The 50,536-nt window shown below is 63.6% G+C and carries 48 protein-coding genes and 4 tRNA genes; 18 read left to right on the top strand and 34 right to left on the bottom strand.

The window, feature by feature from the left end; genetic code table 11:
* Nucleotides 1-352: 352 nt before the first annotated feature.
* From AWB80_RS37430 to rph, 16 genes are all read right to left on the bottom strand, one after another.
* Complete coding sequence (locus AWB80_RS37430) at nucleotides 353-1,516, bottom strand: phage major capsid protein (protein ID WP_061179668.1); 1,164 nt, start codon at nucleotides 1,514-1,516, stop codon at nucleotides 353-355.
* A gap of 12 nt (nucleotides 1,517-1,528) precedes the next feature.
* Nucleotides 1,529-1,756 (bottom strand): hypothetical protein, encoded by a 228-nt coding sequence (locus AWB80_RS37435; RefSeq protein WP_061179669.1) that lies wholly within the window; start codon nucleotides 1,754-1,756, stop codon nucleotides 1,529-1,531.
* Nucleotides 1,757-1,964: 208 nt separating this feature from the next.
* Nucleotides 1,965-2,378, bottom strand: a complete 414-nt coding sequence (locus tag AWB80_RS37440) for a hypothetical protein (protein ID WP_061179670.1) — start codon at nucleotides 2,376-2,378, stop codon at nucleotides 1,965-1,967.
* Nucleotides 2,379-2,619: 241 nt separating this feature from the next.
* Complete coding sequence (locus AWB80_RS37445) at nucleotides 2,620-3,768, bottom strand: AAA family ATPase (protein WP_244206954.1); 1,149 nt, start codon at nucleotides 3,766-3,768, stop codon at nucleotides 2,620-2,622.
* Nucleotides 3,765-3,944 carry a hypothetical protein gene (locus AWB80_RS45140; RefSeq protein WP_061179671.1) on the bottom strand — a complete coding sequence of 60 codons (180 nt, stop codon included), beginning with the start codon at nucleotides 3,942-3,944 and terminating at the stop codon, nucleotides 3,765-3,767. The genes AWB80_RS37445 and AWB80_RS45140 overlap by 4 nt, the downstream gene beginning before the upstream one ends.
* On the bottom strand, nucleotides 3,941-4,219 hold the full coding sequence (locus AWB80_RS37450; protein WP_061179672.1) for a hypothetical protein: 279 nt from the start codon (nucleotides 4,217-4,219) through the stop codon (nucleotides 3,941-3,943). The genes AWB80_RS45140 and AWB80_RS37450 overlap by 4 nt, the downstream gene beginning before the upstream one ends.
* Nucleotides 4,212-4,415: a hypothetical protein gene (locus AWB80_RS37455; protein ID WP_087131915.1), complete on the bottom strand. Its 204-nt coding sequence runs from the start codon at nucleotides 4,413-4,415 to the stop codon at nucleotides 4,212-4,214. Before AWB80_RS37455 ends, AWB80_RS37450 begins: the two co-directional genes overlap by 8 nt.
* Before the next feature lie 290 nt (nucleotides 4,416-4,705).
* Nucleotides 4,706-5,017 carry a transcriptional coactivator p15/PC4 family protein gene (locus tag AWB80_RS37460; protein WP_244206955.1) on the bottom strand — a complete coding sequence of 104 codons (312 nt, stop codon included), beginning with the start codon at nucleotides 5,015-5,017 and terminating at the stop codon, nucleotides 4,706-4,708.
* Nucleotides 5,014-5,226: a helix-turn-helix transcriptional regulator gene (locus AWB80_RS37465; protein WP_061179673.1), complete on the bottom strand. Its 213-nt coding sequence runs from the start codon at nucleotides 5,224-5,226 to the stop codon at nucleotides 5,014-5,016. The genes AWB80_RS37460 and AWB80_RS37465 overlap by 4 nt, the downstream gene beginning before the upstream one ends.
* Nucleotides 5,227-5,338: 112 nt before the next feature.
* Nucleotides 5,339-5,980 (bottom strand): hypothetical protein, encoded by a 642-nt coding sequence (locus AWB80_RS37470; protein WP_061179674.1) that lies wholly within the window; start codon nucleotides 5,978-5,980, stop codon nucleotides 5,339-5,341.
* Between the two features lie 118 nt (nucleotides 5,981-6,098).
* The gene (locus tag AWB80_RS37475; protein ID WP_061179675.1) at nucleotides 6,099-7,343 is read right to left on the bottom strand and encodes a tyrosine-type recombinase/integrase; all 1,245 of its coding nucleotides are present in this window, start codon (nucleotides 7,341-7,343) and stop codon (nucleotides 6,099-6,101) included.
* Nucleotides 7,344-7,543: 200 nt separating this feature from the next.
* Nucleotides 7,544-7,633, bottom strand: a tRNA-Ser gene (locus AWB80_RS37480).
* Nucleotides 7,634-7,676: 43 nt separating this feature from the next.
* Nucleotides 7,677-8,885: an MFS transporter gene (locus tag AWB80_RS37485; RefSeq protein ID WP_208635745.1), complete on the bottom strand. Its 1,209-nt coding sequence runs from the start codon at nucleotides 8,883-8,885 to the stop codon at nucleotides 7,677-7,679.
* 11 nt (nucleotides 8,886-8,896) lie between these two features.
* Nucleotides 8,897-10,120, bottom strand: a complete 1,224-nt coding sequence (gene hemW / locus AWB80_RS37490; RefSeq protein ID WP_061179677.1) for a radical SAM family heme chaperone HemW — start codon at nucleotides 10,118-10,120, stop codon at nucleotides 8,897-8,899.
* Nucleotides 10,117-10,734 (bottom strand): RdgB/HAM1 family non-canonical purine NTP pyrophosphatase, encoded by a 618-nt coding sequence (gene rdgB, locus AWB80_RS37495; protein ID WP_061179678.1) that lies wholly within the window; start codon nucleotides 10,732-10,734, stop codon nucleotides 10,117-10,119. Before rdgB ends, hemW begins: the two co-directional genes overlap by 4 nt.
* Nucleotides 10,727-11,485 (bottom strand): ribonuclease PH, encoded by a 759-nt coding sequence (gene rph / locus AWB80_RS37500; protein WP_061179679.1) that lies wholly within the window; start codon nucleotides 11,483-11,485, stop codon nucleotides 10,727-10,729. The genes rdgB and rph overlap by 8 nt, the downstream gene beginning before the upstream one ends.
* Before the next feature lie 251 nt (nucleotides 11,486-11,736).
* Between rph and AWB80_RS37505 the strand changes: the two genes are divergently transcribed.
* The 5 genes from AWB80_RS37505 to AWB80_RS37525 all read left to right on the top strand — a co-directional run bounded on the left by AWB80_RS37505 (nucleotide 11,737) and on the right by AWB80_RS37525 (nucleotide 16,657).
* Nucleotides 11,737-12,681, top strand: a complete 945-nt coding sequence (locus tag AWB80_RS37505) for a YicC/YloC family endoribonuclease (RefSeq protein WP_061179710.1) — start codon at nucleotides 11,737-11,739, stop codon at nucleotides 12,679-12,681.
* Nucleotides 12,682-12,690: 9 nt separating this feature from the next.
* Nucleotides 12,691-13,365, top strand: a complete 675-nt coding sequence (gene gmk / locus AWB80_RS37510) for a guanylate kinase (RefSeq protein ID WP_061179680.1) — start codon at nucleotides 12,691-12,693, stop codon at nucleotides 13,363-13,365.
* A 69-nt stretch (nucleotides 13,366-13,434) separates the two neighbouring features.
* On the top strand, nucleotides 13,435-13,638 hold the full coding sequence (gene rpoZ, locus AWB80_RS37515) for a DNA-directed RNA polymerase subunit omega (RefSeq protein WP_050456014.1): 204 nt from the start codon (nucleotides 13,435-13,437) through the stop codon (nucleotides 13,636-13,638).
* Nucleotides 13,639-13,709: 71 nt separating this feature from the next.
* Entirely contained in the window at nucleotides 13,710-16,106 is a 2,397-nt protein-coding gene (locus tag AWB80_RS37520) for a RelA/SpoT family protein (protein ID WP_061179681.1), read from the top strand.
* Between the two features lie 62 nt (nucleotides 16,107-16,168).
* Complete coding sequence (locus AWB80_RS37525) at nucleotides 16,169-16,657, top strand: phage protein NinX family protein (protein WP_061179682.1); 489 nt, start codon at nucleotides 16,169-16,171, stop codon at nucleotides 16,655-16,657.
* 65 nt (nucleotides 16,658-16,722) lie between these two features.
* On the opposite strand, the gene AWB80_RS37530 is transcribed toward AWB80_RS37525, so the two are convergent.
* Together AWB80_RS37530 and AWB80_RS37535 are read right to left on the bottom strand one after the other, a co-directional pair.
* Nucleotides 16,723-16,799, bottom strand: a tRNA-Arg gene (locus tag AWB80_RS37530).
* An 80-nt stretch (nucleotides 16,800-16,879) separates the two neighbouring features.
* Nucleotides 16,880-16,956 (bottom strand) — tRNA-Arg (locus AWB80_RS37535).
* A 162-nt stretch (nucleotides 16,957-17,118) separates the two neighbouring features.
* On the opposite strand from AWB80_RS37535, the gene greB reads away from it, so the two are divergent.
* A complete protein-coding gene (gene greB / locus AWB80_RS37540) occupies nucleotides 17,119-17,670 on the top strand; it encodes a transcription elongation factor GreB (RefSeq protein WP_061179683.1) in 552 nt (183 codons plus the stop codon).
* Between the two features lie 81 nt (nucleotides 17,671-17,751).
* Here greB and AWB80_RS37545 read toward each other — a convergent pair whose 3' ends face one another.
* Nucleotides 17,752-18,912 carry a porin gene (locus tag AWB80_RS37545; RefSeq protein WP_061179684.1) on the bottom strand — a complete coding sequence of 387 codons (1,161 nt, stop codon included), beginning with the start codon at nucleotides 18,910-18,912 and terminating at the stop codon, nucleotides 17,752-17,754.
* Nucleotides 18,913-20,224: 1,312 nt separating this feature from the next.
* Between AWB80_RS37545 and AWB80_RS37550 the strand changes: the two genes are divergently transcribed.
* Complete coding sequence (locus AWB80_RS37550) at nucleotides 20,225-21,370, top strand: exonuclease domain-containing protein (RefSeq protein WP_061179685.1); 1,146 nt, start codon at nucleotides 20,225-20,227, stop codon at nucleotides 21,368-21,370.
* Nucleotides 21,371-21,377: 7 nt separating this feature from the next.
* On the opposite strand, the gene AWB80_RS37555 is transcribed toward AWB80_RS37550, so the two are convergent.
* The 5 genes from AWB80_RS37555 to pepN form a co-directional block, all read right to left on the bottom strand.
* Nucleotides 21,378-21,980: a chorismate mutase gene (locus AWB80_RS37555; protein WP_061179686.1), complete on the bottom strand. Its 603-nt coding sequence runs from the start codon at nucleotides 21,978-21,980 to the stop codon at nucleotides 21,378-21,380.
* 214 nt (nucleotides 21,981-22,194) lie between these two features.
* A complete protein-coding gene (locus AWB80_RS44530; RefSeq protein ID WP_167390499.1) occupies nucleotides 22,195-22,344 on the bottom strand; it encodes a hypothetical protein in 150 nt (49 codons plus the stop codon).
* A gap of 574 nt (nucleotides 22,345-22,918) precedes the next feature.
* A tRNA-Thr gene (locus AWB80_RS37560) sits at nucleotides 22,919-22,994 on the bottom strand.
* Between the two features lie 82 nt (nucleotides 22,995-23,076).
* On the bottom strand, nucleotides 23,077-24,096 hold the full coding sequence (locus AWB80_RS37565; RefSeq protein ID WP_061179687.1) for a class 1 fructose-bisphosphatase: 1,020 nt from the start codon (nucleotides 24,094-24,096) through the stop codon (nucleotides 23,077-23,079).
* A 165-nt stretch (nucleotides 24,097-24,261) separates the two neighbouring features.
* Nucleotides 24,262-26,979, bottom strand: a complete 2,718-nt coding sequence (gene pepN, locus AWB80_RS37570) for an aminopeptidase N (protein WP_061179688.1) — start codon at nucleotides 26,977-26,979, stop codon at nucleotides 24,262-24,264.
* Nucleotides 26,980-27,180: 201 nt separating this feature from the next.
* Between pepN and AWB80_RS37575 the strand changes: the two genes are divergently transcribed.
* The 8 genes from AWB80_RS37575 to AWB80_RS37610 all read left to right on the top strand — a co-directional run bounded on the left by AWB80_RS37575 (nucleotide 27,181) and on the right by AWB80_RS37610 (nucleotide 35,284).
* A complete protein-coding gene (locus AWB80_RS37575) occupies nucleotides 27,181-27,867 on the top strand; it encodes a DUF4136 domain-containing protein (protein WP_061179689.1) in 687 nt (228 codons plus the stop codon).
* A gap of 175 nt (nucleotides 27,868-28,042) precedes the next feature.
* Nucleotides 28,043-28,741, top strand: coding sequence for a CDP-alcohol phosphatidyltransferase family protein (locus AWB80_RS37580; protein WP_061179690.1), 699 nt, complete (start codon nucleotides 28,043-28,045; stop codon nucleotides 28,739-28,741).
* A complete protein-coding gene (locus AWB80_RS37585; protein ID WP_061179691.1) occupies nucleotides 28,738-29,550 on the top strand; it encodes a HalD/BesD family halogenase in 813 nt (270 codons plus the stop codon). The genes AWB80_RS37580 and AWB80_RS37585 overlap by 4 nt, the downstream gene beginning before the upstream one ends.
* Entirely contained in the window at nucleotides 29,547-30,563 is a 1,017-nt protein-coding gene (locus tag AWB80_RS37590; RefSeq protein ID WP_061179692.1) for a flippase-like domain-containing protein, read from the top strand. The genes AWB80_RS37585 and AWB80_RS37590 overlap by 4 nt, the downstream gene beginning before the upstream one ends.
* 24 nt (nucleotides 30,564-30,587) lie before the next feature.
* Nucleotides 30,588-31,376, top strand: coding sequence for a phosphocholine cytidylyltransferase family protein (locus AWB80_RS37595; protein ID WP_061179693.1), 789 nt, complete (start codon nucleotides 30,588-30,590; stop codon nucleotides 31,374-31,376).
* Nucleotides 31,373-33,070 carry a phosphoenolpyruvate mutase gene (gene aepX, locus AWB80_RS37600; RefSeq protein WP_061179694.1) on the top strand — a complete coding sequence of 566 codons (1,698 nt, stop codon included), beginning with the start codon at nucleotides 31,373-31,375 and terminating at the stop codon, nucleotides 33,068-33,070. The genes AWB80_RS37595 and aepX overlap by 4 nt, the downstream gene beginning before the upstream one ends.
* A complete protein-coding gene (gene aepY, locus AWB80_RS37605; protein WP_061179695.1) occupies nucleotides 33,063-34,220 on the top strand; it encodes a phosphonopyruvate decarboxylase in 1,158 nt (385 codons plus the stop codon). Before aepX ends, aepY begins: the two co-directional genes overlap by 8 nt.
* Nucleotides 34,220-35,284, top strand: coding sequence for a 2-aminoethylphosphonate aminotransferase (locus tag AWB80_RS37610; protein WP_061179696.1), 1,065 nt, complete (start codon nucleotides 34,220-34,222; stop codon nucleotides 35,282-35,284). The genes aepY and AWB80_RS37610 overlap by 1 nt, the downstream gene beginning before the upstream one ends.
* Nucleotide 35,285: 1 nt before the next feature.
* Here AWB80_RS37610 and AWB80_RS37615 read toward each other — a convergent pair whose 3' ends face one another.
* The 10 genes from AWB80_RS37615 to hemN form a co-directional block, all read right to left on the bottom strand.
* Nucleotides 35,286-35,723 (bottom strand): hypothetical protein, encoded by a 438-nt coding sequence (locus tag AWB80_RS37615; RefSeq protein WP_061179697.1) that lies wholly within the window; start codon nucleotides 35,721-35,723, stop codon nucleotides 35,286-35,288.
* Between the two features lie 147 nt (nucleotides 35,724-35,870).
* Nucleotides 35,871-37,199 (bottom strand): guanine deaminase, encoded by a 1,329-nt coding sequence (gene guaD, locus AWB80_RS37620; RefSeq protein ID WP_061179698.1) that lies wholly within the window; start codon nucleotides 37,197-37,199, stop codon nucleotides 35,871-35,873.
* 29 nt (nucleotides 37,200-37,228) lie between these two features.
* Complete coding sequence (locus AWB80_RS37625; protein ID WP_061179699.1) at nucleotides 37,229-38,602, bottom strand: NCS2 family permease; 1,374 nt, start codon at nucleotides 38,600-38,602, stop codon at nucleotides 37,229-37,231.
* Between the two features lie 5 nt (nucleotides 38,603-38,607).
* Nucleotides 38,608-39,630, bottom strand: a complete 1,023-nt coding sequence (locus tag AWB80_RS37630; protein ID WP_061179700.1) for an adenosine deaminase — start codon at nucleotides 39,628-39,630, stop codon at nucleotides 38,608-38,610.
* A gap of 40 nt (nucleotides 39,631-39,670) precedes the next feature.
* Nucleotides 39,671-40,687, bottom strand: a complete 1,017-nt coding sequence (gene xdhC, locus AWB80_RS37635) for a xanthine dehydrogenase accessory protein XdhC (RefSeq protein ID WP_061179701.1) — start codon at nucleotides 40,685-40,687, stop codon at nucleotides 39,671-39,673.
* 44 nt (nucleotides 40,688-40,731) lie between these two features.
* The gene (xdhB, locus tag AWB80_RS37640) at nucleotides 40,732-43,083 is read right to left on the bottom strand and encodes a xanthine dehydrogenase molybdopterin binding subunit (RefSeq protein WP_061179702.1); all 2,352 of its coding nucleotides are present in this window, start codon (nucleotides 43,081-43,083) and stop codon (nucleotides 40,732-40,734) included.
* Nucleotides 43,080-44,594 (bottom strand): xanthine dehydrogenase small subunit, encoded by a 1,515-nt coding sequence (gene xdhA, locus AWB80_RS37645; protein ID WP_061179703.1) that lies wholly within the window; start codon nucleotides 44,592-44,594, stop codon nucleotides 43,080-43,082. The genes xdhB and xdhA overlap by 4 nt, the downstream gene beginning before the upstream one ends.
* Before the next feature lie 264 nt (nucleotides 44,595-44,858).
* Entirely contained in the window at nucleotides 44,859-45,377 is a 519-nt protein-coding gene (locus AWB80_RS37650) for a disulfide bond formation protein B (protein WP_061179704.1), read from the bottom strand.
* A gap of 132 nt (nucleotides 45,378-45,509) precedes the next feature.
* Nucleotides 45,510-46,889, bottom strand: a complete 1,380-nt coding sequence (locus AWB80_RS37655; protein WP_061179705.1) for an amidase — start codon at nucleotides 46,887-46,889, stop codon at nucleotides 45,510-45,512.
* A 148-nt stretch (nucleotides 46,890-47,037) separates the two neighbouring features.
* Complete coding sequence (gene hemN / locus AWB80_RS37660) at nucleotides 47,038-48,420, bottom strand: oxygen-independent coproporphyrinogen III oxidase (RefSeq protein ID WP_061179706.1); 1,383 nt, start codon at nucleotides 48,418-48,420, stop codon at nucleotides 47,038-47,040.
* 148 nt (nucleotides 48,421-48,568) lie between these two features.
* On the opposite strand from hemN, the gene AWB80_RS37665 reads away from it, so the two are divergent.
* The 3 genes from AWB80_RS37665 (at nucleotide 48,569) to AWB80_RS37675 (ending at nucleotide 50,417) form a co-directional block, all read left to right on the top strand.
* Nucleotides 48,569-48,856, top strand: coding sequence for a YkgJ family cysteine cluster protein (locus AWB80_RS37665; RefSeq protein ID WP_061179711.1), 288 nt, complete (start codon nucleotides 48,569-48,571; stop codon nucleotides 48,854-48,856).
* Between the two features lie 70 nt (nucleotides 48,857-48,926).
* The gene (locus AWB80_RS37670) at nucleotides 48,927-49,520 is read left to right on the top strand and encodes a DUF1439 domain-containing protein (protein WP_061179707.1); all 594 of its coding nucleotides are present in this window, start codon (nucleotides 48,927-48,929) and stop codon (nucleotides 49,518-49,520) included.
* A gap of 63 nt (nucleotides 49,521-49,583) precedes the next feature.
* Entirely contained in the window at nucleotides 49,584-50,417 is an 834-nt protein-coding gene (locus AWB80_RS37675) for an undecaprenyl-diphosphate phosphatase (RefSeq protein ID WP_061179708.1), read from the top strand.
* The last annotated feature ends 119 nt before the right edge of the window (nucleotides 50,418-50,536 follow it).

Genomic DNA, 50,536 nt, shown 5'->3' on the forward strand with positions numbered 1-50,536 from the left:
TTGTCGAAGTCAAAGCAGCCAGCGAAGTGAGCGCCGCCTGTGTATTCAGCACATCGACGTTCGAATTCACCTTCGTGAACGCTGTGCGCGTGCTATCGCCATCAACTGCCGTCGGCGGGGTGCCGAGGTTGACTTTCTGAAGTCCGCTCATCGCTCAGATCATTCCTGTAGGAGTTTGAAAAAGCCGCCCCTGATCTCTCAGGAGCGGCCTAGTGCTCACCGCGCCGCTCTTCCCTGCGTCCGTGTGCTCTGTGAGGTTTTGCTAAGGATGGCGGGCACTCTCACAGTAATCCCAGCGCGTTCGGGCCGATTGCTCGGGCGAGTCCCAGGTGCGCCATCCCCTGAGCAACCTTTAACCAGCCGTCGCGAACTCGCCGTAGATGATGCCGGCCGGACGCGTCACCGACATTTGCAGGCGTCGTTCGACGAGCAGCGTGATGGCGTTCTTGATGAACTGATCATTCACGTAGCCGAGCTGCAGGCTGGCGTCTTCGCGATCCCAGATCACCGCGCTGTTCGGGAAGTCGGCGACGATGAAATCGCCTTCCGCGATCGCTTCAGTGACGACCGGCGCCATACCCCAGATCGGGCTGTTCGGAGCCACGAGGAAGCGGCCCTCGTCGTCGCGCAGCAGGTCGATGGTTTCTGCGTCGGTCGGGTTGATGATCAGCGCGGTTGGGATGAAAAACGCTTTCTGCAACTGCGTCTTCGCACGGCGCAGGTAATCGAGCGGCGTCGTCTTGCCCAGACCGGTGCCGACGAACGCCGTGTGATTGCCGGGCAGCAGCAAGCCGCCGATGTCGCCTTCCGCGCCGTCACCGTTCAGCAGTTGGTTTTCCGTGGCGAGGTCGAGGCCGTAGCGCAGACGCTGCTCGATGTAGGCCTGCAGGCCGTTCTGATCGTCGAGCACCTGCTTCGATGCCGTCACGAAGTGGGCAATCGTCGCGATCGTTGCCGACTTGCTTTCGAACTTGATGTCCGATTCGGCCTTCGTGTCGAGCTGCTTTTTCTGCGCGGCCGCGTTGTTCGTGAACGTCGTTTCACGGAGCCACTGGACAGCGCCGGTCGTAACGGGCGTCGACGGAATCAGAGACTCGATCGTCAGACGGCGCACCAAAGGCGCTTGGATACCCGGAACCGTCTGCGCGAATGGCGTGATGTTCGGGGTCGTGCCATCCGATACGACAGACTTCAGTTCGAGCGGCATCTTCCCGGTCGTGGGCGTCGTGCCCTTCAGGAACATCGCCAGTTCGTTCGTGCCTTTGATCTGCGATGCAATCGACTTCGTGTCGACGATGCCCGGCGCGCCGCCCGCGCCGCGTCGTGCTGCCTTCTGCTCCAACTCAGTCAGACGCGATTGGAACTCTTGCTGTTTCGCGCCTACCTCTTCGCCGATGCGCTTCAGTTCCGCCGTGACTTGTGCTGCGACGTCCGGCGTGTTCGTGCCGCCGTCGCCATTGCCGCCACCATTGCCGTTCTTACGGCCCATCTCACGCGATTGCGTAACCGTCTTCATTACTGATTCTCCTTAGCTCGATTCGTGCGTGCGCACGGTGAATTGTTTGATGCCGGCTTCTTCAAGCCATGCGGCGATGCGCTCCAGATCGGCAAACAGGGCGTCGATCTCGTCCGCAGTGACGACGACTTCCCCATTGATGACGACTCGCCAGCGGCGGTATTGCTCGACGCGCTGAACGACTACAACCGTCGTGGCGGCCTGTTCGGGCGTGAAGGTTTGAAGGTCTTTGCGTCGCACGGCGCGCGCTCCTATTTTGGTGATTGGCAAAGTTGCAAACTTCACAACTTGCAACCTTTATAAGCGTGGAGCGCGCCGCCGAAAAGCAGGAAATGAGGACTGCTACTAGATGCGACGAATTTAGACAGGCGGGCGTTGCCTATCCGCGCGCGTGTCGTGTAAGAAAATTGCGAGGCGGCAGGAGCTAAGCCGGAATTCCTGCTTTGGTCTAACTACGGGATTTCTCCGTATTTGATGGCAGCGTGGGCGGGCGTAGTTGCCCCGAGAACACACGCATAATCGCTTCTCCTGCCTCCGCCGCGCGCGCCGCCTTGCCGTCCATCCACCGTTCTGCTGCGGCGATGTCTGCATGCATCGTCCGAACGCTGAAATATGCGGTCACCGTCATCGGTATGTGGTCTCGCGCGATAGCGTTCCACACATGTTCCCGGTCGCGCACGGCAAACACTAGCCCCTCTCTCAGCATGCCGCGCAGCGTGCGCGCGACGCTTTGAGCGCTTCCGCCTATCTCCTGCGCGATGGTCGTCGCCGAGTAGGGAGCAGGACCGTATTCGGAGAACTGCCATTCGTCATGCGACTCCAGCATTGCGAGGATGGCCCGCTTTCGTTTCGTGTCTCTCATGAAAAGTTGGATTGCTGGAATTCCAGTAATCTCCCTCCTTAATGTATCGCTCCGCAGCAGTACGTTATGAGCCTCGATCTCTGCGAATTTGCAGAGTTCCTACCGAAGATTGCACTCTCTCTACCGTGAAATCTTCGGCAAACCGCTTCAAAGGGACGGACCGCAAACCCGCGTAGGTACGGAAGATTTCACGGCATCCCGAAGATTTCACGTAAAAGAGAGTGGAATCTTCGTGAAATCTTCAGGGTAGTGAAATCTTCGGGAGCGCCCAGACCCATCCCTCCTTCATCCCAAGCTTCCGTTTTTCGACGCCTAGTTCTGCCGCCGCGCGGAAGATCGTCGGCCAACTGAAGCCGGCTTGGTCCGCGTCGCGTTTCAACTCCTTCGCGCTGACCGGGCCATCGTCGAGCAGGCCGGAGAGGAAATCGCGCGCTTCTTCACGCGGACCTCGCTCTTCGTCCGACTGCTCGACATCGCCCAGGATCTCGCGCGCCGTGCCCTCGATGAGCTCACCCCACACAACCCGGCTGGCCTGGATGCCTTGCGCGTCTGCCTGCTCGATCGAATAGCTGACGCCGCCTTCGTCAGGAGCGATGTTCGACTTCGCCCGGGCGAGAATGCGCCGCTCTGCCGCTTCATCCTTGCCGGCGACGAGAACCATGCGGGCGAGGGCGACGAACGCGCCAGAGCCGATGACGCGCTCCGCCGGCGACGTTCCCTTCGTGCCCTTCGCAAAATGGCTGATGCCGAGCACCGTGCAGCGATAGGCCGATGCCATGTCGACGAGCGCTTGCAGGTCGCGCCGCACGTCGTTCGCCCGGTGCGCATCCTTCGCGATCGCAGAGACGATCGGGTCGATAACGAGCATTGCCGCGCCGCCGAGCCCGGCCAAGCGCTCGCCGAGTAGCGGAATGTCCGCGGCCGGGTCGAAGGGAAGAATCGCGCCGTGCTCGTCCGTGCGGCCGGTGATGAGGTAGACGCGGCTCAGATCCGCTCCGGCCGCCATCAGCCGAGGGATGATCGTATCGGCGGGGTTGTCTTCGCCGCTCCAGATCAGCACATTGCCCGCCTCGCCGCATTTCGTGCCGTCGGGCCACTCGCCGCCCGTCGTGATGGTTGCCGTCAACGCGAGCGCGAGCGTCGTCTTGCCGGTTCCCGGCGAGCCCGCCAGCAGCGTCAGCTTGCCTTCCGGGATCCAGTCCGGCCACAGCCAGCGGATGGCCTCAGGCTTGATGCCGGTCGCACGAGTGAGCAGGGCGGTCGGTGCGGACGGCTGCGATGCTCCGCCCTTGTTAAAGAACGCCGCGCGCGCCGCCGCGGTCTGCTTTCGCTCGCGCGCCGCACGCAGTTCATCCTCGGTTAGGCCGATGTCTTCGAGATAATCGCTCACAGACGGCCCTCCTGCAGCTCGCGCCGAACCCAGATCTTCGCGGCCGTCACGATGTTTTCCGTTACCCACTCGCCGTGGAGTTTCCATGCCCGCTCGCCCATTCGCTTTCTGCAGATTTTGATTTCGCGCTCGATCTGGTGATTGACGCGGTCTTTGATGGCTTGGACTTCGCTCACGATGCCTCCCGCGCGACGAGGCGCAACACGCCGGCGAAACGCTCGGTATGCGCGTTGTAGTTGGAACAAGATTCTTCGAAATCAGCGGCGAGGCGATCGGCGTTGTTGCGACCGAGTTGCGCAAGGCGATGCGCAAGGGAATGTCCCCCCGTCGCAGCGATGATCGCGTCGAAGATCGTGCAGAGGCTGGCGAACTCTTCCGCCGCGGAGGCCATTTCCCCGGAAGCACGATCGATCAGCGAAACAAGTTCCTTCGAATCGATGTTCTTAGCCATGACGCACCTCCGCACGGATCATTTGAGCGAGGTCGAGCAGGGCATCGGCGCAGCAGTCGAGCGCATCGAACACGGTCGGCGCAAGCGCGGCGTCGCGCAGCGCGCGATTGATGATTTCGAGGTTCAGGAAGGCAGCAGCTTGGGCTGCTACTTGGGATTCGGGTAGCTCAGAACGAGCAGGGGCATTAGCACGCATGGCGGCTCCTATCGATGTGTGAGGAGACCTGCCGTCCACTGCTAAATGGGGTGGGCAGGCCGTTGGCCGGGTTAGCAGACAGGCTCGATAGGAAACCTGCGCATCCGAAGATGCCCCAGCCAAGGCCCGCCCATAGAAAGAGGCGCGCAGAGGCGAACGGACGTAAAAAAACCGCACAGCGGCGGTTGTCCGCCCATCGAGTTTCCGGCTGCTAAACCGGCGGCCTGTTGTCTCAGGCACGCTTGAATCATATCGTTTCGCGTAAACCCGTTGCAAGTGTTTTTTTGCGATCACGACATCTCCTTCGGATCGAACGAGCGCGCCGCCAGGTCGATGCCCTGAATCAGTCCGGCCGCCAATGCCGGGCGGACCGTGATGCCCTTGCCGCTGGGTCGATACTCGCCGCCGTCCGCCAGATACCACACGCGGATGTCGATGTACGTGCGACCGCGGTACTCCTTCACGTACACGCGCAAGCGTTCGCTGTCGCTCTTTTGAATGTCGAGGAACTGCACGCCTTGCGCATCGGTGGCGCTATCATTGCGGGCAGCATGAGAACCGTTCTGGCTGGCCTTTGGGTCGGCCATTTTTTTGTCTGTCATGCGGGCTCTCCCAGCAGCACCGTGCGCAGCTCGCCGACGTTCCAGAGAGCGTGGCCGCCGATCGTACGGGGTTTCGGGAGTTCGCCGCGCTTGGAGCGGCTCCAGACCGTCGAGATGCTGCAGGAGCAGAGAGCAGCGACTGTTTGAACGCGTACGCCTGCCGCGTCGGGCAGGCTGTCGAAATTGCGAACTTCGGTGTTGATGGTCATCGTATCGACTCGAAAACGTGCGGGATTGCACGGGTCGAGACGAACGTTATGCCTCAGCTAACCGCCTGACGACTTGCGTGCCGGCGGACTGCGGGCTGCGCCAGCAAACAGATCAGTCAGCCGGCAAAATGCTCGATGTGCCGGCAAGTATCTGCTTTTCTCTTTCCCAGTCACGGCACCAGTCTTCGATCGTTTTCTGACTTTCGAGGTGTTCTACTTTCGCTAGCATGTCTCGAGCAAATCCAGCTTTCCCCTTTTTGTAGTGCGTTTTGCCATCCTGCCAATCATCCCAACACTGCTTGATGAAGGACTTTTCTGCCTGCTTCGGATCTTTCGCCAACTTGCCCAGAGCGCCTTTGCGCGACACGTCCGCGTGCAACCGCTGTTGCGGCACGGTCATGTAGTAGGTCGACAAGACAATGCCGAGCCAATAGTTACTCTCCGCGACGCATTTCCATGCTTGATCCCGCCGATCCCGCAATCGGTATGTGATCGCCTCACCGATGTAGGCACATCCAATCCGTATTACAGAGAGTCGCCCCTCGGTCATCGACATGGTGTCTTGATTTGCAAGGAAATCGTCTCTCAGTTGCAGTGAAGAAGGAGTTCCCGAGTCGCGCGTCGGCAAAATAAACGCGGCATAGAAGTCTTTCTCTGTGAAATTTGGAAGCTCCAATTGCACGAGCTCGTACAAGGTCTCGTTCGCGTCTCTCATCGCCTGCAACAAGACGTCCGGATTTGCTTCTTCTGTCATTGCTAGCCCCGTAGCAAAGCCCTATTCAGGAGCCGTGCCAGCCGGGTAGGGCACCCGGTTTTCGCCCCGTCGGGCTAGGCACGGCAAACTGGTCACCACGAAACTTTCGTAGTGCGCCTCACGCTTTTTTGTTCATAGGGATGACAGCGCCGGCCTCGATGACCTTGTCACAGAACGCGGCCCAGTCCTCCATCAGCCGTCGACGTTTCTGCAGCACGTCGGAGCGCCAGTAAGCCGCCTCGGTCGCATCACCCTTGATGTGTGCGAGCGCCACCTCGGCCAGCTCGCGCGGATAGTTCGTGTACTCGCTCGCCCAGTCTCGGAACGTCGATCGGAAGCCGTGCGGCGTGGCCTCCAGCCCCTGCCTGCGCATGATCGCGAGCAAAGACATATCGGACAGCGCGCGGTTCGCCCGCGGACTCGGAAACACGAGATAGACATCGTCCTGGCGCTCGATGGTCTTCAGCAGCCGCACGGCCGCCGCGGGCAGCGGCACGCGGTGCTCCTTGCGCGCCTTCATCTTTTCGGCCGGCACCGCCCAGATACCCTTTTCGAGATCGATCTCGCGCCAGTCTGCGGCCCGCGCTTCGCCAGATCGCGCAGCGGTCAGTATCGAGAACTCCAGACATCGAGCGCTGACGCCTTCGATCGTGCGCAGCGTCTTCATGAATGCGCCCATCTGCACGATCGGCAGAGCGGGGTGATTGCGCACGCGCTTGGTCTTCTTCGGGGCGCTCAGCAGCTTGTCGAGATTGCCGCGCCACGCGGCCGGGTTCACGCCTTCATCGCGGAACCCCTTCACGCGGGCATAGTCGAGAATTGCCTCGATTCGTCCGCGCAAGCGGCTCGCCGTCTCGGTCTTTGCCTGCCAGATAGGCTCGAGGATTTCGAGGACGTGAGAGCGCGTCACGTGGCGCACTTGCATCTTTCCGATGATCGGATGCGCGTATTCGGCAAGGGTGTATGTCCACTGCGCGCCGTGCTTCGAGTTGCGCCACTCGATTTCCTTCGCCGCGATGTAGCGCTCCGCAGTCTTCTCGAAGGTCATCTCCAGAGCCTGGCCGGCGCGCAGCTGACTCGCCGCTTCCTTGCGGGCCATCACGGGATCGATGCCGCGCTTGATGTCTTCGCGCTTGGCCAGCGCCGCCGTGCGCGCCTCGGCGACGCCCATGCCCTTCGACGAGTAAGCGCCTAGGCCGATCTCGCGACGCTTGCCCGCGATCGTAGCGCGCAGCACCCAGTAACCGGCGCCAGTGTCGGAGATGTTCAGATACAGACCATCGACGCCGCCGACGGCGTACTTTCCGGGCGCGGTCAGTCGGCTGACGGCAAGTGGTCCAAGTTCTTTCGCTTTCTTCGGCATCGTTGCTCGCGTTCATCCTGCGGTGCAGGGCGGATATTCGATCCATCCACCATCCCATCCACCATAAAATTTACGATTAAACGCGACGAAACGCAACGAGTCGAGATTCGTTGATGAGGGGGTATCGGGCGGAGAGGCTTATCTGGCGGGCGTTTCAGCGATTAAATGCGACGAAACGAGACGAGACAAAATAGGCGGGGTGGCGGAGGCGGTGAGATTCGAACTCACGGAAGGATCGCTCCTTCGCCGGTTTTCAAGACCGGTGCCTTAAACCGCTCGGCCACACCTCCAGCAAGGCGCGTATTGTAGCGCAACTCCTCCGCGGGCAGAAGTTCAGCCTTCCAGCGATTTCGTCGCCCTCAGCGCAGGAAAAAGGCGCATCCACAGAAGCGCGACGACAATGGTGCCAATCCCGCCGATCAGCACCGCCGGCACCGCGCCGAACAATCCCGCCGTCATCCCCGATTCGAACTCGCCGAGCTGATTCGACGTCCCGATGAACAGCGAATTGATCGCGCCGACGCGCCCGCGCATCTCATCGGGCGTCTGCAACTGCACGAGCGACATCCGCACGACCACGCTGATCACATCCGACGCCCCGAGCGCCGCGAGCGCGACCAGCGACACATAGATATTGCGCGACAACCCGAACACGATAGTCGCGACGCCGAACGCAACCACGCCGCCAAACAGCGCCGTGCCAGCACGCTGCCGCAACGGAAAATGCGCAAGCCAGATCGATCCGGCGAGCGCGCCAGCCGCAGGCGCCGCGCGCAGAATCCCGAGTCCCCACGGTCCCGTGTGCAGGATGTCGCGCGCATAGACAGGCAAGAGCGCGGTCGCGCCGCCGAGCAGCACCGCGAAGAGATCGAGCGACAGCGCGCCGAGGATCACCGGCTTGCTGCGAATGAAGCCGATGCCCGAAAACAGCGCCTGGAACGACAACGGCGCGCGCATGCGCACGGCTTCATCGATCTTGATGCCGACCACCGCGCACGCTGCCACGAAAAACGCGCCAGTCACCGCGCCGTACACCGTCAGCGCGCCGAACCCGTAGAGCACGCCGCCCATCGCGGGGCCGAGAATCTGCGCGGTCTGGTTCGCGGACGTCGACCACGCGCTCGCATGCTGCAACTGATTGCGCGCGACGAGATTGGGCAAGAGCGCCGCCATCGACGGCGATTCGAACGCGCGCGCCGCGCCCGTGACGGCGGCGATCGCGTAGATGGGCGCGACATCGTGCCAGCCGTGCCATGCGCCGAGGCAGAGCACCAGCGCGGCGATGCCCTCGATCGACTGGCACACATACGCGATCGTGCGCCTGTCGTAACGATCCGCGACGTGCCCGACGACGAGCGTCAGCACGAACATCGGCACGAACTGCGCGAGCCCGACGAGACCGAGCGCGTACGCGCTATGCGTGATCGAATAGACCTGCCATCCGATCGCGACCGACATCATCTGAAACGCCACCGACGACATCACCCGCGCGGTCCAGAACAGCGCAAACGGGCGATGCCGCATCACCGAGTCCGGCGCCATCGTCGGCGCGCTCAATTTTGCGGGTCCTTCAAGAACAGCTCCTGCAGATCGTTGAGAAAGCGCTGCCCCAGCTCGGTCGGCGCGATGCGTTCGATGTCGCGCGTGATGAGGCCGCGCTTCTCCGCTTCGACGAGCGCGGGCTCGATCGCGGACAGCGCGAGACCCGTGCGCTCGATGAACGAATGCACCGGAAAGCCTTCGACGAGCCGCAGCGTATTGAGCATGAATTCGAACGGCAGATCGCGCGGGCCGACTTCGCGTTCTTCCTGAATCGCGGTTTCGGTGGGCGAGAGCGCGTGGTCCATGTAGCTCGCCGGATGCTTGAAGCGCGCCTGCCGCAAAATCTTGGACGGAAACGACAGCTTCGTATGCGCGCCCGCGCCGATGCCGAGGTAATCGCCGAAACGCCAGTAATTGAGGTTGTGCCGGCTTTGCCGATGCGGCTTCGCATACGCCGACACTTCATAGCGCGCGTAGCCCGCATCGCGCGTGCGCTCGTGAATCCAGTCCTGCATGTCGGCGGAGGCGTCGTCGTCGGGGAGGGCGGGCGGGTACTTGGCGAAGACCGTGTTCGGCTCCATCGTCAGGTGATACAGCGACAGATGCGGCGGCGCGAACGAGATCGCCGTCTCGATGTCGTGTCTGCACTCGTCGAGCGACTGCTGCGGCAGCGCGAACATCAGATCGAGATTGAAGTTGTCGAAGTGTTGCGCGGCGATCTCGACGGCCTTGCGCGCCTGCGTCGCATCGTGAATGCGGCCGAGCGCCTTCAGATGCGCTTCGTTGAAGCTCTGAATCCCGATCGACAAGCGGTTCACGCCGCTCGCGCGGAACGACGCGAACTTCGCGGCCTCGAACGTGCCGGGGTTGGCTTCGAGCGTGATTTCGGCATCGGCATCGATGGGCAGCAGCGCGCGTGCATCGGAAAGAAGCCGGTCCAGACCTTTCGCCGACAACAGCGATGGCGTGCCGCCGCCGATGAAGATGGTATGCACCTGCCGCCCCCACACGAGCGGCAACGCGCTTTCGAGATCGGCGCGCAAGGCGTCGAGATAGCGTTCCTCGGGGAACGTATCGTCCTTCCATTCGTGCGAGTTGAAGTCGCAGTACGGACACTTGCGCACGCACCACGGGAAATGCACGTACAGCGCGAGCGGCGGCAGCGACGTCAGCCGGATGCTGCCCGGCGACGTGAAAGCCTGCACGACGTTGATGGTCTTCGGTCCGGCGCTCACGCAAGTTCCTTCAGTCGTTGCAGCAGATCACGCAGCGCGAGCGCGCGATGGCTCAGCGCATTCTTGCGCGCGGGATCGAGCTCGGCGGCGCTCGCGTTGAGTGTCGGCAGGAAGAAGTGCGGGTCGTAGCCGAAGCCGTTCGCGCCGCGCGGCGCATCGATCACTTCGCCGTGCCAGCGGCCTTCCGCGATGAGCGGCTCGGGATCGTCCGCGTGACGCACCAGCACGAGCACGCAGAAGTAATATGCACGGCGATCGGTCTCGCCGGCGAGATCGGCGACGAGGCGCGCATTGTTGGCCGCGTCGCTCTTTTCGCCGCCGTTCATCGACGCATAGCGCGCCGAATACACGCCCGGCGCGCCATTCAACGCGCGCACGCACAGGCCGGAATCGTCGGCGAGCGCGGGCAGGCCGGTGAGCGTCGAGGCGTGCCGCGCCTTCGCCAGCGCGTTCTCGACGAAAGTCGCGTGCGGCTCGGGCGCTTCGGGCACGCCGAGCTCGCCCTGCGCGATCAGTTCGATGCCCGCCGCATCCAGCAGCGACGCGAATTCGCGCAGCTTGCCCGCATTGTTCGATGCGAGCACGACGCGGCCCAACTCCGTTGCTTCAGACACCTTTGATCTCCAGCGCTTCCTTCTGCTTCAGAATCAGCGCCTTGATGCCGCTGTCGGCGAGCGCGATCAGCTCGTTCATTTCCTCGCGCGAAAACGGCGCGCCTTCCGCCGTGCCCTGCACTTCGACGAAGCCGCCCGCGCCCGTCATCACGACGTTCATGTCGGTGTCGCATTGCGAGTCTTCGTCGTAGTCGAGATCGAGTACGGGCGAGCCCTCGAAGACGCCGACCGAGATCGCCGCGACGAAGTCTTTCACCGGCGTCTTCGCGATCTTGCCCGCCGCGAGCAGTTTGCCGACCGCATCGTGCGCGGCGACGAACGCGCCCGTGATGCTCGCCGTGCGCGTGCCGCCGTCGGCCTGGATCACGTCGCAGTCGATATGCAGGGTGCGCGCGCCGAGCGCGTTGAGATCGAACACCGAACGCAGCGCGCGGCCGATCAGGCGCTGGATCTCCTGCGTGCGGCCGGTCTGCTTGCCGCGCGCGGCTTCGCGGTCGCTGCGCGTGTGCGTCGCGCGCGGCAGCATGCCGTATTCGGCGGTGAGCCAGCCTTGCTCGCGTCCGCGCAGGAATTCCGGCACGCGCTCGGCGACGCTCGCCGTGCAGATCACCTTGGTATCGCCGAATTCGACGAGCACCGAGCCTTCCGCGTGCTTCGTGTAGTTCCGCGTGATGCGCACGTCGCGCAGTTGATTCGCGCGGCGGCCGCTCGGGCGCGGGGGAGAAGACTTGAGCAGGGGAGAGTCGGTCATGGAGGATGAGAACAGGAAGTGAACGGGCAAACCCCGCGGAATGGAGCGATTTTATCGTCAATCACCCGCGGGCGTTGCGCGCAAGGCACGCGTCGGGCCGGCCGTATCGGCGGGCTTCGCGTCAAAAATGGGATAATGCGGATTCCTCGCCCGGCGGCCAGACGCGTGCCAATCCCAACGCACTTCGAGAGCGCCGGGCGCTTCGTATCGAAATGGCCTTCGCAATGAAGGCTTCAATCGCGAGACGTACCATGATCTACAGCATGACAGGCTATGCCAGCGCGACGCGCGAAGTCGTCGCGGATGGCGCCGGACCCAATGGCGCGGGCGGTTCGGGCGTCGGAGTATCGGTGGAATTGCGCACGGTGAATTCGCGCTTTCTCGACCTGAATTTCCGCATGCCCGAAGACGTGCGCGCAACCGAGCCGCAAATGCGCGAAATGCTGATGAACAAGCTCTCGCGCGGCAAGGTCGATATCCGCATCAATCTGAATCGCGTCGAGCAGACGGCGAACGCGGGCGCGCTCAATCGCGAGGCGCTCACGCAACTCGCCACGCTCGAACGCGCCGTGCTCGACGTCTTCCCTGATTCCGAACGCATGCGCACCGGCGAAATCCTGCGCTGGCCCGGCGTGCTCGCGGAAAGCGCGGTGTCGCAGGAAACGCTGCGTGAGGCCGTGCTCGCGTGCGGCAAGCAGGCCATTGCCGATCTCATCGAAGTGCGCGCGCGTGAAGGCGCGGCGCTCGGCCGCGTGCTGATCGACAACGTGACGGAGATGGAAGCGATCGTCGCGCGCATCACGCCGCTCGTGCCGGAACTCATCGCGAAGCATCAGCAGAAGATCGTCGAGCGTCTGCACGACGCGCTCGGCATCGCGACCTCCGATGGCGCCACGGCCACCAGCGTGCCGCGCGAGGAAATCGCCGAGCGCATCCGTCAGGAAGTGACGATGTACGGCATCCGCATCGACATCGCGGAAGAATTGCAGCGTCTCACGGCGCATCTTTCCGAAACGCGTCACGTGTTGCAGAAGGGCGGCAAGGTCGGCAAGCGGCTCGACTTCATGATGCAGGAGCTCAACCGCGAAGCGAACACGCTCGGCTCGAAGGCGGCCGCGAAGGAACTCGCCGATGCATCGATGACGCTCAAGCTGCTCATCGAACAGATGCGCGAGCAAGTACAGAATCTGGAGTAACGCAACATCATGCCGAACACTACGCACCGCTCGCATAGCCACTATACGGGCATCTATCCGGGCAACCTGTTCATGGTGGTCGCGCCTTCGGGGGCGGGCAAGTCCACGCTCGTAAACGCGCTGCTCGCCGAGGACAAGGACATTCTCCTGTCGGTTTCGTACACGACGCGCGAAGCGCGTTCGAAGGAAACCAACGGCCTGCAGTATCACTTCGTGTCCGTCGACGAATTCATGGAGCGGCGCGAAAAGGGCGAGTTTCTCGAAAGCGCCGAAGTGCACGGCAACTACTACGCCACCTCGAAACTGTGGATCGCGGACCAGATGAAGCAGGGCCACGACGTGCTGCTCGAAATCGACTGGCAGGGCGCGCAGCAGGTGAAGAAGCAGTTCCGCAACGCGGTGGAAATTTTCATTCTGCCGCCATCGCTCGATGCGCTCGAAGACCGCCTCAAGAAACGCGGCCAGGATTCCGAAAAAGTGATCGTGCGACGTCTGCTCGCGGCGGGTAGCGAGATGGCGCATGCGTCGGAGGCGGAGTATGTCGTGATCAACGAGAACTTCGATCGCGCGCTCAACGAACTGCGCTGTCTCGTCGCCGCGACGCGCCTGCGCTTCACGTCGCAATACGCCCGCAATACGCAGCTTTTCGTGGACCTCGGCATTCACTCGACGCCGCAGGCATGACGGACCACGGTGACCGGGTCGTACGGTCACATAAGGTAGAATAAAACCCATATTGAGAAGGAAGCAAACATGGCCCGCATCACTGTCGAAGACTGCCTGAAACAAATCCCGAATCGCTTCGAGCTCGCGCTCGCGGCAACCTATCGCGCGCGTCAGCTCGCGCAAGGCCATACGCCGAAGATCGAGAGCCGCGACAAGCCGACCGTCGTCGCGCTGCGCGAGATTGCCTCAGGCCAGGTTGGCATCGAAATGTTGAAGAAGGTGCCCGTCTAAGGGCATCGGCATTACTGGTTTCAATTTCTGCAACCGACGACCACGCGCGTCACACCACCACGGAGGCGAAGATGAGTCAGACACCATTGCCCATCTCCGCCGCCGTGGACCCGGATCTCGAAATCGATCAGGATTCGATGCTCGATGCGGACAAGCCGCATGCGGCGCGCAAGTACATCGACGCGGTCCTCGAACAGTCCTTCCGCCACCTGTTCGGGCCAACCGCCACGCCGGAGCAGCCACGCAAGCACGACGTCGTTTCCATCGCGAAACTGACTAACGGCCTCGCGAGCTACATCACTCCGGAAGAGATCAAGGAAGTCAAGGCGGCTTTCCACTTCAGCGACGAAGCGCATCTCGGGCAATATCGCCAGAGCGGCGAGCCGTACATCACGCATCCGGTCGCGGTCGCGGAAATCTGCGCGGGCTGGAAGCTCGACGCGCAGTCGATCATGGCGGCCCTGCTGCACGACGTGATCGAGGATCAGGGCGTCACCAAGACCGAGATCGCGGAGCGCTTCGGCGCGAAGGTCGCGGAACTGGTCGACGGCTTGTCCAAGCTGGACAAGATGGAATTCCGCAATCGCGAGGAAGCGCAGGCGGAAAACTTCCGCAAGATGCTGCTCGCGATGGCGCGCGACGTGCGCGTGATTCTCGTCAAGCTCGCCGACCGGCTGCACAACATGCGCACGCTCGGCGCGGTGCCGCCGGAGAAGCGCCGGCGCGTGGCGCGCGAGACGCTGGACATCTACGCGCCGATCGCGCATCGGCTTGGTCTGAACAATACGTATCGCGAACTGCAGGACCTTTCGTTCGCGAACTTCAATCCGAACCGCTACGCCACGCTCGAAAAGGCCGTGAAGGCCGCGCGCGGGAACCGGCGTGAAGTGGTCGGCAAGATTCTCGAAGCGGTGCAGCGCACCATCGCGGACGCGAAGATCAACGCGGAAGTCACCGGCCGCGAGAAGACGATCTTCAGCATCTACAAGAAGATGCGCGACAAGCAGTTGTCGTTCTCGCAGGTGCTCGATGTCTACGGTTTTCGCGTGGTCGTCGAGAGCGCGCTCGAATGCTATACGTGCATCGGTGCGCTGCATGCGCTCTACAAGCCGGTGCCGGGCAAGTTCAAGGACTACATCGCGATTCCCAAGGTGAACGGCTATCAGTCGTTGCACACCACGCTGGTCGGCCCGTTCGGTGCGCCGATCGAGTTCCAGATCCGCACCCGCAAGATGCATGAGATCGCCGAGGCGGGCGTCGCGGCGCACTGGCTCTACAAGAACGGCGGCGCGGACCTGAACGACGTGCAGAAGCGCGCGCATCAGTGGCTCAAGTCGCTGCTCGACATTCAAAGCGAAGCGGGCGATTCGAGCGAATTCCTCGAACACGTCAAGATCGACCTGTTCCCGGACGCGGTCTACGTCTTTACGCCGAAGTCGAAAATCATGCCGCTGCCGCGCGGCGCGACCGCGCTCGACTTCGCGTACTCGATCCACAGCGACCTCGGCAACCAATGTGTCGCGGTGAAGATCAACAACGAGCTTCTGCCGCTGCGCACGGAGCTGAAGAGCGGCGATATCGTCGAAGTGATCACTGCGCCGTATTCGAAGCCGAATCCCGCGTGGCTCGGCTTCGTGCGCACCGGCAAGGCGCGCTCGGCGATCCGTCACTATCTTAAAACGATGCGCCTGAACGAGTCGGTCCAGTTGGGCGAGCGGCTGGTCGATCAGAGTCTCAAGGGCTACGGCCTCGCGCTGTCGGATGTCACGCCGGAAGTGTGGGAAAGGCTCGTGCAGTGGACCGGCAACAAGACGCGTCAGGAAATCTTCGCGGACATCGGTCTCGGCCGGCGCGTGGCGGCGGTGATGGCCAAGCGCATCGAAGTGCTGATGAACGGCATCGCCGACGACGAGGATCATCCGCATCGCGAGCATCACAACACGAATACCGCGCCGCCAGTGGTCATCACGGGCACGGAAGGCATGTCGGTGCAATTGTCGCCGTGCTGCCGTCCGATTCCCGGCGACGACATCATGGGCTACATCGGCATCGGGCTCGGCATGGCGATCCACACGACCGAATGCCGCGTCGCGCAACGGATTCACCGGCGCGATCCGGGCCGCTGGATCGACGTCGCGTGGGCGCCGCAGCCGGGGCGTCTGTTCGACGTCGCCGTGAAGGTGCTGGTCAGGAACACGAAGGGCGTGTTCGCGCGCGTCGCGGCGGATATCACGTCGGCGGACGCGAACATCGTACATATCGCGATGGACGAGGACGTGTCGCAGGAAGCGAAGATGCTGCGCTTCGTGATCCAGGTCAGCGACCGCGTGCATCTGGCGAACGTCATGCGCCGCGTGCGCACCAATCCGGACGTGATGCGCATCGCGCGCGAGCGTCCCAGCGACGAACCGCATCACCGCAATCAGGACGGCGGCATGCGCATCGACCGCGAGCGCGCCGACTACTGACGCGGCGCGGGTATGCGGCGTGCATGCCTGTCGTCGTCCGACGAACAGGAGAGAGCGCCGCAATGAACACTTCCGATCTCGAAGACTCCACGCTCGACTATTGGGTCGCGCGCGGGCTGCACGAATTCATCCGCGAGATTCACTTCACCGACAGCGGCGAGACGCTATCAATACGCGGCAACGACCGCGGCAAGCCGTGGGACGGGCGCTTCCTGCCGTCGACGTCGTGGGACGCGGCGTCGGTCGTCCTGGAGCGCGCCTGCCGGCTCGAGATGCACGATCACGGGCGCGGCGAGGTGGTATGCACCGTGACCTTCGGCAAGGACGGTCAGCCGGTGGAAGGGCGCGGGCCGTCGCTGCGCATTGCCTTGCTGCGCGCGTTCGTGCGGCATGCGTTCGGCGATGCGGTCGAGGATGAAGTTTTGCGCCGTCCGCAATCGCTGCTCGGCGCGCGCGCGGAGGCGATCGGCGAGTCGAGCGCGGTGGCGTCGGTGGAGGATGTGCCATCGCCGGAGAAGCATATCGGCGATATCGGTTCGGCGCCGCGTTGATCGATGCGCGCGTGAGCGGCGCGGAAAACAAAAAGGGCCTTCCGTATGGAAGGCCCTTCAAAAGATGGCGCGGCTGGCAGGATTCGAACCCACGACCCCTTGGTTCGTAGCCAAGTACTCTATCCAACTGAGCTACAGCCGCACGCAAAACGGTACTGCTTGTACTTCACTGCGCTGTGGTTAGCGCTTGATGCTTTCATGAGGCGAAAACATCAGAATAAGTGGCGCGGCTGGCAGGATTCGAACCCACGACCCCTTGGTTCGTAGCCAAGTACTCTATCCAACTGAGCTACAGCCGCACGCAGAAGCGGAATTATAGCCAAGCCTGTTCCGAAAAGGAAGGGGTTTCGGCCAAATTATCGGATTTCCTTCGACGATTCGCTCGGCGGGAAGGGTGCAAGGCGTGGTAAGTTGATGTTTCGAAAGCAGGCAACCCTCGGAAATCGACAGCGATTCGCATCATGAACAAGGCATTTGTCAAAGAGTCGGACGACACCGACGACGACCTCGAACTCGGCCATCCCGATGTTCCGGCGGGCACGAAGAACTACATCACGCCTGCGGGCCATCAGCGGCTGCGTGACGAGCTCCTGCAGCTTCTCGACAACGACCGGCCGGAGGTGGTCAAGCTGGTCTCGTGGGCGGCCTCCAATGGCGATCGCTCGGAGAATGGCGACTATATTTACGGCAAGCGGCGGCTGCGCGAAATCGACCGGCGCATCCGGTTTCTGACCAAGCGGCTCGATCTCGCGGAAGTGGTGGACAGCAGCAGGCAGGAGAACGTCGATCAGGTGTTCTTCGGCGCGACGGTGGAGTACGCGGGCGAAGACGGCGACGTGAAAACGGTGACGATCGTCGGCGTGGACGAGGTGGATCTCGACCGCGGCTACGTGAGCTGGATCTCGCCGGTCGCGCGGGCGCTCCTGAAGGCGAAGATCGGCGATACGGTCGCGCTGCACACGCCGGCCGGCGTGCAGCAGATCGACATTCTGGAAGTGCGATATCCGCATTGAAGCGGCCTCGACTCGCCGTCGCTTGAACGAAAAAAAGCCGCTCGGAGAGCGGCTTTTCTACTGCGAGACTGCGGGTGAAGCTTAGAAGCGGTGACGCATGCCAACCGTTGCCGACACCTGATTCGAGCCCGACGACATGCCAACGCCGTTGATCACTGCGCCGATGGGCAGGTTTTCCTGGTCGGTCATGTGCTGGTACTCGCCTTGCAGGTAGACGTCGGTACGCTTCGACAGCGCGTACGCCGTTTGCAGGCTGAACTGATGGAACTTCGGCTTTTCGCCGTCGATGCGGCTGTCGGTGTACGTGTACGCACCCGCGAGCGACAGAGCCGGCGTCAGGTTGTAGCGGCCGTTGACTTCATAGTTCGTGAAGCGGACGTGACCGTCGGTCAGGTTGATCGAACCGGCGCCTTGCGTACCGACGCTCGTGATCGACGAAGCGTTGTCCAGCATCGTTTGCGTGAACACGAAGCCGACGGTTGCCGGGCCGAACGCGTAGTTCAGGCCACCGCCGAAGATGCGCTGACGGCCAGCCACGAACGGCGTGTTGTCGGTCGTGATCGCGCCGTTGACGTTGTTCGTCGGCGAGCCGACGTTGTTCAGTTGCATGTACGCAGCGGCGACATTCAACGGGCCGTAGTTGTACGACGCGCCGACGCTGTATGCGCGGTTATCCGCGAAGCCGCCTGCTTCGTTCGAGAAGCCGTACATCGCGCCCAGCTTGAAGCCAGCGTAGTTCGCGCTCGTGTACTTGACCGAGTTGTTCACGCGGAACGTGTTGTCGAGGTTGTCGTTGTCGAACGGGTGGGCGAACTGCGTGCCGCCGTACTGTGTGCCCGTCAGAGCCAGCGGGCCCATGAAGTCGACCACGGAGTCATATTGACGGCCGAGGGTGATCGAGCCGAACTGGTTGCTCGACAGACCGACGAATGCCTGACGGCCGAATTCACGACCGCCCTGGCCGTTCGTGCCGTTCATGATGTTGAAGCCGTTCTCCAACGTGAAGATCGCCTTCAGGCCGCCACCGAGGTCTTCAGACCCGCGCAGGCCCCAACGGCTGCCGTTGACCGAACCGCTCGTCGCCTTGAAGTTGCTGTGGCCCGGGCCGCCGACTTGCGTGATCTGGTTGTTCGTGTAGGTGATGCCCGCATCGATCAGGCCGTACAGCGTGACGCTGCTTTGCGCATGGGCGGCGGTAGCAAAAACGCCCGACAGGGCGGCGACCATGAGAGTCTTTTTCATCTTTGTAACTCCGAGAGCAGATAGGGCCGAGGACCCAGGCTTTGTGGAAACCTCACTCCGTGGCGCTGCGAGAGGCGCGGGTGGAGGAGCAACGCATCGGCGACGCGACACATTTGTTTCCGGACCAGACGAAGTGTAAAGACGGTGTTACAGGCGGTGCGTTCCGAATTCCGCAATAAACCATTGTTGATGCGGCAATGATCGACGGGGCGTATATTTTTCTTTATATACAATGATTTATCGGCGAATAAAGTCGTAAGTGAAGAGGTGTCAACCTAACGACGTTGCGCATGCGCGACATGAGTTGGCGTGAAAATACAACGTAAATCTTCTGACATCCGATTATTGATGGTTCTGAAACAGAAGTTTGCGATTTTTGCAGGTAATTAATGCGGGCCGCATCGCTATACTGTCATTTCTGCTTTCCGAAGCAGACTTTTTCGTTGACGGGAAAAGATCTCCAAACTTTGTCAGCGCGACTTCCCGGTCGCGCTTTTTTTTGCTCGATTCTCTTGCTCCTGGATGGCGTAGAGCCTTGTTTACACAGGCGGAGCGGCCAGATTCCGCCAGTGATCGCGATGCCAGGCGGGATCGAATTCGAGCTGCGAATCGGCGTCGGTTGCGACGATCATCGAATTATCGTCGGCGCTCGTGATTACATTTAAGTTGCGACTTAATTTCCATCTTGTTAGCGCCGGAGGATTGGGCAAGTTGAGTCAGTGCTTACAATTCCAATAATCTTGTTGCCGCAAATTGCGCGATTAATCATTAACTGAGTTTTTTCACGATCGGCCCAAGTTTGACTATATTCCAACTGTCTGGTTTTGCGCGTTTTATAATCGCGTGAGCCTGAGAGACCGACGTAAAAGTCATTTTCTAGGTATTCGAATCTAATCGAAAAAGTTGGCGTGGCTCGGCACGGCATGATTCGGGGCATTGCCACGATGCTCAAGCCCCAGGCGGCTGCCGCGAAGGTGCGCGGCCCAGCGCAGAAGCGCAGCGGACAGAAGATTGGGTACCGTGTGTGCGATGAATTACGCCTGCATTCAGCAATCGTGAAATAAGGGAATGCGATTACGGGTTACTCGCTATTGCGCCTTTTAATCACGCTGGTGCACCAAGCCGTCAATTCGAAACACGGCGAACGCCAAGTCCCGAACGAAATAAAAAACTCCATCGTATCGTGCAAGAATTCCGAGCGTTCATCAGCACGGCGTCCGCCAGCCAAAGCCCGAGCCTCACGCTGCGTTAGAATGGTCGATCCAGCACACGCTCCATCCAGGCTCATCGCGCCGTCTTCCCGTCGTCCACGATGCATCTCGATCCATCCGCAAGCTTTGCCTATCCCTCCGCACCCATCGTATTCGTCGATCTCGAAACGACCGGCGCGACTTTCGGCGTGGACCGTATCACCGAGGTCGGCATCGTGGAGGTCGGGCCATCGGGCGTGTCGCAATGGACGTCGCTGGTCAACCCGCAAAAGCCGATTCCCGCGTTCATCCAGCAGCTGACCGGCATCACCGATGCCATGGTCCGCGATGCCCCGACGTTCGAACAGCTCGCCGCCGGTCTGCTCGAACGAATGGACGGCCGGCTCTTCGTCGCGCATAACGCGCACTTCGACCACGGCTTTCTGAAGGGCGAATTCAGGCGCATGGGTCTTCGCTTCGCGCCGGATGTGCTCTGCACGGTGCAGCTTTCGCGCGCGGTGTATCCGGCAGAAAGCCGCCATGGTCTCGACGCACTCGTCGAACGACACGCACTCGTCCCCGCCGCGCGGCACCGTGCGCTCGCCGATGCCGACTTGCTCTGGCAGTTCTGGCAACACCTGCATCGCGCGCACACGCCGGATGTGCTGCGCGCGCATCTGGACCGCGTGACGCGGCGCTTTCAGCTCGCCGCGCATATCGACGAAGACACCATCGAGCAGATGCCCGCCGGCTGCGGCGTCTATATGTTCTATGGCGACGACGACGCGCCCGTCTACATCGGCCGCAGCGTGCGCTTGCGTCAGCGCGTGCGTTCGCATCTCGTCGGGCCGCGGCGTTCGGCGAAGGATCTGCGTCTGGCGGCGCTCGTGCGCCGCGTCGAATGGAAGGCGACCGGTGGCGAAATAGGCGCACTGCTGGCCGAGGCGCAATGGATCGCGAACGTGCGTCCGGCGCTCAATCGCGCGCCGAAGTCGCGTCCCGGCGACGCGCGCGGCGCGCCGTGGCCGTATGCGGGCGGCATTGCGATCGAAGAGCGCGATGAGGCGTCGGGCGAGCGCGCGTGGCATGTCATCGACAACTGGTGCTATCTCGGCATGGCCAGCACGCTCGCGCAAGCCGGCGAGCTGCGCGGGCGCGCCGGTGCACCCGCGTTCGAGCTGTCGACTTATCGCATTCTGGGCGAGCGTCTCGCGCGAGGGCTTGTCGTGACGCCGCTCGCTCCCGTCACGCTCGCCACCGCTGTCTGAAGCGGCATCATCCGACCGCGCCCACGCCACCCGTCGCGCAGACGTGCGACAGCGCGCGCATGAGCGGCGCGTTCATCGACGAGTTGTAGCGCGTCAGATGTTTCCATCGCGCGACACTCTCCGCGAGTCGAACGGGGCAGTCTTCCGCGTGACGAATCGGCTCGACGTGTGCAAGCGCCGACATGAGCGACTGCGTGAGCCGATCGAGCTTCGGGCGCGTATCCGTGGCGAGGTCAGGCGGCGATGTTTCCGGCGCGGCTTTCAGCGCGCGCCAGTTGGCGAACAGCGCGTTCTGCACCTCCTTGCTCGCGTCGATCTGGTCGCGAAAGAACTGCCGCGCGAACTCGGGATCGACCTGCGCGGCGCTGGCCTTGGCTTCGACCTGCTTGAGCAGCGCCTCTTCGCGCGGCGCATCGGTGATCGGCTCCTGATGCGCCCACTTCCAGCGCGCGACCGGCTCGGCGAGCGCGAGCCGTTGCGAGACGAGCGCGATCAGATTGGTGAACGGGGTGTCGTCGCCGTCGGCATGCACGGTTGCGGGCGCGGCGAACGCGAGCGCGCAGGCAACAGCGGCGGAGGCGAGGAGGGAAGACTTCGATCGACGGCGCATCGGGTTGCGGGCAAAAGCGCCAGAATAGCGCACTGATCTGCGATCCGAACGAGGAATCGACGAGGCGAGCCGCACCGCACGACTCACCCCGATGGGGTCATGGACGAGGGGCGCGACGCGGCCTGGCGTGAGCCATGTGCGGACCGGACGGTCCGGTTGCGCCGCGCGCAACAGGCGTCGTTCTCACGACGACGGCGTAATCCAGCGTGTCCGCCTATTTCGACTGCGCCGAGTTGCGCTGTTCGTCGAAGAACGCGCGCACATGCTCGGGCAGCTCAGTCGCGAGAAATTCGACGCCAACCGGTTCCGGATCCGGACAGTACACCTTGTCGGGCGTCGGGATTTTCGTCGGTTTTGCGTCCATGATTTCTCTCCTCGATGACTACAACAATTGCGCCAACCTGGCCGTTGCGGCTCTTGCGCTGCCGCATGCGGCTGAAATGCCGGTTAACCTTTTCCTCTATGGATGCTTTATCGGATCGCAACCGCTTCGGCTTGAGCCGAATTGGTGCGCAGGTTATCAACGTGTGAAAGCGTCGGTAACTATTCGCCGTCCCTAAATTCTCTTGCTGCAAAAAATACAGTTTCGACGTGTGCCCGGCGAGCCGCGCCCCGCTTGGCTCTGCACGAAACGTGTCCGTCGCTTACTTGCACTGTATCTTTTCCTCTATGGATATAACGATACCGGGAAACCTGCGTTGACGCATGATGGTGCAAAGCGGAAAATGGCTTGTTGTTGTACGAAAGCGCACATATGAGGCGAATCAGCCGCGCGGCGGGGCGGTTCTTGAAATCGGTGAGGCCGATTTTCTGTGCGAATCGCAATGTTGTGAACGCGTCGAGCGATCGTTGCGAAAACGCCAAGAGTAGTTGCGAAATCAAAAGCAAAAACCCGTGTCACTTGCGTGATCACGGGTTTCGATACTGCTGAATCTCGTTGGTGCCGGAAAGAGGAATCGAACCCCCGACCTTCGCATTACGAATGCGCTGCTCTACCGTCTGAGCTATTCCGGCTCCATTGTTGCGTTCGTTTAGTTCGTCAGCAACGAAGAAGTGAGATTATGCAGAGGCTTTTTCCTCTTGGCAATACCTAAGATCAATTTTTCTTTTCGAGATGGTAGCGGGTCACGCGATCGACCTCGCCCTTCGAACCGAGAAACACGGGCACGCGCTGGTGCAGGCTCGTCGGCTGAATGTCGAGAATGCGCTGTTCGCCGTTCGTCGCGGCGCCGCCGGCCTGCTCGACGATGAACGCCATCGGATTCGCCTCGTACATCAGACGCAGCTTGCCGGGCTTCGACGGATCGCGCTTGTCGGCCGGATACATGAAGATGCCGCCGCGGTTCAGGATGCGGTGCACGTCCGCGACCATCGATGCGATCCAGCGCATGTTGAAGTCTTCCTGGCGCGCGCCGTCCTTGCCAGCATTCAGTTCGCCGATATAGCGCTGCACCGGCTCATACCAGTGACGCGAATTCGATGCGTTGATCGCGTACTCGCGCGTTTCGACGGGAATCGTCATGTCGCGCTGCGTGAGCACCCACGAGCCGAGTTCGCGATCGAGCGTGAAGCAGTTCACGCCGTTGCCAGTCGTCAGCACCAGCACGGTTTGCGGGCCGTACACCGCGTACCCTGCTGCGACCTGCTGCGAACCCGCCTGCATGAACGCCTGCTCGCTCGGCTCCGCGCCATCCGGGCAGCGCAGCACCGAAAAAATGGTGCCGATCGACACGTTCACGTCGATGTTCGATGACCCGTCGAGCGGATCGAACGTCAACAGGTAATTGCCCTTCGGGTAGCGGTTGGGGATCGGGAAGATCTTTTCCATTTCTTCCGATGCCATCGCGGCCAGATTGCCGCCCCATTCGTTGGCTTCGAGCAGGATTTCGTTCGAGAGCACGTCGAGCTTCTTCTGCACTTCGCCCTGAACGTTCTCGCTGCCAGCGCTGCCGAGCGCCTCGCCCAGCGCGCCCTTGCTGACGTGATAGCTGATCTGCTTGCACGCGCGCGCGACCACTTCGATCAGGAGACGCAGGTCGGCCGGCAGGTTCTGGTGTTCACGCTGCTGCTCGATCAGGTATTTCGACAGCGTGGTGCGGCTGGAGATGGAGGACATGCTGGGGCTCCGTGAGCGTTATACGAATATTCACGATTCTAACCGCTCGACCCGGCCGCTCCATGTGACAGCGACAGCGGACATCCGCCATAAGCGAGAACGGCCGCCGCGCGAAGTCCTCGCGCGGCGGCCGCCGAACAGCGAAAACGCCTGATGAAACAGCGCCTAAGCGGCGAGCGCCTTTTCGACCACTTCGCGCACGTCGCGCGATTTCACCTTCGACGCGACTTCGCTCAACGCGGCGTGCATCTTCTCGCGCAGTTGCGGCGTGAAGCGGCGCCACAGTTCGAGTCCGCGCGCGAGCCGGGCGGCGACCTGCGGATTGAGCGCATCGAGCGCGATCACCTGTTCGGCCCAGAACGCGTAACCGGAGCCGTCGGCGGCGTGAAACTGGGCCGGGTTGCCGCTGCAGAAGCTGAAGATCAGCGAGCGCGCGCGGTTCGGGTTCCTGATGTTGAACGCCTGATGCTGCATCAGCTTGCGCACGATCTCGATCACCTTGCGGTCAGGCCCGCCGCGCTGCGTCGCCTGGAGCGCGAACCACTTGTCGATGACGAGCGCCTCGTTTTCGAAGCGGCGGTAGAAGTCGGCCAGCGCCGCGTCGGCGACGCCCGCATCCGCGCCCTTCGTCGCGCTCGCGAGCAGCAGCGCCGAGAGCGCCGCCGAACGGTCGGTCATGTTATTGGCGGCGTCGTACTGCGCCTGCGCGAGCTTGACCGCTTCGCGCGGATCGTCGAGCTGGCTCAGATAGGCGAGGGCGAGGTTCTTCAGGCCGCGCTTGCCGGCATCTTCCGACACCGGACGGTACTCGCCCGGCGTGCGATTGGCTTCATAGGTCGCGAGCCACTTGTCGCGCAATTGCGACGCAAGGCGGCGGCTCATGAAGACGCGCGCGGCGTGCACGGCGGCGGGATCGGAGACGGCCATCTGCTCGGCGAGATAGCTTTCCGACGGCAGCATCAGCGCGAGTTCGCGGAACGCGGGCGTGAGCGTGGTGTCGTCGAGCACGCGCGCGAAGGCGGCGATCACCTGATCGTCGATGGCAAGCGTTTCGCCCTTCGCCGCGCGCTCGGCGAGCGCGAGCAGTTCGCGCGTGGCGAGGCGCTGGCCGGCTTCCCAGCGGTTGAACGGATCGCTGTCGTGCGCGAGCAGGAACGCGAGTTCATCGTTCGTGTAGTCATACTCGACGATTACCGGCGCCGAGAAATTGCGCAGCAGCGAGGGCAGCGGCGCCTCGTTCACGTCCACGAAAGTGAACGACTGATCGCGTTCCGTGAATTCGAGCACGCGCGTCGTGCCGTTCGGTTCCTGCTCGCCTTCCAGCCGCAGCGGCAGATCCGCGCCGTTCTTGCCGATCAGGCCAACCGAGAACGGAATCAGCAGCGGGCCTCCCTGCGTGTCGCGCGCCGCCTCGGACGCTTCTCCGTAGCCCTGCGCGAGCGACAGCGTATAGCGCTTCTTCGCGGCGTCATAGGATGCGCGGACCGAGACGCGCGGCGTGCCCGCCTGGCTGTACCAGCGCTCGAACTGCGCGAGATCGCGCTGATTCGCGTCGGCGAGCGCGTGGCGGAAGTCGTCGCAGGTCACGGCCTGGCCGTCGAAGCGCTGGAAGTAGAGATCCATGCCGCGGCGAAAACCGTCGCGGCCGAACAGCGTCTGATACATCCGCACGACTTCCGAGCCTTTTTCGTAGACGGTCATCGTGTAGAAGTTGTTGATCTCGACGTAGCTCTCCGGGCGCACCGGATGCGCCATCGGGCCCGCGTCCTCGGCGAACTGCATCTGCCGCAGCACGCGCACGTCCTCGATGCGCTTGGTCGCGCGCGCGGCGGCGCTGGCCGCACCATCGACGTCGCCGGCGGACATGTCGGCGGAAAATTCCTGATCGCGGAACACGGTCAGGCCTTCCTTCAGGCTCAACTGGAACCAGTCGCGGCAGGTCACGCGGTTGCCGGTCCAGTTATGGAAATACTCATGACCGACCACGGCTTCGATGTTGGAGAAGTCGGTGTCCGTCGCGGTTTCGGGATTCGCAAGCACATACTTCGTGTTGAAGATGTTGAGCCCCTTGTTCTCCATCGCGCCCATGTTGAAGTCGCTGACCGCGACGATCATGAAGCGGTCCAGATCCAGTTCCAGCCCGAAGCGCTTTTCGTCCCAGCGGATCGAGTTGATGAGCGAATCCATTGCGTGATGCGTCTTGTCGAGATCCTGCGGCTCGACCCAGACCTGCAGCAGCTTTTCCTTGCCCGAGCCCGACCGGATGCGCTCCTCGATGCACACGAGCTTGCCCGCGACGAGCGCGAACAGATAGCTCGGCTTCTTGAACGGGTCTTCCCACTGGGCGAAGTGGCGGCCATCGGGCAGATCGCCTTCGCCGATCAGATTGCCGTTGGACAGCAGCACCGGATACGCGGCCTTGTCTGCGCGCAGCGTGACGGTGTAGGTCGACATCACGTCGGGGCGATCGAGGAAATAGGTGATGCGCCGAAAGCCCTCGGCTTCGCACTGCGTAAAGAAATTGCCGCTGGAGACATAAAGTCCGGAGAGCGTCGTATTCTCGGCCGGATTGCAAATGTTCTCGATGCTAAGCTCGAAGTCACCCGCAGGAATATTGCCGATGGACAGTCCGTTCTCACTGATGCGGACATCCTCGTGCGCCACGCCGTCGATCTTCGCGCTCACGAATTCGAGCTGTTCGCCCATTAGTTCGAGACGCGATGCGTCGCCCTGGGCGTCGGGGTTGCGGCGCAGCTTCATCGTGTTCTTCACGACCGTGCGCGCCGGCACGAGGTCGAATTCGAGTGCGACGGAGTCGATCAGGAAAGCGGGCGGCGTGTAGTCCTGGCGGCGAATCACTGCGGCTGCGGTCGTGTTGGACATGGCAAGATCTTCAAAGTGAATTGAGCGGCGCGGGCGCATTGCCTGACGTGTCGTTCAGGGCACGAACGCAGGCGCGGCATGTCGAACCATTGTACAAAACGCCCGTCGATCGTGAGCGGCGTCTCGCCGACGCGCGCGGACATGCGGCGGGCGCTTGCGCTATCTATAACTAAGAAGGGCAGTTTCCGAGTGAGGACGACCATGAATTTCCCGATCAAATCGCTCTGCCGATGGGCATTGATACTGGCGGCGATGTGGCTCGCGGGCTGCACGACCTATGTGCAGACGCAGGTGACCGCTTTCTCCGACTGGAGCGGCAGCGACGCGACGCGCACTTACGCGTTCGCGCGACAGGGCGAGCAGCAGAACAGCATCGAACAGACCACTTACGAGACGCTCGTCGCGAATGAACTGTCGAAGTACAACTTCCGGCAGGTGAACGACTCCAGCGCCCGCTATTCGGTGGCGCTCGCATATTCGGTCCGCGGCGACATGGTGACCGTGCGCCAGCCGGTCTATTACGATCCGTGGCCGATGTACGGTCCGTACGGACGTCCGTTCTGGGGGCCGTGGGGCGGCTGGGGCCCGTACGGCCCGTGGGGCCCGACGGGCTATGTCGACCAGAGCTATCCGGTGTACATCCACGCGTTGCAGATTCGCATGACCGACCGCCAGAACGGCCGCGAGGTCTACAAGGTGACGGCGGTGAATTCCACGGGCGACGCCTCGCTCTATCAGGCGATGCCGTACCTCACCCGCAGCGCGCTCGCCGATTTCCCGCTGGGCAACGGCACCGTGCGCACCGTGACCTTGCCGGTGGACAAGAACGGCGGCATATCGAACGAAACGGCGGCGGCCCCGCCGTCCGCGTCAAAGACCGTCGACTGAGCGGCGCGCGAGAACGCTTCGGAAATTTTTGCCGCGGCGCGTCGACATCGATTTTGTCGACAGCGCCGCGCGGCGTTTCAGAATCGCCCGCCGGCCTTGATCAAACAGGGATTCATCGCCTCGACGCGAGGCCGCAATATATGCAGGTGCGGTCAAATAGCGATATATTCGCGGGATGACAAAATCGTGTCCGCCCAATCCTAAAGCCGTTCCCGAGCCCACCACATGGGATGCGCGGCTCGCCCGCCGTCTCGTCACGCCGCTCGTCGGCACCCCGGTAACGCCCAACCATCTGACCACGCTGCGCCTCGCCATCGGCGTGGCCGGCGCGTATTATCTTTCGCTCGGTCAGTTCTGGATGTGCACGCTCGGCGCACTGCTGATCGCGCTGTCGAATTTCGTCGATCACACCGATGGCGAACTCGCGCGCATCAGCGGCAAGTCGAGCAAGATCGGGCACTTCTACGACCTCGCGAGCGACGCGCTCGTGACCGTGCTGCTGTTCCTCGGCCTCGGGTTCTATGTCGCCGTGCATCATCCGTCGATCATCGTCCCCGCGCAGTGGCTCGGTGCCATCGCGGGCGTGGCGGTCGCGCTGATTTTCTTCCTGCGCATGCGCATCGAGTCGATGGTCGGCAAGTCGGGCACGAAGCAGGCGTCGATGGCCGGCTTCGAAACGGAAGACGTGCTGTATCTGGTGCCGGTGGTGACCATCCTGAACGGCATGACGCCGTTTCTGATTGCGGCGGCGATCGGCGCGCCGCTCTTCGCCATTTACGTGGCGGTGGATTATCGGCGCGTCGTGCGGCGGCTGAAGCAGCACGCGCAGGCATCGCATGCAAAAGACGGTAATGATCTACAGGCGGTGAGATGAGCGATACGGCAACTCCGGAGAACACGCTGACCCGGCCCGCGCAGACGGCAACGGGCGCGAGCCCGTCGACGCGCGACATCGATGCCACGATGAACACGCGCCTCGCCGCGCTGCACACGCCGAAGCTGCGCGACGAGTACGGTCAGCAAGGTTCGTTTCTCTATATAGAAGACTTCCTGCCGCGCGATTACACCGAGCGCCTGATCGCAGCCGTCCACGACGTGATGCCGGCCGTGAACCGCAATTATCTGCCGGGTCACAAGGCGGGCGGCAGCGTCAGCCGCCACACGCTCGACAAGCTCGCGCCGTTCATCGCGGATTTGTACCGCTCCGAAGCGCTCATCAAGTGGCTGGAGACGATCACCGGCGACAAGTTGCAACTCTCGCCCGAAGACGATCCGCACGCTTACGCGCTGTATTTCTACACGCGTCCGGGCGATCACATCGGCTGGCATTACGACACGTCGTACTACGAAGGCCGCCGCTATACGCTCCTGCTCGGCGTGATCGACGATTCCTCCTGCCGGCTCGATTACGAGCTACACACTAAAACGCCCGGCATTCCGGATCAACCGGGTTCGGTGCAATATCCGCCCGGCGCGTTCGTGTTCTTCGACGGCGACAAGCTGCGCCATCGCATCACGCCGCTCGGCGAGAACGAGATGCGCGTGTCGCTCACGTTCGAGTACGTGACCAACCCCAGCATGCGGCCGTTCCAGCGCTTCATCTCGAACATGAAGGACTCGATCGCGTATTTCGGCTTCAGGCAGGTCTTTCGCCGCAAGAGCGGCAAGACCGGACAGGCATGAGCCGCGCGGGCACATTTCTGCTGTCCGCCGGCGTGGTGCTGTTCATCGCGCTGCTCGGCTGGCAAGGCTTCGGTTCGGTGGCATCGACGCTGGCGGCGGCCGGCTGGGGTCTGGTCGCGGTCGCGGCCTTTCACTTCGTGCCGCTTTTCATCGACGCCGGCGCGATCAGCGTGCTCTTCTCGCACAATGAACGCGACGTTTCCCTGCGCGACGCCTTGCTCGCACGCTGGGCCGGCGAATCCGTGAACAGCCTGATGCCCGCTGGCCAGATCGGTGGGCCGATGCTGATGGTCCGCTACCTCGCGCAGCGCGGCATGCGTGCGCGCGACGCCGCCGCCGTCATCACCGTCAGCACGACGATGCAGACCGTCGCGCAACTGATCTTCGCGCTGATCGGCGTCGTGCTCCTGACGGGTTATGTCGCGGGCGGTTCGTCGTCGACCGTGACGATCGCCGTGCTGGCGGTGATCGGCGTGATCAGCGTGATGATTTTCGGTTTCTATCTGGCGCAGCGGCGCGGTCTGTTCGGCCGCGCCATGCGCTTCGCGTCCGGCATCGCGGCGAAGTTCTCGGCGAAGCGCGACTGGTCGTCGCTCGTCACGCGCGCCGAAGCCGTCGATGCCGCCGTCCACGAGATGTATCGCGAGCGCGGCAAGGTCGCGGCGAGCTTCGGTTTGAGCCTGATCGGCTGGATCGTCGGCACGGGCGAGGTGTGGCTCGCGCTGCATCTGCTCGGCCATCCGGTCGGCTGGGCGGAAGCGCTGCTGCTCGAAAGCCTCGGCCAGGCGATTCGCGGCGCGGCGTTCGCCATTCCCGGCTCGCTCGGCGTGCAGGAAGGCGGTTATCTGCTGCTCGCGCGTATGGTCGGCCTGCCGCCCGAGGCGGCGCTCGCGCTGTCGCTCGCCAAGCGCGCGCGCGAATTGCTGCTCGGCGTGCCGGGCATCGTCTATCTGCATTTCGTTGAAAAAGGCTGGCAGCGTCGCCGTCTCGCGCGCGTGCCGGACATCGACTGACCCACCCACGAAGGGAACACAAGCATGCGCGCAATTATTCTTGCGGCCGGGATGGGCTTGCGCCTCGTTCAGCCCGAAGGCCAGCAAAAGCCGAAATGTCTGCTGCGGTTTGGTGATGCATCGTTGCTCGAACGTCATCTGCACTTCTTGAAAGCCGCGAATGTCGATGAAGTCGTCTTCGTGACCGGGTTCAAGAGCGAGCAGATCGAAGCGGAACTCGCATCGATCGACTGGAAGCCGAAGACCGAAATCGTCGTCAACGACGAATTCACGCTCGGCAGCGTGCTTTCCGTGCACACCGCGCGCGACGCGATGACGCGCGGCGGCGACGTCCTCCTGATGGACGCCGACGTGCTCTACGACGAACGCATTGTCGAGCCGCTCGTCGCGGGCGGCCCGGTGAACCGCCTGTTGATCGACCGCGATTTCGAAGCGGGCGATGAACCGGTGAAGCTGTGCGTCGACGACGGCGTGCCGGTCGAGCTGCGCAAGCAGGTCGCGGCGGGCCTGAAGTACGACACGATCGGCGAATCGGTCGGCTTTTTCCGCTTCGATCAGGCGACGGCCACGCGTCTCGCCGAAATCTGCGCGGATTATGTCGCGACCGGCCGCGCGAAGATGCCGCACGAAGAAGCGGTGCGTGACCTGTTGCTGGAGAATGTGCAAAACCCGTCCCACGTGTTCGATATCGCCGATGTGACCGGCGCGCCGTGGATCGAAATCGATTTTCAGAACGACGTGAAGCGCGCGGCCGACGAAGTGCTGCCGCAATTGAACGCGCTGAGTCAGTTTGCAGGAGCATCACAACAATGAACGCACCCGGAAACATTCCCGTCGGCTATTCGCGCACGCTGCGTCTGCGCGAGATGCTGCAAAGCAATCGCCTCGAATTCCTGATGGAAGCGCACAACGGCATTTCGGCGCGCATCGCGAAGGAAGCGGGCTTCAAGGCGATCTGGGGCTCCGGCCTGTCGATCTCCGCGCAGTTCGGCGTGCGCGACAACAACGAGGCGAGCTGGACGCAGGTCGTCGACAACCTCGAATTCATGGCCGACGCGAGCGATCTGCCGATCCTGCTCGACGGCGACACCGGCTACGGCAACTTCAACAACGTGCGCCGGCTCGTGAGGAAGCTGGAGCAGCGCGGCATCGCGGGCGTGTGCATCGAGGACAAGCAGTTTCCGAAGACCAACAGCTTCATCAACGGCGAGGCGCAGCCGCTTGCCGACATCGACGAATTCTGCGGCAAGATCAAGGCGGGCAAGGATTCGCAAAGCGATCCGAACTTTTCGATCGTCGCGCGCGTGGAAGCGCTGATCGCGGGCTGGGGTATGGAAGAAGCGCTCAAGCGCGCCGAGGCGTATCGCCAGGCGGGCGCCGACGCGATCCTGATCCACAGCAAGCTCTCGAAGCCGGACGAGATCCTGACCTTCGCGCGCGAGTGGGCCGGTCGCGGTCCGCTCGTCATCGTGCCGACGAAGTACTACAGCACGCCCACCGACGCGTTCCGTCAGGCCGGCATCAGCTGCGTGATCTGGGCGAACCATCTGATTCGCGGCGCGGTCTCCGCGATGCAGGCGATCGCGAAGGAAATCCACGACAGCGAAACGCTCGTGAACGTGGAAGACCGCATCGCGTCGGTGAACGAGATCTTCCGTCTGCAGGACGCGGACGAATACTCGGCTGCCGAAAACATCTATCTGAGCGCGGCCAACGAGAAGCGCAGCGCGATCGTGCTGGCCGCGAGCCGCGGCGCGGGCCTCGAAGCGCTCACCGAAGACCGTCCGAAGGTCATGCTGCCGGTCGCAGGCAAGCCGCTTCTGCGCCATCTGGTCGAAGCGTTCAAGAAGGAAAGCATCAACGACATCACCGTCGTCGGCGGTTATCGCGCCGATGCGATCGAGAAGGGCGGCATCCGTCTGGTCGTCAACGAGAAGCACGAATCCACGGGCGAACTCGCGTCGCTCGCGTGCGCGGTCGGGCACATGAACGGCGACACCGTGATTTCCTACGGCGACCTGCTGTTCCGCAGCTACATCCTGCGCGATCTGACCGAGTCGGACAGCGACTTCTGCGTGGTCGTCGATTCGTCGCAGACGCCGCAGACGGGCGCGAGCGCAACCGACTTCGCGTATTGCTCGACCGCCGACGACCGCGCGCTGTTTGGCCAGAAAGTCTGGCTGGAAAGCGTGGTCGGCGCGGGCCAGGCGTTGTCCGACGGCCGCGCGCCGCAAGGCCGCTGGATGGGTCTCGTCAAGGTGCGCGCGGGTGCGCGTGAACGTCTGCTCGCGACGCTGCAAGCCTTGCAACAGCGCGCCGATTTCGACACGCTCGACACGGCCGCGCTGCTCAACGCGCTGATCGCGGCGGGGCAGAAGATCGAAGTGCAGTACGTGCATGGTCACTGGCGCGGCGTGAACGATCTCGACGACTTCCGTCGCGCGGGCGATTTCGCGCACGGTCAGACGCCGATCGGTTCGGAAGGCTCGGAGAACGCGCGTGATTGAGGCCGCCCAGTTCGTCGAAGCCGCGCGCGAGCGTGGTTTCGACTGGTACGCGGGCGTGCCGTGCTCGTTTCTCACGCCCTTCATCAATTACGTGTTGCAGGATGAATCGCTGCATTACGTATCGGCGGCGAACGAAGGCGATGCGGTCGCGCTGATCGCGGGCGTCGCGCTGGGCGGCGGGAAGAAGCGGCGCGGCATCGCTATGATGCAGAACTCCGGTCTCGGCAACGCGGTGAGTCCGCTGACGTCGCTGACGTGGACGTTCCGGCTGCCGCAATTGCTGATCGTCACATGGCGCGGCCAGCCCGGCGTGCACGACGAACCGCAGCACGCGCTGATGGGCCCGATCACTCCGCAGATGCTCGAAACCATGGAGATTCCGTGGGAACTGTTCCCGACGGAAGCCGACCAGATCGGCCCGGCGCTCGATCGCGCGACGGCGTACATGGACAGCACCGGCCGTCCGTATGCGCTCGTCATGCAGAAGGGCAGCGTCGCGCCTTACGAGTTGAAGAAGACGGGTTTGTCGGGCGTGCGTGCCAATGCGCGTCCGGCGGCCGTGCAGCGCTTCGAAGGCGAGCGCGTCACGCGTCACGACGCGCTGCAAAGAGTCATCGCCAGCACGCCGGCGGATTCGACGGTCGTGCTCGCATCGACGGGCTTTTGCGGCCGCGAGTTGTACGCGATCGATGACCGCGCGAACCAGCTCTATCTGGTCGGCTCGATGGGCTGCGTGACGCCGATGGCGCTCGGCCTCGCGCTCTCGCGCCCCGACCTGCGCGTGCTCGCGCTGGACGGCGACGGCGCGGCGCTCATGCGCATGGGCGTGTTCGCGACGCTCGGCGCGTACGGCCCGTCGAATCTGATTCACTTGCTGCTCGACAACGGCGCGCACGAATCGACGGGTGGCCAGGCGACCGTTTCGCGCGAAGTCGATTTCGCGTCGATCGCGTCGGCGTGCGGCTACGCGCTCGCGCTCGACGGCGACGACATCGGCGTGATCGATCGTCTGTTCGACGCGAAGGATGTCGACGGCGCCCGTTTCGCGCGTCTGTCGATCCGAACCGGCACGCCCGCCGACCTGCCGCGCCCGAAGGTCACGCCCGAGGACGTGCGCGCGCGCTTGCAACAACACATTGGAGGCCGTTGATGCTGCTGCTCAATCCGGGTCCTGTCACGCTGAGCGAACGCGTGCGCAAGAGCCTGCTGCAAACCGACTTGTGCCATCGCGAGCCGGAGTTTTTCGATTTGCAGGATGAGGCGCGCCAGCGTCTCGTCGCCGCTTACGAACTCGATCCGGCCGTATGGAGCGCCGTGCTGATGACGGGCTCGGGCACCGCTGCGGTCGAAAGCATGATCGCCGGGCTCGTGCCGGAAGGCGGGCGTCTGCTCGTCGTGGAAAACGGCGTGTATGGCGATCGCATCGCGCAGATCGCGCGGCAGTATCACATCGACCACGAAGTCGTGAAGTACGAGTGGATGCAGGCGCCGGACATCGACGCGATCATCGCGCGGCTCGACAGCGATAAGTTCACGAACGTCGCGATCATCCATCACGAAACGACGACGGGCCGGCTGAACGCGATCGATCAACTGTCGCGCGCGTGCGGCGAGCGCGGCATCGGCCTGTTGCTCGATGCGGTGAGCAGCTTCGGCGCCGAAGCGATCGATTTCGACGGCGGCGGCATCGCCGCGATCGCCGCGACGGCGAACAAGTGTCTGCACGGCGTGCCGGGCGCGGCGTTCGTCATCGCGCGCCGCGATGCGCTGGCGAAGGCCGCGAGCCGCAACTACTACCTCGGCATCGCGCGTCTCGCGAAGCTGCAGGACGAGCGCAACACGCCGTTCACGCCGTCGGTGCATGCGTACTATGCGCTCGTCGAAGCGCTGCGCGAGTTCGAGGAAGAAGGCGGCTGGCGTGCGCGTCACGCGCGCTATGCGCGGCTGGCGGAGCAGGTGCGCGCGGGGCTGGCGTCGCTGGGCATCGACAGCGCGTTATCGCCCGAGGAGTCGTCGGTGGTGTTGCGGGCGTATCGGCTGCCTGCGGGCGTGACGTATGAAACCCTGCACGATGCGCTGAAGGCGAAGGGCTTCGTGATCTATGCAGGGCAGGGCGGCTTGTCGAAAGAACTGTTCCGCATTTCGACGATGGGCGCGCTCGATGCGAACGATATGGACCGGTTGATTTCGTCGTTCGTGGCGCTGCTGCGCTGAATTACTGCTTGCAAAAAATCGACGTGATGAAAGGCGCGACGTGGTGCACATCCGCGTCGCTGCTCGCGGCGCGCACCTGCTGTTCCACCTCTTTGTCGCCGCCCCACACGACCACGCCGTAAGCCGAATCGGCGATCGGCTCGCCCTTGCCGAGCCTGAAGATCGGATCATCCTTCTGGTAAGCGACGACCACATAGACCTTGAAGCCATAAGCCGTCAGCGTCGCGCCTTTCACGGGCTTGAACGCGTTGACCGAATTCGGCTCCACGCGCATCGGCTTGGTTTCCAGCAGTCCCTCCTGCTGCAAGGGCGCGACGAAATCATGCGCGGTCGATTTGCAGTCGAGTTGCGCATCGATCGGCTTCGCATGCGCGAGCGGACCGAATGACGCGAGCGTCACGGTCAGGGCGATCCGGTAGAGTCGGGCGGCGTGCTTCATGTTGACGCGATGTTCAGGACAGCTTGCACTTTAGCGAGATTGCAAGGAATCTGCACGAATCGTCGAGCGAATTGTCATGGGGCGCGTGGTCGAGCCAACAAAAAAGCGGCCCGCAGGCCGCTCGTCGGATCAATCGCCGATGGCGCGTCAGGCCGCCAGCTCCAGCTTCGCCGTATTGCGCGTGTCGCGCGAATGCACGCGCTTGCCCGCCGCATACGTTTCGAACACCGCGCGATCGTCGCCGAGCAGCGCGAATGCGAACAGCAGTTCTTCCAGCGATTCCGTACGCGACGTGCGGCGCGCGAGCAGCGGCGTGGCGTTGGGATCGAGCACGACGAAGTCCGCTTCGCTGCCAGCGGCGAGCGTGCCGATCCTGTCGTCGAGTTCGAGCGCCTGCGCGGCGCCCGTGGTGGTGAGCCAGAACATGCGCGTGGCGGTCAGATGGTGGCCGGTCAGGCGCGCGATCTTGTGCGCCGCGCCCATCGTCTGAAGCATGGAGAACGACGTGCCGCCGCCGACGTCCGTCGCCATCGCCACCGGCATGTTCGACGCGCCCGCCTTCTCGAAGTCGAACAGGCCGCTGCCGAGGAACAGGTTCGACGTCGGGCAGTGCGACGCCACCGCGCCGGTCTCCGCCATGCGCTCGCGGTCGCGGTCGTCGAGATAGATGCAGTGACCGTACACCGCGCGGCGGCGCAACAGACCGTAGTGATCGTAAATGTCGAGATAGCTGCGATGCCCCGGAAACAGGCTCTCGACCCATTTGATCTCGTCCGTGTTCTCCGCGACATGACTCTGGATGAACACGTCCTGATGCTTCTGCGCGAGCGCGCCGCACGCTTCGAGCTGCGCTTCCGTCGATGTCGGCGCGAAACGCGGCGTCAGCGCGTATTGCTGACGTCCGCGGCCGTGCCAGCGCGCGATGAGTTCGGCGCTGTCGTCGTAGCCGGATTGCGCCGTGTCGCGCAGGAACTCGGGGCAGTTGCGATCCATCAGCACCTTGCCCGCGACCATGCGCAGATTGCGCGCCTCGCTTTCGGTGAAGAACGCGTCGGCGGATTGCTTGTGCACCGTGCAGTAGACGAACGCCGTCGTCGTGCCGCAGGCGAGCAGCTCGTCGACGAAAAAGCTCGCCGTTTCACGCGCGACCGCCGGGTTCTCGAAGCCGCGCTCGGTCGGGAACGTATACGTGTTCAGCCACGGCAGCAGGCCCGGCGCAGGCGACGCGATCATGTCCGTCTGCGGATAGTGAATGTGCGAGTCGATGAAACCCGGCACGATCAGCTTGTCGCGCAGGGTGTGGACGGTCGCGTCGGGGCTGAGCTTGTCGCGGATCGACGCATACGCGCCTGCCGCGACCACTTTCCCGTCCTCGACGATCAGGAGGCCATCGGCCTCGTAGACCGCGCCGTCAGCGGCATGCGCGGGATCTTCCCGGAAGGTCAGCAACTGGGCGCGGTAGGCGGTTTGAGTCATGATGCAACGTCTCCGTTTTGTGAGGATGTCTACAACTGCGAAAGCAGTACGAGCGAAAAGGCCGCGATGATCCACATCGCCGGCTTGATTTCCTTCGCGCGCCCCGTCGCCGACTTCAGCACGACGAACGCGAGAAAGCCGTACGCGACGCCATCGGTGATCGAGTAGGTCAGCGGGATCAGGATCATCGCGAGGAACGCGGGAATGGCTTCATCGAAGCGATGCCATTCGATCTGCGTGATCGCTTCCATCATGAACACGCCGACGAGCACGAGCGCGGGCGCGGTCGCGATCGCCGGCACGAGCGACAGAAGCGGCGAAAGAAACAGGAACGGCAGGAAGCACAGGCCGGCGACGACCGCGACGAGACCCGTGCGCCCGCCCGCCGAAATGCCCGCCGCCGACTCGATATACGCGTTCGCCGGGCTCGTGCCGAGCGGCGCGGAGATGAGCGCGGAAAAGGAATCGACCATCATCGACTGGCGGATGTTGCGCGGGTTGCCGTCGCGGTCGTAGAGCTTGCCGGCTTCCGAAATCGCCATGAACGTCGAGAGCGCGTCGAAGAACGAGGTGAACAGCATCACGAAGATGAACGGCCAGTAGATGACCTTCAGCGAGCCGACGAGATCGAGCTGACCAAGCGCCGAGAAATCCGGCGCAGAAATGAAGCCGTTCCAGTTGACGAGCGTCTTCGTGGCGATGGCGGCGGGCCAGTACGCGGTGCCGTCGCCGTAAAAGCGGCCGATGGGAATCGCGATGATCGTCGTGAACACGATGCCGAGCATCAGCGCGCCGGTGACCTTGCGCGCGACGAGAATCGTCGTGACGGCGAGGCCGACGAGGAACGTGATGACGACCGGATTCAGCGACGCCGAATGCACGATCGTGACCGGATCGCCGACGACGAACTTCGCGTTCACCAGCCCGATCAGGCTGATGAACAGGCCGATGCCGCACGACACCGCGTGCCGCAGATTCGCGGGAATCGCATCGACGACGAGCTTGCGCGCGTTGAACACCGCGAGCACCGTGAAGATCACGCCGGACCAGAACACGCAGCCGAGCGCGGTCTGCCACGGCATCTTGCCGCCGTGAACCATGACGAACGCGAACAGCGCGTTCATGCCCATGCCCGGCGCGACGAGCACCGGATTGCGCGCGTAAAGGCCCATCGCGCAACTGCCGAGAAAGCTGACGATGACGGTCGCCGTCAGCGCGGCCGGGAAGGGTACGCCCGCCTGCGAAAGAATGCCCGGATTGACGACGATGATGTACATCGCCGTGAGGAACGTCGTGATCCCCGCGACGATTTCGGTCTTCGTGCGCGAGCCCGCCGCGCGGATGCCGAAGAAGCGTTCGAGCGCGGTCGTGTCCTGTTGTGGAGTTGTTGCTGTCGTTTCCATGCTCGTTACTGCTTCCAGTGCTGATCCAGGCGCGCCACCATTGCGTCGCGTTCTTCTTCGGTGACGAACGAGGCTTCCAGGCTGTTTCTGAGCAGCGTGTAGACCTCGTGATCCGTGAGCTTCAACGCATCGACGATCGCGAAGTAATTCGCGTTGACGTAGCCGCCGAAGTACGCGGGATCGTCGGAGTTGATCATCACCGCGACACCCTGATCGAGCAGGTCCTTCAGCGTGTGCTTGGTCATGTCGTCGAACACGCAGAGCTTGAGGTTCGACAGCGGGCAGACGGTCAGCGCGATGCGCGCATCTGCGAGACGCGCGACGAGCGCCGCGTCCTCGATGCTGCGCACACCGTGATCGACGCGATCCACCTTCAGCAGATCGAGCGCTTCATAGACATACGACGGCGGGCCTTCCTCGCCCGCATGCGCGACGAGCTTCAGACCGCGCTCACGCGCCTTCGTGAACACGCGCTCGAACTTCGACGGCGGATGGCCGCGCTCCGACGAATCGAGCCCGACGCCGATCAGCCGATGCGCGTACTTGTCGAACAATGGCAACGCGCTTTCATACGTCGCGAGTGCGTCTTCCTCTGAAAGATGGCGCAGGAAACAAAGAATCAGCTTGCTGGAAAGACCGCGCTTTTCGCCTTCCGCCAACGCGGCATCGATGCCCGCGACGACCGTTTCGATCGGCACGCCGCGTTCGGTGTGCGTCTGCGGATCGAAGAAGATTTCCGTGTGCGCGACGTGGTCCGCGAGCGCGCGCTCGACGTAGGCCATCGTCATGTCGTAGAAATCCTGCTCGGTGAGCAGCACGCTCGCGCCCGCGTAGTAGATGTCGAGGAACGATTGCAGATCGGTGAACGCATACGCGGCGCGCAGCGCATCGATCGAGTCGTACGCAAGCTTCACGTTGTTGCGCTTCGCGAGCGCGAAAATCAGCTCCGGTTCGAGCGACCCTTCGATATGGATATGCAGCTCGGCTTTCGGCGCGCGCGCAATCTTGTCGGCGAGTGTGGGATTCATGTGGGCTTTGTGGTGTTGGGGCTACGGTTGCGCCTGTGGGTCAGGCGGTTTGTTGCGACGACGCGTGGCTCGAAGCGCTGGCTTCGACCGCCTGCAGCAGTTGGGCTGCCGCTGCAACGGCGATCACTTCGGGCGCCTTGTCGACGATTCCGTCGATGCCGATCGGACACACCATCCGCGCGATGCGGGCCGGGTCGATGCCGCGCGCCGCGAGCCGGTGCTCGAACTGCTTCTTCTTCGTGAACGAGCCGATCATGCCGAAGAACGCAAAATCGCCGCGTCTCAGGATGCACTCCGCCAGCGCGAGATCCACCGTGTGGTTGTGCGTCATCACGATGAAGTACGCGTGGGGCGGCGCGCGGTCGACTGCTTCGTCGGGTGCGTCGTTCGGCTCGATCGTCACGTTGTCCGGCACGAACTGCGGCGCGGGAAAGGCGGCGTCGCGCTCGTCGACCCAGGTCACGTGGCAGGGCAGCGTCGCGAGCACGCGCACGAGCGCGGCCCCGACGTGGCCCGCACCGAACAGCACGACCTGAAAATCGCGCGGCGCGATGGTTTCGGTGAGCAGCGCGCCGCTCTCGTCGAAACCGGCGCCGTCCCACAGGAGGCAGTCGGTGTCGGTCGCGCCCGGTTCGGGATCGGAGAGCATGACGGCATCGGGCATCGGCGCGAACGAGACGCTGCGCACGGTCGAGAGACCCTGCGCGGTGCGTTTCGAGAGCGTCGTCACCCAGTTCAGATCCGCCACGTCGAGCCGCTCGAACGCCAGCACGACCGCGCCGCCGCAGCACTGGCCGAGGCTGGGCCCGAGCGCGAAACGCTCCAGCCTGCGCATGCGCGGGCTGCGCATGCCGTCCTTCAGCACTTGCCGTGCGGTCTCGATGGCCTTCCATTCCAGATGGCCGCCGCCGATCGTGTAGCGCGCGTCCTCGCGCGTGACGATCATCTTCGTGCCCGGCTCGCGCGGCGCGGAGCCTTCGACACGCGCGACCGTCACGAGCACGACGGCGTCGCCGTGCGCGAGCAGGTGTTGCAGGTCGTTCAGCCAAACTTGCATCGAGTGAGCTCCAGAAATGATTCGTGTATGCGTCGTCGCGGGCGCTAGTTTACCGGGGCCGGTTCGAAGGTTTCGACCGTCAGCGCGTCAAGAATTGCCTCGGGCGTCGCCGGCGCGCGCAGTTTCGGCGCATCGGCGGAATCCGGTGCGGCGGATGCGATCGCCGCGCGGATCGCGAGCAGCACCGAAAACGCCAGCAAAAGCGGCGGCTCGCCGACCGCCTTCGAGCGGAATATCGTCGGTTCGGCGTTGTCGTTGCCCGCGTCACGAAACAGCGCGACGTTGAAGACCGCAGGCGCGTCGCTGACGGCGGGAATCTTGTAGGTCGACGGCGCGTGCGTCATCAGACGCCCGTCGCGGTTCCACCACAGCTCTTCCGTCGTGAGCCAGCCCATGCCCTGAATGAAGCCGCCTTCCACCTGACCGATGTCGATGGCGGGATTGATCGAGCGTCCGGCGTCGTGCAGCAGATCGGCGCGCAGGAGCTTCCATTCGCCGGTGAGCGTATCGACGATCACTTCCGACACCGCCGCGCCATACGCGAAGTAGTAGAACGGATGGCCTCGCAGCGACTTCGCGTCCCAGTGGACTTTCGGCGTCGAATAGAAGCCGTCCGACCACAACTGCACGCGCGCGAGATACGCGGCCGCGATGAGCTGATCGAACGGCATCTGTCCGCCGTTCACTTCCACGACGCCGCCATGAAACCGCACCTCCGACGCATTGCCGCCGAGCTGCTTCACGACGAGTTCGGAAAGCCGCGCGCGGATCTTGAGCGCCGCGTCCTCGGCCGCCTTGCCGTTCAGATCGCTGCCGGTCGATGCCGCCGTCGCCGAGGTATTCGCTACTTTCGATGTATCCGTCGCCGTCACGCGCACGCGCGGCAGGCCGATGCCGAGCACGCTCGCGACGACCTGCGCGACTTTCGTGTTGAGCCCCTGGCCCATTTCCGTGCCGCCGTGATTGACGAGCACGGAGCCGTCCTTGTAGACGTGCACGAGCGCGCCCGCCTGATTCAGGAACGGCACGTTGAACGAGATGCCGAACTTGACCGGCGTGAACGCGATGCCGCGCCTGAGCACGCTGCTTTTTGCATTGAACGCGGCGACTTCGGCGCGGCGTTTCTGATAATCGCTCGACGCGATGAGTGCGTCGGTCAATGCCGCGATCACGTTGTCCGCGACCGGCTGGCCGTAAGGGGTCACGTTGCGATCGCCGATGCCGTAGTAATTCGCGCGCCGCACGTCGAGCGGATCGCGTTTCAGCCGATGCGCGATGTCATCGAGCATCACTTCCATCACGAGCGCGCCTTGCGGTCCGCCGAAACCGCGAAACGCCGTGTTCGACTGCGTGTTGGTCTTGCAGCACAGCGCGCGAATCTCGACGTCGCTCAGGTAGTACGCGTTGTCGAAGTGACAGACCGCGCGCGTCGCGACCGCGCCCGACAAGTCCGCCGAATAGCCCGCCCGCAACGCGATCTCGACGCGCGCGCCGACGATGCGGCCGTCGTCGTCGAAGCCGCATTCGTATTCGTAGACGGCGTCGTGGCGTTTGCCGGTGATCATGAAATCGTCGTCGCGGTCGGCGCGCAGCTTCACGGGGCGCTTGAGCAGATGCGCCGCGAGCGAGGCCACGCACGCGAACAGCGCCGATTGCGATTCCTTGCCGCCGAAGCCGCCGCCCATGCGCCGGCATTCGCACAGCACGGCATGGGTCGGCCAGCCGAGCATGTGCGCGACGACCTGCTGCATCTCGCTCGGATGCTGCGTCGAACTGTGGACGAGCATGCCGTCCTGCTCTTTCGGCATCGCGTAGGCGACCTGGCCTTCGAGATAGAACTGCTCCTGGCCGCCCACTTCGAACTCGCCCTTCAAGCGATGCTTCGCCGCCGCGATGCGTGCGGCCGGATCGCCGCGCAGCAGATGCAGCGGCGGCAGCACGAACTGGTTGCGCGCCTTCGCTTCGCGCGGCGTGAGCACGGCTTCGAGCGGCTCGTAGCGCACCACATCCTCGCTTTTCGCGAGCGCAGCGGCGCGGCGCGCCAGATCGTGACTCTCGGCGATGACGGCGAACACCGGCTGGCCGAGGTACTGCACTTCATCGTTGGCGAGGATCGGGTCGTCGTGCAGCACCGGGCCGCAATTGTTCTCGCCGGGAATGTCGGCGGCTGTCAGCACCGCGACGACGCCAGGCGCCGCGCGCACCGCGTCCAGATCGAGCGACACGATGCGCGCGTGAGCATGCCGCGACAGTCCGAGCGCCGCGTGCAGCGTGCCGCGCAGTTCGGGAATGTCGTCGATATAGACCGCTTCTCCGCTCACGTGCAGCGCCGCCGATTCGTGCGGCAGCGCGGCGCCGGCGGCGTCGAGCGCGATCGGTTCGGTGACCTTGTTCATGGCTGCTCCTCGGAAGCCGCATGCGCTTCGTATGCGAAGGCACTCACGTCGGCGAGCGCGAGCGGCGCATCGCGGCGCGTTTCCAGATAGAAGCGCCACAGGACGTTGCGCGCCACCTTCGCGCGATACGCGCTCGACGCCCGCATGTCGGTGAGCGGCTGGAAGTCGGCGTCGAGCGCGGCCATCGCGGCGCGCGCCGTGTCTTCGGTCCAGTCGCCGCCGATCAGCGCCGCTTCCGCCTGCGTCGCGCGTTTCGGTGTCGCGGCCATGCCGCCGAACGCGATGCGCGCATCCTTCACGCGATGCTGCGCGTCGAGCGTGATCGCGAACGCGGCGCATACCGCCGAGATGTCCTGGTCGTAGCGCTTCGCCACCTTGTAGGTGCGAAAGCGCAGCGCCGCGACCGGGCGCGGCACGCGGATCGACGCCACGAATTCGCCTGCGTCGAGCGCGGTCTTCTGATAACCGAGATAGAACGCATCGAGCGGCATCGTGCGGGTCTTGTCGGCTTTTTGCAGCACGAGTTCCGTCTTCAGCGCGATCAGCGCGGGCATCGAATCGCCGATCGGCGAGCCGTTCGCGACGTTGCCGCCGAGCGTGCCTGCATTGCGGATCGGCCGCGAGGCGAAGCGCGTCCACAGTTCGGCGAGTTCGGGATAGTCGCCGGCGAGCGCGGCGTAGGCGTCCTCCAGCGAGGCCGCCGCGCCGATGGTCAGCGTCCGCGCGTCGCGCTCGATGATCTTCAGTTCGTCGACGTTGCCGATGTAGAGCAGGTCGCCGAGATCGCGGAATTGCTTCGTCACCCACAGGCCGACGTCAGTGCTGCCCGCGAGCAGGCGCGCGTTCGGCTGCGCGGCGCGCAATCGCGCGAATTCGGCGCGCGTGACGGGGGCCTGGAACGTGTGCGGACCGGATGCATCGGACGCGCGATATTCGAACGTCTGCGTGCGCTTCAGTGCAAGCAACTGCTGCGTGACGGCGTCGGCATCGAAGGGCGGGCGCGGGTAGTCGAACATGCGCTGCGCGGCATCGACGATCGGCCGATAACCCGTGCAGCGGCACAGATTCCCCGACAGCGCTGCGGCGATGTCATCGCGCGACGGCGGGCCCGCATCGCGCGGATGGCTGTGATAGAGCGCCCACAGGGACATCGCGAAGCCGGGCGTGCAGAAGCCGCACTGCGAGCCGTGACAGTCGACGAGCGCCTGTTGCACCGGATGCAGCGTGCCATCCTCGCCGCGGAGGTCCTCGACGGTGAAGAGGGCGCGCGAATCGAGCGTCGGCAGAAACTGGATGCAGGCGTTGACGGCCTTGAGCGCGAGCGCGCCGGCGGCGTCGAGTTCGCCGATCACGACGGTGCACGCGCCGCAATCGCCTTCCGCGCAACCTTCCTTCGTGCCGGTGCAAAGCGCGGTCTCGCGCAGATGCTGAAGCACCGTGCGCGTGGTGGGAGCGTCGCCGATCTCGCGTATGGCGCCGCGTTGGAGAAAGCGGATGGTTTGCGTTGTCATGAGTGAAAAGACATTGCGGACCGGGCGCGCGTTACGCGGTTTCCGTTCGCCTCATGGGTTGCATGAGAAAGCTGCCTTTGAGCGAATCGGACTGCGCGCACGTAGATCGCCATCCAGACACGAACATATCACCGCAATATCCCAAAAATATTGCCGGGCACGTATCAAGATTATGCGGATGCGCTGATGCGGGAAAGGGAAAGCGCGTGGAGCGGGATGAAGCGGGGAAGAACGGGCGACCGCGAACGGGTCGCCCGGAAATAATTACCGTGCCGTGGTGCGTAGATTGCGCTTCAGACGCAGACTGGCCGCGACCAGCACGAAAATCAGCGCGAACGCGATCAGCGACCACTGCGGCAGGGACAGCCCGAGGATCGGCGGATAGGGCGTCTCGCACAGGCCCGCGACCTTGAACACCTGCGGCAGCCAGGCAGCGGGCGGCAGACCGTCGACGATCGGCTGAAGCGCGTCGAAGCCGCAACTGAAGCCGGGATGCGACTGCACGTAGACGTGGCGCGCCGCGGTGGCGATGCCGCCGAGCGCAGAAATGGCGACGAGCGTTTCGAACAGCGCGATGCCGCGCCAGTTCCGGAAAATCGCGCCGATGAACGCGAAGATCGCGACCAGCACGAAGAAATAGCGCTGGATGATGCACAGCGGGCAGGGATCTTCGTTATGGAAGAACTGCAGATACAGCGCGCCGCCGACCAGACCGAGACTGACGAACCCGAGCAGCACGAGGAGGCGCCGCTCGCGCCGCATCGCCCGGTCGCCCTGATGCATCGTGAAGTGATTTAAAGAGTTGTTCATTGTTTCGCAACGATTCGAGAAGGAAGCACCTAAGTTGCGCCGGTAGAGCGGTGAATTCTAGCGCGAACGCCCGATGCGCAAAATCATCCGCCCATTTCCAGGCGTTCAGCGCGTCGTCGCGAGCACCGCTTCGACCGCGCGTCCGATCGACAGCAACGCGTCGTCGGAGTTCGGCGCGCCCGCGAGCATCAGGCCGACAGGCGCTTCGCCGCGCGGATGGCACGGCAGCGACAGCGCGCACGCGTCGAGAAAGTTGAAGGTCGTCGGGTTGCGCAGGATCAGCGCGTTGGCGCGCGTGAAGGCGTCGTCGTCGGCTTCCAGATCGGCGATGCGCGGCGGCAGCACCGGCACCGTCGGGCAGACGATGGCGTCGAAACGCTGCCAGAGCGTCGTGCGCGCGTCTTCGATCATCGCGGCGCGCGCCTCGCACAGGTCGATGTAATCCGCCGCGCTCGCCGCCTCCGCGCGCTTCAGCCGCGCGAGCACGCGCGGATCGTAGTCGCCGCCGCGCTCGGCCATCAGCTTCCGATGCCACGCATGGGCTTCGATCGCGACGAGCGGGTAGCGATTGATCTCCGGCAGCCGGTCCAGCGGCGCGAAACGCACGTCTTCGACGAGCGCGCCCGCCGCGGCCAGATGATTGACGGCCGCGGCGACCGCATTGGCGACGGGCGCCTCGACGCCATCGGTCACGTAGTTCGTCAGCACGCCGAGGCGCACGCCGTCGAGCGGACGCGTCGCGGGTACGCCGGGATCGCGGCCCGCCAGAATGCGGTCGACGAGCGCGCAACACGCGACCGACACGCCGATCGGCCCGAACGAATCGAGCGACTTCGAGAGCGGCACGCCGCCTTGTTTCGGGATGCGGCTCGCGGTCGGCTTGAAGCCGGTGATGCCGCACAGCGCGGCGGGAATGCGGATCGAGCCGCCGGTATCGGTGCCGAGTGCGATCGCGGCCATGCCATCCGCAACCGACGCCGCCGCGCCCGACGAAGAACCGCCCGCGATGCGCGCGTCGCCCGGCACGTCGGCGCGCCACGGAGAGCGCGGCGTCCCGTAATGCGGGTTCAGGCCGAGGCCGGAGAACGCGAACTCGCTCATGTTGGTGCGCCCGACCAGCACCGCGCCCGCGCGGCGCAGACGCGCGACGGCGACGGCATCGGCCTTCGCGGGCGCGGCATCGCGCAGCGCCTTCGAACCGGCGCGCGTCACCTGGCCTTCGACGTCGAACAGATCCTTGATCGACACCGGAATACCCGCGAGCGGCGAGAGCACGGTGCCGGCGCGGCGCAACGCATCGTGCGCGTCGGCGGCGGCGCGGGCGTGTTCAGCATCGACATGCATGAAGACGGTCGAGCCCTGACCCGACGGGTCGGCGATGCGTTCGAGCGCCGCCTCGACGAGCGCGCGGCTCGTCGTGCGGCCGCTTTTGAGATCGGCGGCGAGTTGGGCGAGAGGGGCGAACTGCGGCGAAGTGGTCGGCATGGCGTCGGGCAGTGGCTTGGCCGCGTGCGAGAAGGCCGGGCGCGCCCGGCGCTTCGCATCGGCAGTGAAAGGATGGGCGCGCTGCGGCTCGAAGCCGGGCGCTCAAGGTGGCTGTCATTCTAAGCCACCGACGCCGTTCGAACACCGCTCAGATCGTGCGCGAGAAGCGCCGCAGGCTCGCCTGTCCCAGATAGCGGTCGAACACCGACGCGACGTTGCGCACCAGCATGCGCCCGGCGGGCAGCACGCGGATTGCGTTGCGCGACAGGTCGATCAGTCCGTCGTCGGCCATCGGCGCGAGGCGCGCGAGTTCGCTGGCGAATGCGACGGGAAATTCGATGCCGTGCGTGCTCACGACATCGTCGAAACGCAGCTCGCCGCCGCACATGAGGCGCATGATGACGTCGCGGCGGAGTTCGTCGTCGGCGGAAAGACGCACGCCGCGCGCGATGGCCAGACGCCCCGCATCGATCGCGGCGGCGTAGTCGGCAAGCTCGCGCGCGTTTTGCGCGTAGACATCGCCGATCTTGCCGATCGACGACGCGCCGATGCCGATCAGATCGCAATCCGCGTGCGTGCTGTAGCCCTGGAAGTTGCGCTGGAGCGTGCCGGCTTCGAACGCGCGCGCGAGTTCGTCGCCAGGCAGCGCGAAATGATCCATGCCGATATAGACATAGCCCGCGTCGCTCATGCGCGCGATCACGCGCTCGAGAATCGCGAGGCGCTCGGTGGCCGAGGGCAGCGCGCTTTCGTCGATCTGCCGCTGCATCTTGAAGAGCGCCGGCATGTGCGCGTAGCCGAACACGGAGACGCGGTCGGGCTTCAGATCGACGATCGCGTCGAGCGTGCGCGAAAAGCTCTCGACGCTTTGATGCGGCAAGCCGTAGATCAGATCGACGCTCACTGACTTGAAGCCGTACGCGCGCGCGGCGTCGAGCACGGTTTCGGTCATCGCGCGCGGCTGGATGCGGTTGACGGCGCGCTGCACGCGCTCGTCGAAATCCTGCACGCCGAGGCTCAGGCGGTTGAAACCGAGTTCGCGCAGCAACGCGATGGTTTCCGCCGATGCCTCGCGCGGATCGACTTCGATCGAATATTCGGCGCGTTCATCCGGCACGAGGTTGAAATGTTCGCGCGTGGCCGACATCAGCTCGGTCATCTCGTCGTGCGACAGGAAGGTCGGCGTGCCGCCGCCCCAGTGGAGTTGCGTGACGGGGCGCGAGGTGTCGAAGAGCGCGGCCTGCAACGCGAGTTCGCGCTTCATCCGGTCGAGATAAGGGCGTGCGTGCGCGCGATTTTTCGTCGCGACCTTGTTGCAGCCGCAATAGAAGCAGACCGTGTCGCAGAACGGGATGTGGAAGTAAAGCGAGAGGTCGGCGCTCGGGCTGCTGTTTTTCGCCGCTTCGCGATAATGCGCGGCGTCGAACGAGTCGGTGAACTGGACGGCGGTCGGGTAGGACGTGTAGCGCGGACCGTGCGCGTCGTAGCGCGCAAGCAGGTCGGGGCGAAAGAGCGGGGCAGCGGGAGTCATGGCGGACCTCTGGGAATCATCCGAGTGTAGTCGGGCGATGTGCGCCGGAATTGCGTGATAAGGTCGCAGCCCGAAGGCAGCGATTTGACGAAGCGCAAAGGTGAGGCGTGGGACAATGTCGTTTCTTTTTGCGCTGTTCAGTGTCGCCATGTCGATCGATTCTTCGTCTCATGCCTGCCGGGAAGGCTGCGGTGCGTGCTGCATCGCGCCGTCCATCTCCAGTCCGATTCCGGGCATGCCGGAAGGCAAGCGCGCGGGCGAGCGCTGCATTCAATTAGGCGATGATCTGCGCTGCGGGATTTTCGGCGATCCGCGACGGCCCGCGTGCTGTGGCGGGCTGCAGCCTTCCGCGGAGATGTGCGGCGAGACGCGCGAATATGCGCTGGTGTGGATCGAGCGACTGGAAGCGCAGACACAGCCGACGCAACTGTCGTGACGATCGGCAGTCCAACGCCCGAATCGCGCCACGAGGCGCAGACCCGAAGAAACGCATTGGAGGATCACGCATGACGGAACCCGTCGCGCCGCTGCGGCGCCGGTTCGTGCTCGCAGGACTGATGTCGCTGCCCGCACTCGTACTCACATCGAAGGCCCGCGCGGCCTCGAACTCGATATTCCCGTTCATTCCGGACCACTACACATTCTCGACGCAGCAGGTTCAGGCCGCCGTCGCGCGCAAATTTCCGCTGCAACGCACGGCCTCGCAAATCTTCGACGTGGTCCTGAGCAATCCGGTCGTCGGCATGGCGCCGGATCGCAATCGCGTGACGGTGAAGGTCGATGCGCGTCTGGCCACGCCGTTCATGCCGAATCCCGTGGTCGGCGTGTTCACGCTTTCGACGCAACTCGGCTACGACGCGCCGAGTCGTTCCGTCATCCTGATTTCACCGAGTGTTGACGATGCGCAGCTAACCGGCGACGCCGCGCAATATAACCAGCAGATCGCCTCGGTCGGCGCGCAACTGGCGGCCCAGTTGCTCGATCGCTATCCGATCCACACCTTCAAACCGGAGGAACTCCAGTTCGCCGGAGTGTCGTATGAACCCGGTACAATCACAGTCCTTACAAACGGCATACGTGTGCAGATCGTTGAGAAGTAAGTCGAAATCTCTGCGCAATGTGCTCCACAAGCAACGGCGATAACGGCTAACAAGGGCTGACGGATGGACTGGATATTGATGGTGAAGGCGCTCATTCTGGGCGTCGTCGAGGGCTTGACCGAATTTCTGCCGGTTTCGAGCACGGGGCATCTGATCGTGGCGGGCAGTTTGCTGAATTTCACCGACGCGCAGTCAAAAACCTTCGATGTCGTCATCCAGTTCGGCGCGATTCTCGCGATCTGCTGGGAATATCGCGCGAAGATCGGCTCCGTGGTCGTGGGCCTGCCGGCGCGCGCGGACGCACGGCGCTTCACGCTGAACGTGATCATCGCGACGATTCCGGCCATCGTGCTGGGACTGCTGTTCGAGAAAACCATCAAGTCGGTGCTGTTTTCGCCGGTGCCGGTGTCGGTCGCGCTGATCGTCGGCGGCATCGTGATTCTGTGGGCCGAGGCGCGCCAGCGCGAACGCGCCGCCATGACGCGCGTGTATTCCGTCGACGATCTCACCTATATGGATGCCTTCAAGGTGGGGCTCGCGCAATGCTTCGCGCTGATTCCGGGCACCTCGCGTTCGGGCGCGACCATCATTGGCGGGATGCTGTTCGGGCTGGAGCGGCGCGTCGCCACGGAGTTCTCGTTCTTTCTCGCCATCCCGATCATCTTCGGCGCGACGCTCTACGAAATGGCGAAGTACTGGCGCACGCTGACGGTGAACGATTTCGGGCTGTTCGCCATCGGGCTGGTGGCCGCGTTCGTGAGCGCCTTCGTCTGCGTGCGCTGGCTGCTGCGCTACGTGGCGTCCCACGATTTCACGGCGTTCGCGTGGTATCGGATCGGCTTCGGCTTGCTGATTCTGATCGTCGGCTACAGCGGCGGGCTGAGCTGGGCGGACTGATCGCGGCTTTTTTGTCGCGCACGATGCAAAACGCCACGGCTTGTGAACTGCACCCCAAAAGTTGGACACAGATCCAACCTTTGGGGTGTTTTTCATGGCGAAGTACAGCGAGGGATTCA

The organism is Caballeronia pedi (assembly GCF_001544915.2).
In the GTDB taxonomy this organism is placed as follows: Bacteria; Pseudomonadota; Gammaproteobacteria; order Burkholderiales; family Burkholderiaceae; genus Caballeronia; species Caballeronia pedi.

Coding starts and splice junctions, on each gene's coding strand:
- AWB80_RS37430 (WP_061179668.1), bottom strand. CDS start 1,516: ATGAAGACGGTTACGCAATCGCGTGAGATGGGCCGTAAGAACGGCAAT.
- AWB80_RS37440 (WP_061179670.1), bottom strand. CDS start 2,378: ATGAGAGACACGAAACGAAAGCGGGCCATCCTCGCAATGCTGGAGTCG.
- AWB80_RS37450 (WP_061179672.1), bottom strand. CDS start 4,219: ATGGCTAAGAACATCGATTCGAAGGAACTTGTTTCGCTGATCGATCGT.
- AWB80_RS37455 (WP_087131915.1), bottom strand. CDS start 4,415: ATGCGTGCTAATGCCCCTGCTCGTTCTGAGCTACCCGAATCCCAAGTA.
- AWB80_RS37460 (WP_244206955.1), bottom strand. CDS start 5,017: ATGACAGACAAAAAAATGGCCGACCCAAAGGCCAGCCAGAACGGTTCT.
- AWB80_RS37465 (WP_061179673.1), bottom strand. CDS start 5,226: ATGACCATCAACACCGAAGTTCGCAATTTCGACAGCCTGCCCGACGCG.
- AWB80_RS37470 (WP_061179674.1), bottom strand. CDS start 5,980: ATGACAGAAGAAGCAAATCCGGACGTCTTGTTGCAGGCGATGAGAGAC.
- AWB80_RS37475 (WP_061179675.1), bottom strand. CDS start 7,343: ATGCCGAAGAAAGCGAAAGAACTTGGACCACTTGCCGTCAGCCGACTG.
- AWB80_RS37485 (WP_208635745.1), bottom strand. CDS start 8,885: ATGGCGCCGGACTCGGTGATGCGGCATCGCCCGTTTGCGCTGTTCTGG.
- rph (WP_061179679.1), bottom strand. CDS start 11,485: ATGACCGACTCTCCCCTGCTCAAGTCTTCTCCCCCGCGCCCGAGCGGC.
- AWB80_RS37505 (WP_061179710.1), top strand. CDS start 11,737: ATGATCTACAGCATGACAGGCTATGCCAGCGCGACGCGCGAAGTCGTC.
- gmk (WP_061179680.1), top strand. CDS start 12,691: ATGCCGAACACTACGCACCGCTCGCATAGCCACTATACGGGCATCTAT.
- rpoZ (WP_050456014.1), top strand. CDS start 13,435: ATGGCCCGCATCACTGTCGAAGACTGCCTGAAACAAATCCCGAATCGC.
- AWB80_RS37520 (WP_061179681.1), top strand. CDS start 13,710: ATGAGTCAGACACCATTGCCCATCTCCGCCGCCGTGGACCCGGATCTC.
- AWB80_RS37525 (WP_061179682.1), top strand. CDS start 16,169: ATGAACACTTCCGATCTCGAAGACTCCACGCTCGACTATTGGGTCGCG.
- greB (WP_061179683.1), top strand. CDS start 17,119: ATGAACAAGGCATTTGTCAAAGAGTCGGACGACACCGACGACGACCTC.
- AWB80_RS37545 (WP_061179684.1), bottom strand. CDS start 18,912: ATGAAAAAGACTCTCATGGTCGCCGCCCTGTCGGGCGTTTTTGCTACC.
- AWB80_RS37550 (WP_061179685.1), top strand. CDS start 20,225: ATGCATCTCGATCCATCCGCAAGCTTTGCCTATCCCTCCGCACCCATC.
- AWB80_RS37555 (WP_061179686.1), bottom strand. CDS start 21,980: ATGCGCCGTCGATCGAAGTCTTCCCTCCTCGCCTCCGCCGCTGTTGCC.
- AWB80_RS44530 (WP_167390499.1), bottom strand. CDS start 22,344: ATGGACGCAAAACCGACGAAAATCCCGACGCCCGACAAGGTGTACTGT.
- AWB80_RS37565 (WP_061179687.1), bottom strand. CDS start 24,096: ATGTCCTCCATCTCCAGCCGCACCACGCTGTCGAAATACCTGATCGAG.
- pepN (WP_061179688.1), bottom strand. CDS start 26,979: ATGTCCAACACGACCGCAGCCGCAGTGATTCGCCGCCAGGACTACACG.
- AWB80_RS37575 (WP_061179689.1), top strand. CDS start 27,181: ATGAATTTCCCGATCAAATCGCTCTGCCGATGGGCATTGATACTGGCG.
- AWB80_RS37580 (WP_061179690.1), top strand. CDS start 28,043: ATGACAAAATCGTGTCCGCCCAATCCTAAAGCCGTTCCCGAGCCCACC.
- AWB80_RS37585 (WP_061179691.1), top strand. CDS start 28,738: ATGAGCGATACGGCAACTCCGGAGAACACGCTGACCCGGCCCGCGCAG.
- AWB80_RS37590 (WP_061179692.1), top strand. CDS start 29,547: ATGAGCCGCGCGGGCACATTTCTGCTGTCCGCCGGCGTGGTGCTGTTC.
- AWB80_RS37595 (WP_061179693.1), top strand. CDS start 30,588: ATGCGCGCAATTATTCTTGCGGCCGGGATGGGCTTGCGCCTCGTTCAG.
- aepX (WP_061179694.1), top strand. CDS start 31,373: ATGAACGCACCCGGAAACATTCCCGTCGGCTATTCGCGCACGCTGCGT.
- AWB80_RS37610 (WP_061179696.1), top strand. CDS start 34,220: ATGCTGCTGCTCAATCCGGGTCCTGTCACGCTGAGCGAACGCGTGCGC.
- AWB80_RS37615 (WP_061179697.1), bottom strand. CDS start 35,723: ATGAAGCACGCCGCCCGACTCTACCGGATCGCCCTGACCGTGACGCTC.
- guaD (WP_061179698.1), bottom strand. CDS start 37,199: ATGACTCAAACCGCCTACCGCGCCCAGTTGCTGACCTTCCGGGAAGAT.
- AWB80_RS37625 (WP_061179699.1), bottom strand. CDS start 38,602: ATGGAAACGACAGCAACAACTCCACAACAGGACACGACCGCGCTCGAA.
- AWB80_RS37630 (WP_061179700.1), bottom strand. CDS start 39,630: ATGAATCCCACACTCGCCGACAAGATTGCGCGCGCGCCGAAAGCCGAG.
- xdhC (WP_061179701.1), bottom strand. CDS start 40,687: ATGCAAGTTTGGCTGAACGACCTGCAACACCTGCTCGCGCACGGCGAC.
- xdhB (WP_061179702.1), bottom strand. CDS start 43,083: ATGAACAAGGTCACCGAACCGATCGCGCTCGACGCCGCCGGCGCCGCG.
- xdhA (WP_061179703.1), bottom strand. CDS start 44,594: ATGACAACGCAAACCATCCGCTTTCTCCAACGCGGCGCCATACGCGAG.
- AWB80_RS37650 (WP_061179704.1), bottom strand. CDS start 45,377: ATGCATCAGGGCGACCGGGCGATGCGGCGCGAGCGGCGCCTCCTCGTG.
- AWB80_RS37655 (WP_061179705.1), bottom strand. CDS start 46,889: ATGCCGACCACTTCGCCGCAGTTCGCCCCTCTCGCCCAACTCGCCGCC.
- hemN (WP_061179706.1), bottom strand. CDS start 48,420: ATGACTCCCGCTGCCCCGCTCTTTCGCCCCGACCTGCTTGCGCGCTAC.
- AWB80_RS37665 (WP_061179711.1), top strand. CDS start 48,569: ATGTCGATCGATTCTTCGTCTCATGCCTGCCGGGAAGGCTGCGGTGCG.
- AWB80_RS37670 (WP_061179707.1), top strand. CDS start 48,927: ATGACGGAACCCGTCGCGCCGCTGCGGCGCCGGTTCGTGCTCGCAGGA.
- AWB80_RS37675 (WP_061179708.1), top strand. CDS start 49,584: ATGGACTGGATATTGATGGTGAAGGCGCTCATTCTGGGCGTCGTCGAG.